This is a genomic window from Vibrio sp. WZ-1 (assembly GCF_052037695.1).
Lineage (GTDB): Bacteria > Pseudomonadota > Gammaproteobacteria > Enterobacterales > Vibrionaceae > Vibrio.
Map to the genome: position 1 here is coordinate 56,566 of NZ_JBQEQR010000055.1, position 44,387 is coordinate 100,952.

At 45.6% G+C, this 44,387-nt stretch carries 37 protein-coding genes (1 of these 37 running past the window's edge); 14 read left to right on the forward strand and 23 right to left on the reverse strand.

What is annotated here, in order from left to right; all coding sequences use genetic code 11:
- Together ACTS60_RS05215 and ACTS60_RS05220 are read right to left on the reverse strand one after the other, a co-directional pair.
- Positions 1–533: the 5' portion of a LysR family transcriptional regulator gene (locus tag ACTS60_RS05215; protein WP_440887401.1), read on the reverse strand. Its footprint begins 337 nt before the window's first position; 533 of the gene's 870 nt are visible here — the first part of the coding sequence; its start codon is at positions 531–533; its stop codon lies off the left edge, out of view.
- A 69-nt stretch (positions 534–602) separates the two neighbouring features.
- Positions 603–1,115: a GNAT family N-acetyltransferase gene (locus ACTS60_RS05220; protein WP_440887402.1), complete on the reverse strand. Its 513-nt coding sequence runs from the start codon at positions 1,113–1,115 to the stop codon at positions 603–605.
- 250 nt (positions 1,116–1,365) lie between these two features.
- Here ACTS60_RS05220 and ACTS60_RS05225 point away from each other — a divergent pair, with 250 nt between their 5' ends.
- Both ACTS60_RS05225 and fghA read left to right on the forward strand, forming a co-directional pair.
- Positions 1,366–2,514, forward strand: a complete 1,149-nt coding sequence (locus ACTS60_RS05225; protein WP_440887403.1) for an S-(hydroxymethyl)glutathione dehydrogenase/class III alcohol dehydrogenase — start codon at positions 1,366–1,368, stop codon at positions 2,512–2,514.
- Positions 2,515–2,668: 154 nt separating this feature from the next.
- Entirely contained in the window at positions 2,669–3,508 is an 840-nt protein-coding gene (gene fghA, locus ACTS60_RS05230; protein WP_440887404.1) for an S-formylglutathione hydrolase, read from the forward strand.
- A gap of 89 nt (positions 3,509–3,597) precedes the next feature.
- On the opposite strand, the gene ACTS60_RS05235 is transcribed toward fghA, so the two are convergent.
- Complete coding sequence (locus ACTS60_RS05235) at positions 3,598–3,963, reverse strand: DUF805 domain-containing protein (RefSeq protein WP_440887405.1); 366 nt, start codon at positions 3,961–3,963, stop codon at positions 3,598–3,600.
- Positions 3,964–4,237: 274 nt separating this feature from the next.
- Between ACTS60_RS05235 and ACTS60_RS05240 the strand changes: the two genes are divergently transcribed.
- The 3 genes from ACTS60_RS05240 to ACTS60_RS05250 are packed head-to-tail and all read left to right on the forward strand — an operon-like array spanning position 4,238 to position 6,205.
- Positions 4,238–4,699 carry an oxidoreductase gene (locus ACTS60_RS05240; RefSeq protein ID WP_440887406.1) on the forward strand — a complete coding sequence of 154 codons (462 nt, stop codon included), beginning with the start codon at positions 4,238–4,240 and terminating at the stop codon, positions 4,697–4,699.
- The gene (locus tag ACTS60_RS05245) at positions 4,699–5,790 is read left to right on the forward strand and encodes a GGDEF domain-containing protein (protein ID WP_440887407.1); all 1,092 of its coding nucleotides are present in this window, start codon (positions 4,699–4,701) and stop codon (positions 5,788–5,790) included. Before ACTS60_RS05240 ends, ACTS60_RS05245 begins: the two co-directional genes overlap by 1 nt.
- A 10-nt stretch (positions 5,791–5,800) precedes the next feature.
- Positions 5,801–6,205 (forward strand): hypothetical protein, encoded by a 405-nt coding sequence (locus ACTS60_RS05250; protein WP_440887408.1) that lies wholly within the window; start codon positions 5,801–5,803, stop codon positions 6,203–6,205.
- A 98-nt stretch (positions 6,206–6,303) separates the two neighbouring features.
- Here the strand turns inward: ACTS60_RS05250 and ACTS60_RS05255 are convergent, their stop codons facing one another.
- Positions 6,304–7,101 (reverse strand): Cof-type HAD-IIB family hydrolase, encoded by a 798-nt coding sequence (locus ACTS60_RS05255; RefSeq protein ID WP_038887037.1) that lies wholly within the window; start codon positions 7,099–7,101, stop codon positions 6,304–6,306.
- Positions 7,102–7,298: 197 nt separating this feature from the next.
- Between ACTS60_RS05255 and ACTS60_RS05260 the strand changes: the two genes are divergently transcribed.
- Complete coding sequence (locus ACTS60_RS05260; RefSeq protein ID WP_440887409.1) at positions 7,299–8,978, forward strand: pseudouridine synthase; 1,680 nt, start codon at positions 7,299–7,301, stop codon at positions 8,976–8,978.
- Between the two features lie 71 nt (positions 8,979–9,049).
- Here ACTS60_RS05260 and ACTS60_RS05265 read toward each other — a convergent pair whose 3' ends face one another.
- Positions 9,050–9,532 carry an Lrp/AsnC family transcriptional regulator gene (locus tag ACTS60_RS05265; RefSeq protein WP_010453479.1) on the reverse strand — a complete coding sequence of 161 codons (483 nt, stop codon included), beginning with the start codon at positions 9,530–9,532 and terminating at the stop codon, positions 9,050–9,052.
- A 322-nt stretch (positions 9,533–9,854) separates the two neighbouring features.
- Here ACTS60_RS05265 and ACTS60_RS05270 point away from each other — a divergent pair, with 322 nt between their 5' ends.
- On the forward strand, positions 9,855–10,022 hold the full coding sequence (locus tag ACTS60_RS05270; RefSeq protein WP_010453481.1) for a hypothetical protein: 168 nt from the start codon (positions 9,855–9,857) through the stop codon (positions 10,020–10,022).
- Positions 10,023–10,031: 9 nt separating this feature from the next.
- Here the strand turns inward: ACTS60_RS05270 and ACTS60_RS05275 are convergent, their stop codons facing one another.
- The gene (locus tag ACTS60_RS05275; RefSeq protein WP_010453484.1) at positions 10,032–10,280 is read right to left on the reverse strand and encodes a hypothetical protein; all 249 of its coding nucleotides are present in this window, start codon (positions 10,278–10,280) and stop codon (positions 10,032–10,034) included.
- A 316-nt stretch (positions 10,281–10,596) separates the two neighbouring features.
- Here ACTS60_RS05275 and ACTS60_RS05280 point away from each other — a divergent pair, with 316 nt between their 5' ends.
- On the forward strand, positions 10,597–11,202 hold the full coding sequence (locus ACTS60_RS05280) for a histidine phosphatase family protein (protein ID WP_440887410.1): 606 nt from the start codon (positions 10,597–10,599) through the stop codon (positions 11,200–11,202).
- Between the two features lie 57 nt (positions 11,203–11,259).
- Here the strand turns inward: ACTS60_RS05280 and ACTS60_RS05285 are convergent, their stop codons facing one another.
- Positions 11,260–11,499: an RNA recognition motif domain-containing protein gene (locus tag ACTS60_RS05285; RefSeq protein ID WP_071235868.1), complete on the reverse strand. Its 240-nt coding sequence runs from the start codon at positions 11,497–11,499 to the stop codon at positions 11,260–11,262.
- Positions 11,500–11,675: 176 nt separating this feature from the next.
- Between ACTS60_RS05285 and ACTS60_RS05290 the strand changes: the two genes are divergently transcribed.
- Positions 11,676–12,209, forward strand: a complete 534-nt coding sequence (locus ACTS60_RS05290) for a GNAT family N-acetyltransferase (protein WP_440887411.1) — start codon at positions 11,676–11,678, stop codon at positions 12,207–12,209.
- Between the two features lie 47 nt (positions 12,210–12,256).
- Here the strand turns inward: ACTS60_RS05290 and putP are convergent, their stop codons facing one another.
- From putP to ACTS60_RS05310, 4 genes are all read right to left on the reverse strand, one after another.
- Positions 12,257–13,750 carry a sodium/proline symporter PutP gene (gene putP / locus ACTS60_RS05295; RefSeq protein WP_440887412.1) on the reverse strand — a complete coding sequence of 498 codons (1,494 nt, stop codon included), beginning with the start codon at positions 13,748–13,750 and terminating at the stop codon, positions 12,257–12,259.
- A gap of 137 nt (positions 13,751–13,887) precedes the next feature.
- On the reverse strand, positions 13,888–14,595 hold the full coding sequence (locus ACTS60_RS05300; RefSeq protein ID WP_440887413.1) for a 1-pyrroline-5-carboxylate dehydrogenase: 708 nt from the start codon (positions 14,593–14,595) through the stop codon (positions 13,888–13,890).
- 11 nt (positions 14,596–14,606) lie between these two features.
- On the reverse strand, positions 14,607–17,738 hold the full coding sequence (putA, locus tag ACTS60_RS05305; protein WP_440887414.1) for a bifunctional proline dehydrogenase/L-glutamate gamma-semialdehyde dehydrogenase PutA: 3,132 nt from the start codon (positions 17,736–17,738) through the stop codon (positions 14,607–14,609).
- Positions 17,739–18,151: 413 nt separating this feature from the next.
- Positions 18,152–18,961: an AraC family transcriptional regulator gene (locus tag ACTS60_RS05310; RefSeq protein ID WP_071235806.1), complete on the reverse strand. Its 810-nt coding sequence runs from the start codon at positions 18,959–18,961 to the stop codon at positions 18,152–18,154.
- A gap of 832 nt (positions 18,962–19,793) precedes the next feature.
- On the opposite strand from ACTS60_RS05310, the gene ACTS60_RS05315 reads away from it, so the two are divergent.
- Both ACTS60_RS05315 and ACTS60_RS05320 read left to right on the forward strand, forming a co-directional pair.
- Positions 19,794–20,513, forward strand: coding sequence for a helix-turn-helix transcriptional regulator (locus ACTS60_RS05315; RefSeq protein WP_440887415.1), 720 nt, complete (start codon positions 19,794–19,796; stop codon positions 20,511–20,513).
- Between the two features lie 550 nt (positions 20,514–21,063).
- Complete coding sequence (locus tag ACTS60_RS05320; protein WP_010453508.1) at positions 21,064–21,771, forward strand: DUF445 family protein; 708 nt, start codon at positions 21,064–21,066, stop codon at positions 21,769–21,771.
- A gap of 42 nt (positions 21,772–21,813) precedes the next feature.
- On the opposite strand, the gene ACTS60_RS05325 is transcribed toward ACTS60_RS05320, so the two are convergent.
- Both ACTS60_RS05325 and ACTS60_RS05330 read right to left on the reverse strand, forming a co-directional pair.
- Positions 21,814–23,154: an MATE family efflux transporter gene (locus tag ACTS60_RS05325; protein WP_038887017.1), complete on the reverse strand. Its 1,341-nt coding sequence runs from the start codon at positions 23,152–23,154 to the stop codon at positions 21,814–21,816.
- A gap of 185 nt (positions 23,155–23,339) precedes the next feature.
- Complete coding sequence (locus ACTS60_RS05330) at positions 23,340–26,114, reverse strand: glycoside hydrolase family 3 protein (RefSeq protein ID WP_440887416.1); 2,775 nt, start codon at positions 26,112–26,114, stop codon at positions 23,340–23,342.
- Positions 26,115–26,373: 259 nt separating this feature from the next.
- Between ACTS60_RS05330 and ACTS60_RS05335 the strand changes: the two genes are divergently transcribed.
- The gene (locus ACTS60_RS05335) at positions 26,374–27,252 is read left to right on the forward strand and encodes a helix-turn-helix domain-containing protein (protein ID WP_440887417.1); all 879 of its coding nucleotides are present in this window, start codon (positions 26,374–26,376) and stop codon (positions 27,250–27,252) included.
- A gap of 187 nt (positions 27,253–27,439) precedes the next feature.
- On the opposite strand, the gene ACTS60_RS05340 is transcribed toward ACTS60_RS05335, so the two are convergent.
- Positions 27,440–28,735 carry a carbohydrate porin gene (locus ACTS60_RS05340; RefSeq protein ID WP_440887418.1) on the reverse strand — a complete coding sequence of 432 codons (1,296 nt, stop codon included), beginning with the start codon at positions 28,733–28,735 and terminating at the stop codon, positions 27,440–27,442.
- Between the two features lie 343 nt (positions 28,736–29,078).
- Positions 29,079–31,079 (reverse strand): family 16 glycosylhydrolase, encoded by a 2,001-nt coding sequence (locus ACTS60_RS05345; RefSeq protein WP_440887419.1) that lies wholly within the window; start codon positions 31,077–31,079, stop codon positions 29,079–29,081.
- A 384-nt stretch (positions 31,080–31,463) separates the two neighbouring features.
- Here ACTS60_RS05345 and ACTS60_RS05350 point away from each other — a divergent pair, with 384 nt between their 5' ends.
- Complete coding sequence (locus ACTS60_RS05350; RefSeq protein ID WP_440887420.1) at positions 31,464–32,468, forward strand: LacI family DNA-binding transcriptional regulator; 1,005 nt, start codon at positions 31,464–31,466, stop codon at positions 32,466–32,468.
- A 90-nt stretch (positions 32,469–32,558) separates the two neighbouring features.
- Here ACTS60_RS05350 and ACTS60_RS05355 read toward each other — a convergent pair whose 3' ends face one another.
- The 6 genes from ACTS60_RS05355 to ACTS60_RS05380 all read right to left on the reverse strand — a co-directional run bounded on the left by ACTS60_RS05355 (position 32,559) and on the right by ACTS60_RS05380 (position 41,734).
- Entirely contained in the window at positions 32,559–36,008 is a 3,450-nt protein-coding gene (locus tag ACTS60_RS05355; RefSeq protein ID WP_440887421.1) for a hypothetical protein, read from the reverse strand.
- A gap of 65 nt (positions 36,009–36,073) precedes the next feature.
- Complete coding sequence (locus tag ACTS60_RS05360; protein ID WP_045392218.1) at positions 36,074–37,057, reverse strand: ABC transporter ATP-binding protein; 984 nt, start codon at positions 37,055–37,057, stop codon at positions 36,074–36,076.
- A 13-nt stretch (positions 37,058–37,070) separates the two neighbouring features.
- Positions 37,071–38,024, reverse strand: coding sequence for an ABC transporter ATP-binding protein (locus ACTS60_RS05365; protein ID WP_191116697.1), 954 nt, complete (start codon positions 38,022–38,024; stop codon positions 37,071–37,073).
- A complete protein-coding gene (locus ACTS60_RS05370; RefSeq protein ID WP_045392221.1) occupies positions 38,021–39,013 on the reverse strand; it encodes an ABC transporter permease in 993 nt (330 codons plus the stop codon). Before ACTS60_RS05370 ends, ACTS60_RS05365 begins: the two co-directional genes overlap by 4 nt.
- A gap of 8 nt (positions 39,014–39,021) precedes the next feature.
- Positions 39,022–39,996: an ABC transporter permease gene (locus ACTS60_RS05375; RefSeq protein WP_440887422.1), complete on the reverse strand. Its 975-nt coding sequence runs from the start codon at positions 39,994–39,996 to the stop codon at positions 39,022–39,024.
- A gap of 103 nt (positions 39,997–40,099) precedes the next feature.
- Positions 40,100–41,734 (reverse strand): ABC transporter substrate-binding protein, encoded by a 1,635-nt coding sequence (locus ACTS60_RS05380; protein WP_071235802.1) that lies wholly within the window; start codon positions 41,732–41,734, stop codon positions 40,100–40,102.
- Positions 41,735–42,260: 526 nt separating this feature from the next.
- Here ACTS60_RS05380 and ACTS60_RS05385 point away from each other — a divergent pair.
- Positions 42,261–43,040 (forward strand): ABC transporter substrate-binding protein, encoded by a 780-nt coding sequence (locus ACTS60_RS05385; protein ID WP_440887423.1) that lies wholly within the window; start codon positions 42,261–42,263, stop codon positions 43,038–43,040.
- Here the strand turns inward: ACTS60_RS05385 and ACTS60_RS05390 are convergent.
- Both ACTS60_RS05390 and ACTS60_RS05395 read right to left on the reverse strand, forming a co-directional pair.
- Positions 43,016–44,062, reverse strand: coding sequence for a LacI family DNA-binding transcriptional regulator (locus ACTS60_RS05390; RefSeq protein ID WP_088880240.1), 1,047 nt, complete (start codon positions 44,060–44,062; stop codon positions 43,016–43,018). The genes ACTS60_RS05385 and ACTS60_RS05390 overlap by 25 nt on opposite strands.
- 122 nt (positions 44,063–44,184) lie before the next feature.
- A partial coding sequence (locus tag ACTS60_RS05395; protein WP_440887424.1) for a hypothetical protein occupies positions 44,185–44,387 on the reverse strand: 203 nt, incomplete at its 5' end.

A 44,387-nucleotide genomic window follows, 5' to 3' on the forward strand; every position in this document is an offset into this window, starting at 1 on the left:
GGCTCACCAGATCGCTCTAAGTAAGCGGGGCTGGCACACACATACAGCTGACGCGATGATAGTCGCTTGGCGATCAAACTTGAATCTTGCAAACGTCCCAAACGAATCGCCACATCGACACCTTGCTCAATCAAATCGAGCTTTTGGTTAGTAAGAATCAGATCGAGATTTACTTGCGGGTACTTTTCTAAAAACTGGTGCAGCAGCGGAGCAAGATTCATTTCCCCATAGGTCACGGGCGCAGTCACTTTGAGCACACCTTTCGGTTCGGCTTGCATCTGAGTTACTGCCAACTCAGCTAACTCTAACCCTTCCACAAGGTGCTTACACTGTTGGTAATAAAGTTGACCAGCTTCAGTTAACGACACTTTACGCGTAGTACGATGAAGCAATTTCACTGCCAAGCGTTCTTCTAACGCTGATACACGACGGCTGATTTGCGCGACCGATGTTTTGAGCTTATTGGCTGCGCCGGTAAAGCTGTTGGTTTCTGCGACGGCGACAAACTCGCTGACGCCTTCCCAATTCGCCATGGTTTCTGATCCTATGGAATTCTATTTATTGTGTATTCTCACACAAAGTGAAATGCGGAGAAAACCTGTTTAAAAAGGATAGCCGACTAAATGAACCGTCTGTTGTGGCCAAATGATTTTGAGAGAGCATACCATGGTCTCATCAGTGCTGACCCAATGATTCGCGGCAACTTCCATTTTTAAGTTATTGATGGGCTGATAACCACTGGATTGATAAACCGAGGTGAGACCAAACAGAACTGAAAACGCATCGCCTCTTTCTAACGCGTCCTTATGAACAGCCTCAAGCAATATTTTTACTAGCCCCTGCCCCCGTGACCCCGGATCGACGCAGACTTCAGCAATACCACAAATAGGAAAGGATTGATCGTCAATCATGACTTGCTTTTCATGCACAGCAACATGAGCGGCAAGTCTATCGCCATCCCAAAGTAGATAGCGATGACGAGGCATTTCATTGAAATAGCGTTGGGTTTGAAAGATTTTGTCTTGCTCCTTGGTAAAGCAAGTGGACAGCAAAGCTCTTAACTTAGCATCGAGTTCTTGGGTGACTTCATCATCAAGCAAGTATTCAAAGCGCATGATTTACCTCATTTATTTTTCGAAGTTAAAAGTAAACCTTTGAAAACTCACTTACTGAGAGACAGCGCAAATAACAACACCATCGCCTCAACTATTACATATACGTAAAAATCATTTTCAATTTAGCCGGATTATCATTTTTTGTGAAACACCTAAAATGGGCACCAACAAAACGACGCAGCGCAGAGAGAAACACTCAACTACGCTTATGACGTCACTCTACATACTGAGAATATAAAGGAAACATCCAATGGCACTTGAAATCAAACCAGGTCAAACTCACATTAAATCAAAAGCAATGGTTGCATGGGCTGCAGGTGAGCCACTAAAAATGGAAGAAGTTGATGTACAACTTCCTAAGGCTGGCGAAGTTCTTGTTCGCATCGTTGCTACTGGTGTTTGTCACACTGACGCATTCACTCTATCAGGTGACGATCCAGAAGGTATCTTCCCTTCAATCCTTGGCCACGAAGGCGGCGGTATCGTTGAAATGATTGGCGAAGGCGTAACAAGCGTTGAAGTTGGCGACCACGTAATTCCTCTTTACACAGCAGAATGTGGTGAGTGTAAGTTCTGTAAATCTGGCAAAACAAACCTATGTCAGGCAGTTCGTGAAACTCAAGGTAAAGGCCTAATGCCAGACGGCACAAGCCGCTTCTCTGTAAACGGTGAGACAATCTTCCACTACATGGGTTGTTCTACTTTCTCTGAGTACACGGTTCTTCCAGAAATCTCACTAGCAAAAGTAAACAAAGAAGCACCACTTGAAGAAGTTTGTCTTCTAGGCTGTGGCGTAACCACAGGTATGGGCGCGGTACTAAACACAGCGAAAGTTGAAAAAGGTGATACGGTCGCTATCTTCGGTCTAGGCGGTATCGGTCTTTCTGCAATCATCGGCGCTCGCATGGCTGGTGCAAGCCGCATCATCGGTGTAGACATCAACGAGAGCAAGTTCGAACTAGCAAAACAACTTGGCGCAACTGATTGCATCAACCCAATGAAATTCGACAAACCAATCCAAGACGTTATCGTGGAGATGACAGACGGTGGTGTTGACTACTCATTCGAATGTATCGGTAACGTAAACGTGATGCGTCAAGCACTTGAATGTTGTCACAAAGGTTGGGGTGAGTCAGTAATCATTGGTGTTGCTGGTGCAGGTCAAGAGATCTCAACTCGTCCATTCCAACTAGTAACTGGTCGCGTATGGCGTGGCTCTGCTTTCGGTGGCGTTAAAGGCCGCTCAGAGCTTCCAGAAATCGTAAACCGCTACATGGCTGGTGAGTTCGGTCTACAAGAATTCATCACTCACACAATGGGTCTACAAGACGTGAACGAAGCGTTCGAATTGATGCACAAAGGTGAATCTATCCGTACTGTTCTTCACATGGATAAATAATCCAAAAATAAAAATAACAGTTCGCGTAATGTGACTGATATTTAAAATTGGCTCTCTTCTCTCGGGACACGTTTTCTTTTGGGAAGAGAGCCATCCGCTGTCTTTAACGGTCTTGTCCGCCGTTAGAAAATCATTGTTTTATCGAGAGATATCCATGACCATTGAAAGCCTAAGCCAAGCCAAAGTATTCGGTGGTTGGCATAAACAATACACTCACGAATCACGCGCTTTGAACTGCAACATGCGCTTCGCGATCTTCTTGCCACCTAATGCAACCAAATCAAACCCAGTACCTGTAGTTTACTGGTTGTCAGGCTTAACGTGTACCGATGAAAACTTCATGCAGAAAGCCGGAGCATTTCAAATGGCGGCTGAGTTAGGGATCGCTATTGTGGCACCGGATACCAGCCCACGTGGCGACGATGTTGCAGATGATGAGAACTACGATTTGGGTAAAGGTGCTGGTTTCTACCTAAACGCCACTCAAGAGCCGTGGTCACGTCACTACCACATGTACGACTACATCACTCAAGAGCTACCTGCGATCATTGAAAACAACTTCCCTGTCTCTGACGTGAAGTCGATTTCGGGCCACAGCATGGGTGGTCACGGTGCGATCACCATCGGTTTGAAAAACTCAGAGCAGTACCGCTCAATTTCAGCATTTAGCCCGATCAGTAACCCAATGCAATGTCCTTGGGGCCAAAAAGCGTTTACCGCTTACCTAGGCACTGATATCGAAAGCTGGAAGCAGTACGACGCAAGCGAGTTACTCAAACAAGCAAAATCACCATTGCCAATCTTGGTAGACCAAGGTGATGCGGATAATTTCCTTGCTGAGCAATTAAAACCTGACGTACTACTAGCAGCTGCTAACATCCATAGTTCTGAACTGAAGCTTCGCATGCAACCAGGATACGACCACAGCTACTTCTTTATCTCGAGCTTTATCGCTGATCACTTGAACTTTCACGCGAAGTATCTGTTTGCTTAACGTCCTAGCGAGCAAACCCGCGAGATAGCCCGATAAGAAATAGCAGTTTTGATATAAAGCCATCCACATATTGGATGGCTTTAATTTGGTTAGTACTTTGGACTCATACCGTATTGGTTTGTACCTTCTTCACTGTCTTGAATTAGGAAGTAAAGCAACACTAAAACACCGATAATAGGGACAAAAGCGATCAACGCCCACCAACCAGTTCGCCCAGAATCATGTAAGCGGCGCACTGTGACTCCAATAGTAGGAATCATAATAAACAACGCGTAAATCACACCAAAAAAACCAAAATTGTCCATTTGTGTGACACTACCTATCGCCCTATCGATAATGCCCATCACCAAATTGACCAACACATTCACCAGCGTAAAGTACCAATACTCTTGGCGTCTCGCTCTGCCATTAAAGTTGGTGTAATTGAGGATAACCTTGTAATACCAGTCAAACATATTCCCTCTCTTAATTCACTGAAAGTGTCACGAAAGTTAGACAAGCTGAAGCGAACTGCACACAAAACAAGCCAAATAATATTTTCATCCAATAGTTGTAATTTTAACTTTGTTATTAACCTTGACGTATATTTCGCCAAAGGTTACTTTTCACACAAAACATATTATATAAATTCATCAAGTTGGCTCTATTATTAATAAATATATAACCATAGCTTTAGATAGCGATTAATGCGCTAGCTGAATCTAGGGGAACAACTCAAAAGGGCACAAGATGAGAAAAATAGTAGCACTCACTTTATTTTTGTTTGCGCCGACACTTTTCGCGAACACAATACAGTTTAGCAGTCCGGAAGAAACCAACCTCGTTATTGCACTCGAAGATATAGAAACACTGCCTACTACCTCCTATGTTACAGAGCTACCTTGGTTAGAGAATCCGGCGGTGTTTGAGGGAGTGACTCTCAGTACACTTCTTCGACAAGCATTTGGCGAAGTCCCAGAGCGTGTCGAATTACGAGCTTTAAATGATTACCATGCCAATCTAAATCGTGAAGATATTCTGCGTTACGAACCTATTGTCGCCTATAAAAAAGACAAGAAATACATAAGGATAAGAGATAAAGGACCATTTTGGTTAATTTATCCTATCTCTCGTTTTCCTGAGATCGATGTTAGCCACTACCATTCACAAATGGTATGGCAACTTAATAGCGTGAAAATAGAAGAAAAATAATGAATTCAGATATATCTCCCCCGAAAACGGGACCTTTTTCATTGAGAAGTAAAGTCTTGCTCATCACGGTTGCTACGACTTTGCTGCTGGCAAATCTCGCTTTGTTTAAGCAAACTCGGGATCTAGCTCGCTCATACTCCGATCAACAAAACCAAGCTACTTGGTTCCTATTTCATTTATCTAAAGAACTATCAGAACTTGTCAGTGAAGCAAGAAGACTCAACGAAAGCGTAATGAATATTGATGGTGCAGAGTTGCAATATGAGCTTGCTTGGAGCCGTTTTGACTTATTGATAAACAACCGTGAGGCTGACTCCTTTCTCTCTAGACATGAAGTCAGACGCTATTTCTCTGGGTTGTTTACCCGCTTCCAAAAACTAGAACCAACACTTGTTGAAGCAAAAACTGGCAGCAGTATAGCGGCGAACCAATTTTATCGAGGTGCGCAAAACCTATATTTAGAAATGATTGACTATGTAACTCAAAATTTTAGGGTTGCTAGCCCTCTCTATCAAAAACAGCAGAATCAAGCTAAACAGCTAATGTTTGCACAATACGTTCTTTTAACGATATTCGTTATGACCGTTGCCCTTCTGGCGTACTTCTATCAAAGTGAATCCAAATACCACAAAAAGATGGCATTAAGTGATAGTTTAACTTCCCTCCCTAACCGCAGTGCGATGTTTTTCGAGCTACGCCGTCTGGAGAGCGCCAAGCTGCCATTTTCATTGCTTCTGCTCGATCTCAATGGCTTCAAAGCCATCAACGATACCAAAGGCCATCAAGCGGGCGATATTGCGTTAAAAGAGGTGGCGAATAGATTGAAATTAATGGAGTTACACCAGTTCTCAACGTACCGAATGGGCGGAGACGAGTTCGCTGTCATTATTGAGTCGAATGAGGACTGTGAAATCAAAGATGCAGAACATCACATTCACGCCGTTTTTGAGCGACCAATAATGGTGTCTAATGAACCGCAAACACTTTCAACCAGCTTAGGTGCAGCAAGCTACCCTAATGACGGCGACAACATTGACTTCCTGATCAATTTAGCGGATAAGCGCATGTACAAAATGAAATTCCAACGATAAACGGATAACCATGATGAAAAACTTCATGCGAGCAGTGCTATTACTGCTAGTGATCGCGATAGGTGTGTTGGCTTGGGTGTTCATCCCATCTCACGAAACTGTAGGTACACAAACCCTCGAAGAAGCACTCAACGATAATTACACGCTGGTTGGGCACCGCATTCACTCTACTGACCCTGACGCAGGTAACATGTTTGGTTACTTCCTAGTGTACAAGGGTGCAAGTACAGAAGACCTAGAGCCATTTTTGGTAACTTCTGACCAGTTTATTCGCATGGAACAAACGGGTGAGAACACGCTTGCTCTAACCGTGAATGGCCGCATCTACCGCTACCATAACGACCTGTGGGTAGAAAACCCGAATGGTAAACTGCAACATTGGCTTGTTAGCGCAACGGCTAAATACGTACGCTAATTTGCCTCTAAGTATAGACTCACTAAGCTTCAAATGAACAAAAGCCCCGCTCATCACATGGCGGGGCTTTTATGTTCACATTATGAGCAAAAAAGCGATTAAAGCACTTTCTCTCTGATCACTTTCATCACTCCAGAGTCGCGGTTGCTTGGTGCTGAGAAACGGGCGATTTTCTTCACTGCTTCATGCGCGTTTTCCATTGCATATGAGTGCTCGCTCACTTGTAGCATTTCGAGATCATTTAAGTAGTCGCCAAATGTCATCGTCTCTTCAGGTCCAAAGCCCATAGTCTCTTGAAGGTGCTTGATTGCCGAGCCTTTTGACGCTTCTGCGTTCATCACATCCAACCAAATCTTCGCACTCACCACAACCTGATGCGTATCATCAAACCTTGCTTTCATGGTTGGATAAACCAACTCTTCTGAGCCACCAAAGTGACAAATTGCGACCTTGATGAACTCATCTTCTACTTCTAACAAGTCAGGCACATATTCACAGCGATGGTAGTACTTCTGGAACTCTTCTAAGGCTTTAGGATCTTTGGTTTCGATGTAAGCCGAACGCTTACCACACAATACTAAGTGGGTGCCTTCTACCGCACGAGCCGCTTTTATAATTTCATCAATTTCCGATTTTGGAATGGTACAGCTGTAGAGCTCTTTGTCTTGGTACATAACCAAGGTGCCATTTTCCGCCACATAAATCATGCGATCTTGGATCGGCGCAAACGTATCGCGCAAACTGTAGTACTGACGACCTGATGCTGCCGAGAACAAAATACCCTTCTCTTCGAGCTGTAAGAACAGATCAAAGAATTCAGGATCTAAACGACCATATTGGTCAAGCAAGGTGCCATCCATATCGGTGGCAATGAACTTGATGCTAGCTTGTGACATGACTTTAACTCAAAAAATGAAGCAGCACAGGTCACTCTGTGAATGAAAACAGGCTGCAAAAAACAATCTTGGTAAGGTACAGGATCTTGAGTGAATCTCAAGCTGAAATGAGCAGGGTGAACTAGGTTCAAGATAGCAATCCACTTTAAAACAGGTACAATCCGTGCTCGATTTTTATTTCATGCGGACTCACAATTATGCACTCGCCTGAACATTGCTTTACTCGTTTTACTGCAGATATTTCTGGTTATGATTTACCGGCGCAGTTTACGTTTCCGTTCTACTACACACCTCACCCATTGTGTGTGTTGGCTGCTGAACAATTGCAGCAACATCTGATGGCACAAACCGACTTCGAACATGATTTTGGTCTTGAGGATGAACAAAGTGGACGTGGCAAAATGTTCGGCGTTTTATTGGTGCGTAGCCCACAGGGTGAGCTTGGCTACTTCAGCGCTTTCTCAGGCAAGATTGCCGATCAAAATTTACTACCTGGTTTTGTTCCACCTGTATTCGACATGCTGACAGAAGAAGGTTTCTTCCGTGGCGAGACAGATGCTATTAACGCGGCGAATGCGCAATACAAAGCCTTTGCTGCTAATCCAGAACTGACACAACTGAAAGCGGAAATCAAAGCTGACCGCGAAGCGTATCAACAAGAAGAAAATACCCAGCGCCAAGTGATGATTGCGGGGCGTGCAGAGCGTAAACAGCAGCGTAAGCAAGGCGAACAAACGCTAAGTCCCGAAGCTCTAAAAGTGCTACTGGATGATTTAGGCAAACAAAGTGTCGCTGAAAAGAATGTGCTCAAGTACCTCAAGCAAGCGTGGGACGAAAAGCTCGCAATCAAAGAAGCGCGCTTAGCCGAGCTAGAACAAAAACTGGCAGAACTTAAAGAGCAGCGCAAGGACTTGTCTAACGCGCTACAGCACAAACTGCATAAGCAATACCGCTTCTTGGATAACCACAGTGCCGAGCGCGATTTGGTGGACATTTTTGCTCCTACCACCAACTCGGTACCACCTGCAGGTGCTGGTGAGTGTGCCGCGCCGAAACTGCTTCAGTTCGCATACAAGCATGGCTACCAACCACTGGCATTAGCAGAGTTTTGGTGGGGCGTATCGCCGAAGTCGGAGGTGCGCCAGCACAAAAAGTTTTACCCATCTTGCAACAGCAAATGTCAGCCGATTTTGGGGCACATGCTACAAGGCTTGGATGTGGAGCCAAACCCGTTGGCAGAAAACTGGGCAGAAGATAAAGAGTTAGAAATACTGTTCCAAGATGAAGCCATGGTGATCGTCAACAAGCCTTCGGGCCTGCTTTCCGTTCCGGGGAAAACCATCAAGGATTCAGCGTACACACGCCTGCAAGCGATGTTCCCGGATGTCGAAGGGCCATTTGTGATTCATCGCCTCGATATGGCGACATCGGGCATTTTAGTATTTGCTTTAACCAAACGCGCGAACAAAAGCCTGCAGAAGCAGTTCATCACTCGCGGCGTACAAAAGCGCTATATGGCGCTGCTTGAGGGAGTGTTAACCGAGCCTGAAGGTGAAATCTCGCTCCCGATGCGTGGCGATCCAGATGACCGCCCACGTCAACTGGTGTGCTTTGAGCACGGTAAACCTGCAGAAACTTACTGGCAACTGATTGAAGTGAAAGACGGACGCAGCAAGGTGTACATGTACCCGAAAACGGGTCGAACCCACCAGTTGCGTGTACACAGTGCCCACCACATGGGGTTGAACATGGCAATGGTTGGCGACGGCTTATATGGCGAGAAGGCCAACCGTCTTCATCTTCATGCAGAGAAGCTAGAACTGGATCATCCATATAGTAAGGAGCGCATGCGCTTTAAAGCGGAATGCGAGTTCTAGCCCAACAGCATCGAGAAGACCATTGTTCCAAGGCGCTGAGTTTCAGCGTCTTTACTCATGGCCCGACAACACTAAAGTGTCCCTAGGAGATCTGGGTTAACACCTCGACCTACTTTATGCTCTTCTATTACGACTTCACTTCGGGTTTGAATAACACCAGGTAGGGTCCCTAACTTACTCGACATAAACTCCTGATAAGCTTTCATACTTTTGACTCGCACTTTTATCATGGTATCGAAATCCCCTGACAGCGAATAACATTCCTCTATTTCTGGCATCAACTCGACCGCCTTCGCAAACTTTTCAAAGATAGAGAAACTGGTTTGGTCTAAACGAATATGAATAAATACTTGGACATCTAGCCCAAGTTTTTCAGCATTAAGCTCCGCATGGTAGCCATTAATATAGCCACCTTTTTCCAACCTTTTGACTCGTTCCGAGCATGGTGACGTCGTGAGATTAACCAGCTTGGCTAACTCCACAACAGGTATCCGCCCCTTAGAATGCAAAATACTTAATATCTGCAAGTCAATCCTATCTAGGTGATAACTCATCAATTACATCCTCGCAACAACTTAGCATCCATACCTTAATCGCTGCCATTTGTTTTGCAAATAGACAAATCAATAACGTGTGAATTCATCATTATTTTAACGTTTGCACAGCACAAAAATTCAGCAACAAAAACAAAGTAGCTAAATTCACATAACTTTAATTTATAAAATATAGTTATTTTGCTAGGAGTTTATAGTCACAATAATAATGTTAATGAAAAAACTTATTCCTGAACTTTGCAGAGAATAAAATGAGCCAAATAGGAAAGAACTGAGCCAAATTCTAAGGCAATAATGAGGGAAAAATAATTAGGAGAAAGCAATGTTAACCCTACAACTTGCGTACAAGCCGTTCGGTCTTGGGGAGTGGACTTATACAACAGTATCACACGAAGTCGCAAAATCATTGGCCGCTGAGTATGCCTCATATGGTTGGCCAGTGATGATTGACGGATTACCGTTCGCTACGCAAAAAGAACTCGTTGCGTAATAAGCTCGATCACATGATCGCTGATGTCTGTCGCGCTGGATGCTGAATAACTTCACCTATAGCGCGATGGTTACAGCATCGACAGTAGTACTGTGGTTCCATCTCATAGTAGTGCTCACCTGTCACAAACTTTGCCATCAACTGAGTAAAGCTTACCACTTTGCCTGTCAGTGTTTCGATTTGATCAGATTCACAACGCTTCATGATCACTTTATGCTGCGTTGCTCTTCTGCAGGCTGAGCAATAAATATCCGGCATTACACCTCTCCCTGTTTTTTACTGTACTACTGACAATTGACATATTTTGTTCAAAAAAATTCCACAATAATAAATGCCCTTTGTTTTTTTGTGCTCTTCCTCCAAAAATTTCTGCATATATACCTGAAAACTGAGACCTAAGTCGGTCTCATTTTGTGGCACCACTTGTGCAAAAATAATACAAACGTATGTAATATGACGCTATCAGTGATTACGCAAATACTTTCATTAGCTGCAAGTATTTCGCCGCGATGCCGATAGATGCATAGTAAGCACGTATCGGGTTGAGGAAACTAATACAAAACAAGGAAGTTAGATGATTCATATCACCTTCGTCCGTCATGGGCGTTCACAAGCCGACGATTTGAAAGTACATGAAGGACGATTCGACAGCCCATTGACTGAAATAGGTATTCAACAAGCACAAGACAGAGCACAACAGTTTGTTGAAGAAGGGCGCCAGTACGACGCAATCTTGAGCAGCTCAATGCAGCGGGCGCGACAGGTCGCCGAGATCTTTTCTGAACACCTAAATGTCAGCATGACAACTCATGATGAGTTGATGGAGCGTGACAACGGACCATTACAAGGTTTGCCATTTAGTGAATCCAAGCACAAATATCCTATGGCTGGTTTCGTCACCCCATATCAACCTTACGTCGTCTCTGCCGATGAAGGGGAGAGTGGCGTTGAACTATATGCACGCGCTAGCCTAGCCCTTCAGTCTATTATTCGACGTGGACAGGGGCGTTACTTGGTGGTGTCTCACGGCCGTTTTCTGAGCGCCATGTTTAATGTGATTTGCGGTAACCAACCCAGAGCTAACGAAGCTGGAGTTCAATTCGCATTTGACGATTTAGGCTACTTCGATACTACCTACCGACCAGATCTTGATGTCTGGGTTATACAATCCGTGAGGTAAAGCGTGGTCATTCATGAAATACAAAAAAGCCAGCGGTGATGCTGGCTTTTCTCTATCTTAGTCTTGCGCGACTTTCACGCGAATTTTGCTTTTCGCTACGTTGCTCAAGTTCAGCGCTTCCAGAGCAGCAATCGCTTCTGCTTCATCTGGCATGATCACAAAACCGAAGCCTTTTGATAAACCGGTTTCTTGATCAAGAACCAATGTACAAAGCTCTACTTTGCCGTACGCAGAGAACAGTGCACGCATGTCTTGCTCAGTCGTTTGACGAGCCAAGTTTCTTACTAAAAGTTTCATAATGAACCTAGTGATTTTAATTACCACCCAATTCTCGCAGGTTCTTCAAAACAAACCAAGTCATTCTCGCTGAACCTAGCATCTCGAGGTTATTTGGGTATACGAACAACTAGATTATTCTAAGTACACCTGTTTAAATGATTTTTCGTTCATTTTTCACCCAAAGGAGAACCAGAATGGAAACGAAACGTCTTAAGCTCATCCCTGCTTGTTTAGAGCGTGCAGAAGAAGCACATCAAGCAGTATTGCGTAGCCAGAAGACTCTCGAAGTGTATCTTCCTTGGGTGCCACATGTGCTCACATTAGAAGCCATGATTGAGGGGACAAAAAAAGCCATCGCAAACTTTGAAAATTTCGAAGGAGAGTTGCGTTATTTCATTATCGAAAAAGAGAGCGACCGCTTAATGGGTGCCGTTGGCTTAATGATTCGAGATCAGGAAGTCCCATCATTTGAAATCGGTTACTGGCTGGATGATGCAGCTGTGGGTAACGGCTACATTTCTGAAGCGGTGCAAGAATTAGAACGTTACGCTTTTGAAGACCTTGGCGCGAGGCGCATTGCGATTACCGCGGATTCAACCAACCTAAAAAGCCGCGCCGTAGCAGAGCGTTGTGGCTATGAGTATGAAGGTGAACTGCGACATGATCGTCTTTCTACATCAGGAGAACTGAGCAACACGGTGGTTTACTCAAAAGTCCGACACTCATAATAAAAAAGCCCGCGATGGTCGCGGGCTTTGCCTTAAATTGAGAGGAATTAGTCTAGTTCAACCAACTTCTTCTGGTATTCTTTGTGTTGCTCCAGCACCTCTTGCGCCGCACCACCAGTCATCTTGCTCACGCCAATGATCGCAATCGTTGAGAAGATGATGCCCGGTACGATTTCGTACACATCGAACCAACCGCCTGTTAGCTGTTTCCAAACCACGATAGTCACACCACCGATTAGGATACCTGCTAGTGCACCGTTACGGTTCATACCGCTCCAGTAAAGGCTAAGTACAACTGCCGGACCAAACGCAGCACCAAAGCCTGCCCATGCGTAAGATACAAGACCTAGAACAGAGCTGTCTGGTGTCATTGCTAGGAATAGCGCGATAAGAGAAATCACGATAACGCCAATACGACCAATCATCACGATTTCTTCAGACGTCGCATCCGGCTTAATCACTTGCTTGTAGAAATCTTCTGCTAAAGCAGATGAAGACACAAGAAGTTGTGAATCCGCAGTACTCATTACCGCCGCTAGGATTGCCGCCAATAGGATACCTGCAATCACTGGGTGGAATACCGTGTTCACCAATAGCATGAAGATTTTTTCGCCATCTTCTAGTTGCGTGCCCGGGTGACCCGTTACCCACACTAGACCAACAAGACCAACTAGCATTGCACCCGCCATAGAAAGCGCAGTCCAACCCACAGCGATACGACGCGCTGTTGTTAGGTCTTTGTTTGAACGAGAAGCTTTAAAACGCGCGAGGATGTGTGGCTGACCAAAGTAACCTAGACCCCATGCCACCAACGAGATGATTGCGATAGCCGATAGAGGCTCGCCTTTCACGTCGTTCCATAGCGTTAATAGCTCTGGGTTAATGTTGTGCATGTCCGTCGCTAGTTGACCTAGACCACCGTCCATTACTGCAACAGGCACGATCATTAGCGCTGCCGCCATCAGTAGACCTTGCACCAAGTCCGTCCAAGATACCGCTAGGAAACCACCAAATAGCGTGTACGAAACCACACACACCGTACCAATGATAACGGCAATGCTGTAATCCAAGCCGAATACGGTCTCAAACAATTTACCCCCTGCTACCAAGCCTGAGCTGGTATAGAAAAGGAAGAATAGAAGAATGAAGAACGCAGAGATTGTCTGAATCAGTTTCGACTTATCGTTAAAGCGACGCGACAGGAACTCAGGCAGCGTTAGCGCATCAGTTTGGATGCTGTAAGTACGTAGACGTTTTGCACTGATTAACCAGTTTAGCCATGTACCCACAAGCAGACCACCTGCTAGCCAGAACGCTTCAATACCTGCTGCATACGCATACCCCGGAAGACCAAGTAGCAACCAGCCACTCATGTCTGATGCGCCCGCAGAAAGTGCCGCTGGCCATGGACCAAGGCTACGACCACCTAGGAAGTAGTCAGATGAATTGGAAGTCCTCTTATACGCGTAAACGCCAATGGCAACCATAATTAGTAAATACGCCACAAAAGTGGTCGTGATAGCAAAGCTATTTTCTATCATTTGATAGTCCTCGTTATAATTATTTCCTTCCTTGCCCTCTTTGATATTTTGCCATCGCAGCAATACATCAAAGCAAGAGATACCAACCCAAATGAGCTCTACGACTCTTTGTGATTAGGTTGGCATCACAAGTCAGGTTAGTGGGAGTCGCTTCCCAACTCGAGTAGAGTCGCGTTACCGCCCACCGCTGTAATATTTATCGTTCGTGTACGCTCAGTAATAAAGCGCAACGATAGATGAGGATCATGAGTCAATGTCGGTGACTCTAAATCCGTTTCAGAAACTAAGCCGACGATAGCACCGTCACGCTTAGCCATTTGCAGGTTAAGCGCATGCTCAACCTGTGAATGCCCAACATAACCCACACTACGTACGTCACTGTCTAACAACGGGGAAGACGCATCGTACGCAACCACTTGGACTAAGTTAGATGGGAAGTTTGCTGACACTACAGCATGCTTAACCAATTGAGTAAGCTCTGTATTGTCACTGCAAATCACCACACTGTTGCCTGCAATCAAAGCACAGGTGATCATTGCAAATGCGCTGTACAGTGCGTTCTCGGTATTCGCCAGGTTGTTTTCACAAACGACCAAAGCCACACCGCGACCCGCCGCGTACAGCTCGTTAGTTTCGCCCGTAGGACCCACTAACTGATGAGTTTCTGCTAACAGAGCTGACGCTTGTTGCAAGTGGTAAGACACCACTTTGCCAACCACGCTATGCTGCTCTTCAATCGCAGATTTAAATGCCAGCAAATGCTCGCATTTGTAATCAAAATCGGTCAGATTCCACTGCTCCCACGCAGAGAATGCATCTTTAAAATACGTGATTTGATGAACCATAATGCGACTCCTTATGCTTTCTCTGCTTGAACAAGATGTTGTTGAGTGAAGCGGTATAGGTAGTGAGGACCACCTGCCTTCGGCCCAGTACCCGACAAGCCTTGACCACCGAATGGCTGAACGCCAACCACTGCACCAACCTGATCGCGGTTGATGTAGCAGTTACCCACGCGAGCGTGTTTTTCAATCCAACGGTAAGTGGTTTCGTTACGGCTGTGGATGCCCATTGTGAGACCAAAACCGGTTTGATTGATTTGCTCAACCACATTTGGCAACTCAGACGCTTTAAAGCGGACAATGTGCAAGATAGGACCAAACTGCTCTTCTTTCAGAACATCAATGCCCGAAATTTCGAATGCACTTGGCGACACAAAATCACCGTGCTGACACGCTTCGTCCAATTGCAATTGAGCAACTTTGGTTTGCGTGCTTGTCATGTGCTCTAGGTGAGCAAGGAGTTTATTTTTCGCATTGCTGTCGATAACCGGACCCATATCCGTTTTGTGTAGGTAAGGAATACCAACATGCAGTTCATTCATCGCACCTTGGATAAGGTTGATGATGCGATCCGCAACATCTTCTTGAACAAACAGGACACGCAGGGCAGAACAACGTTGACCTGCAGAAGCGAAAGCAGAACGAATCACGTCACGCACAACTTGCTCTGGCAGTGCCGTACTATCCACAATCATCGCGTTTTGACCGCCAGTTTCAGCGATAAACGGTACTGGCTTCGCGCTGCGCTCGGCAAGCGTCACGTTGATGCGCTGCGCCGTTGCTGTCGAACCAGTAAATGCCACGCCTGCAATCGCATCGTGAGACGTTAGTGCATGACCAATTTCACCACCACGACCTGGCAATAGCTGAATCACACCTGCCGGGAAACCAGCTTCTAACATCAATTCAATCGCACGCGCCGCAATTAAGCTAGTTTGCTCAGCAGGCTTAGCCACAACTGTGTTACCTGCCACCAATGCCGCTGTGACTTGGCCAAGGAAGATCGCCAGAGGGAAGTTCCATGGGCTGATACAAACGAATACGCCTAACCCTTCGCGGCTAGAAATGCGCTTCACGCCATCAAATCCTTCCAACTCGAACGCTTGAAGGTTTTGCGCTTGTTTCGCGTAGTAACGACAGAAATCGACCGCTTCACGCACTTCATCAATACTATCGTGAATCGTCTTACCCGCTTCTTGGTGACAAATCGCCACCAGCTCAGCAAGGTTGGCTTCCATTAGGTCAGCCAAAGTTTCTAAACACTGCGCTTTTTGTTCAATCGCGGTGCCTTTCCACTCTGGGAATGCAGCATCAGCCGCTTCGATTGCAGCGGAAACATGATCAAGGCTTGCGAAAGCCACCTGACCTACTTCGATACGGCGATCGTAAGGGGCAGTAATGATCTCTGCGGAGTTTTCCTTGATCATGCTTTCGGCATGTTTTTCGCCATTGATGATCGGACCCGCAGTCCACTTCTGATTCAGAAAGCTTTCAACCTGCGCTTCAAACGGCTTCGCTTCGCTGTCGATATCAACGTTGACACCGTACGAGTTTTTACGCTCTGGGAAGATGCCGGTTGGCATTGGAATTTGACCGTTGTGTAGCGTCTCAAAAGAGGTCAGCACATCAACAGGATGATGCGTCAGCTCTGAAATAGGACAACGCGCATCGACCAAACGGTGCACAAACGAACTGTTTGCGCCGTTTTCTAGTAAGCGACGAACCAAGTAAGGCAGTAGATCCGCATGGCTACCAACTGGCGCGTAAATACGAACTGGCTGACCATAAGTGTCCATCACATGATTATAAAGCGAATCGCCCATACCATGCAGACGTTGGAATTCGTAATCTTTGTGTTCTGCCATTACAGCAATCGCAGTAACAGTGTGCGCGTTGTGGCTAGCAAACTGCGGGAAGATATTACCGCGCACGCCTTCACTTAGTAGGAAGCGCGCACACGCTAGGTAAGCAACATCCGTCGCTTCTTTGCGCGTGTAAACTGGGTAGTTTTCGTAACCGGCTTGTTGTGACCACTTGATTTCGCTGTCCCAGTACGCGCCTTTTACTAGACGAAGCGGGATCAAATCACCCTGCTCTTTCGCTAGACCGTTTAGCCATACCAATACAGGCAATGCACGTTTCGAGTAGGCTTGAACTACCAGACCAAACTTGCCCCAGCCTTTCAAAAGGTCGCTGCGGTACAGTTTTTCAAACAGTTTTAGTGACAGCTCAAGACGGTCCGCTTCTTCTGCGTCAATCGTAATGGCAACATCCACTTCGATAGCGCGCTTGAGCAGTTGCGTTAAGGTGTCGTAAAGCTCTGTCATCACGCGTTCTTCATTCGCCACTTCATAACGTGGGTGAAGTGCAGAAAGCTTGATAGAAACAGAAGGTGCAGGACTTGTATCGCTACCGTACGTTTCACGACCAACGGCTTCAATCGCCATTAGGTAGTCTTTGAAGTACTTGCTTGCGTCTGCCGTAGTCAGCGCCGCTTCACCCAACATATCAAATGAGTAAGTGAAACCTTTGTCGCGCATTGGGCGACCGTTTTTCTGCGCTTCTTCAATCGTACGACCACGTACAAACTGATGACCCATGATCTTCATTGCCTGATACATGGCTTTGCGAATCACAGGTTCTGAGAATTTATTTACCAGACGGTTTACAGCCTGACCTGGGCTCTGGGTTTCTTGCTCACCAAGACCAATCACTTTACCCGTTAACATTAAGCCCCAAGTAGAAGCATTAACGAAGACCGAATCAGAACTCTTAAGGTGAGATTTCCAGTCAGCAACGCTTAACTTATCTTTAATCAGAGCATCCGCCGTTGCTGAATCAGGAATACGCATCAAGGCTTCTGCAAGACACATCAGTAAGATACCTTCATGAGTATCTAAGCTGTATTCCAGCAGTAGCGCATCAATCATCTGAATTGACTTCTTGTCCGCACGGATGGCTTCGATAAGCTGGGTTGTTTGGGTCGTGATTGCCGACTTTTCTTCCGCTGTCGGCGTTGCTAGTGGCAATAATTGCTCTAGCCATTGAGACTCGTCCACCATGTACAATGGCGAGATCAGTGACCACAACTTATCAAGCGGCTGCTCGATAAATTCCGGTGTTAACACGTTCGTTGCTGTAAACATGCGTTTTCCTCAATCTCTCTCCTCGAAAACCGCTTCGAGGATCATCAATGGCTGGCAGTGTATTTTGAGCCCGAGAAGAATACTTGTCAAAAACTCCGAGCTTTTTGCTAAAAACTCGCTTTTATAACAAAACACCTACATAGTCACACGCAAATACATAATATATTGTGTTGTAAAAATTCATCTTTGCATGTCATTTACAACAAAAAATGACGATTTTTCGAGAATTTTCATTTGAATAAGAAGGATTTAGATTGCCCTTTTGCGAGAAATGGACAAAAAAGTGGAAAGTTATCGGGGAAATAAACAAAAAAGTTCAGCTTGGCGACAAAAATGCATGCGCAAAAAAACCGCGATCCATGCGCGGCTGTTTCTCAATAAGCAATTTAATGAATAAAAACAGAAGCAGAATATTAATGCTGTTTCTTATACTGCGAAGGTGACAATCCTTGTAAACGAGTAAAAGTATGCGTGAAAGTACTTTGGCTCGAGAAACCTGTAAACTCAGCAATCTGTCCAAGCGTTAAGTTACCTTGCTCAATCAAATCACGTGCCATATCGATGCGTTTACCTAGCACATACTGATGCGGTGTAATGCCCATCTGATCTTTAAACAAGCTGTGGAACTGGCTTTCACCCAAGAACACACTCCCAGCCAATTGCGCCACACTGATTTTATGACTCAAATGCTGCTCGATATAGCGGTCAATCGCTTCCAAATCAAAGCGAGACTCTTTCCTAGACGTTTCAAATGCCGATATATGACGTTGCATCAGAGCAATCACAGTGTCATTACAAGCACGGCTAAGCAGTAAGTCGTCGGGATGATTGCGCATCTCTTGCACCAGCATCTGAATCAGCTTTTGGATTTGGCCATCCAACTGGAAGTAAAGGTGAGATCGCTCTAGGTTATTGATTTTCTGAAGCATCTCTGGTTCGTCACTCGCTGGTTTTGGCATGTTGAGCACCAAAATATCAGACTGATGAATCACGCCACCGAAAGCATGATCAGAAGACGCCGTTACGATGCATCCTTGTCCAGGACCAACCAAGTTACCCTGTCCGCGGACTTCAAATTCTGCTTGTCCTTTCAAGCCGATCACAATCTGGGTGTAAGCATGATCATGACAATCCATATAAGACGGAAGCGTGATCAGCTCTGCTGGCTTAGGCAGCATGATCTCTTTATATAGCGGGGCTTTCGGGTTATCTGAATCACTCATTTCGAACTGTCGTCTTTACACGGTCTGCTTACACCTTGGCATCATATACCTTCTCGGTTGGGTTGCAAATCTTCCCCAATTCAATCGCACAAGATCAAATCAACATGATCAAAGCACTCAACATGATCATAGTTCCGGAACGATGATCATGCGAGCGTAACCTACGGTCATTGCTCAACCAATTTTATTAACAAAAACCGAAAGATAGATAAATATCTATAATTTGGCCGCGCACAGGACGAAGATCCTCATTCCCTATGACTCACACTTCTGACGCTATATAGCCGAAATGACGATAAATTCATGGATAGCACGAATCTGGCAAGCGAAATAATCGCTTAAAAAGAAGATTTTTTCTTTAAAACAGTAGCATAGAGGGATTTCCCCCCTTTCGAATATGCCTCTAATTCAATACATTAGATCTCGAGCTTCGGAGGCATACGACCCGGAGCTCATCGGTATCTTATTGATACCTCTAATTTACTTAGCAGACCCTCGCTATGTAATTTAGAACCTCTTCTACACGTCGACAAGATTTATCTTGTGTTGCCAGCCCGTCTTCAGGCTGGCTTTTTTTTGTCTCAAGCCAATGAAAGCAATGGCATAAACTGATAGTATGGCCGCACTTAATTCCATCCCAGTGTAATGAAACTCGAGGCTTCGTCTCACGAACTCATATTCGCTCATTACACAAATCACGAAAGCATGATCAAGGTTAGTACCTGTAATACCAATCAATGTTATCTGTTGGGATAAGCCTGCTGATCACATACCAAACGTATGTTGCTTCTGTGTTCAGCAGTATAATAAGCAGTAATAAGTGAGCCATCTTGTGAATATTCCAGTCAATGCCATAGAACAGTCGCTTCTCCGACAGCTACCGGGTTGTTGGGGATGTAAAGATAAAGACTCCGTATTCCGCTATGTAAACCAAGAATACGCTGAGCTTTTGGGGCATACTTCTCCCGACGAGTGCATAGGGAAAACCGATTTTGATATGGTGAGCCCAACGACCGAGTGTGCACGTGAGTTTCAACGTCAAGATCATTACGTAATTGAAAGTGGCGAATCTCTTAAAATTCTCGATATACATCCATACCCCGACGGCCGTTGGCGAGCGCACATTTTTACCAAAACACCTTGGCGTGATGATGACGGTAATATTGTCGGCACCATTTTTTATGGACGAGAGTTGACGGATACCGCAATCATAGAGGTTGGATATTGGGTATGCCGAGCAATCGGCGTACATAACGATGAAAAATCTATTTTCCGCTTCTCTAACCTAAAACCAGAGCCAGAAAAATTGACCAACAGAGAGCAAGAAACACTATTTTTGCTCCTGTATGGAAAGAAGCCTCAATACATCTCTCAAGTAATGGGCATTTCAACTAAAACAGTAGAAGGCCACGTAGCACGCTTACGCACCAAATTTGAGGCAAACAGTAAAAATGAGTTGATCGATAAGGCAATGGAAGCTGGCTTCGGCTCAATCGTGCCTCAGACCCTTCTGAAAAGGCAACTCTCCGTTGTATTAAATGGAGAACGCTAGATATTTAAACACTGCGAGCCATCACATTTGGCTCGCTACCAGCTCTTCTTTCCTCGCTGCACTAAAAACTTTCGTGACCTCACACATATAAAATCTTAAATATGAAACAAATTATGGGATCAACATCACAATAGGTGTGGTATTATAGCGCCCCGTTGCGTAATCGTAAGCAGTGGACACAACGCAGAGTCATACGCTGGATCGTTTGTAATTTCACTTTTTGAGAAACAGCTATACTCATTAAATGGCTTAGTTATTACATTAATAATAAGGTGATTAGCTTATGTGTAAATGTGGTTCAATGCAGATCGTACAAGTAAAACAAAGTTGGGCTGACAAGCTTTTCGGCTATTCAGAACGATGGAAATGCCAACTTTGTAGTAAGATCTTCCGCATCTAAAACGTTGCGAAACCAACAAACTACTTAAACCCTATATCAATAGGGAATAGAAAAGCAGTGGCCCGACAATGATTGTCGGGTTTTGTTTTTTCTAGTAATCCCCTAAAATCTCCCCCCATAAATCTATCACTTATTCGAAAGTTCCATTTCATGAACAAGAGCTTAATGACAAATATTCTGGCCCTAGCGTTAATGGGGGCTGGCTACCATATTCAAAATGATTACCTTTGGTTCGCGGGGCTGTTTGCATTTTCTGGTGCAATTACAAACTGGTTAGCCATACACATGCTGTTTGAGAAAGTACCTGGATTATATGGTTCAGGCGTAATTCCCGCTCGTTTTGAAGAATTTAAATTCGCAATCAAACAATTAATGATGGAGCAATTTTTTACTGAAAAAAACATCGACCGATTCCTGAATCAGGAAATGTCAGGTGGGGTTAACATCGACTTAGAACCTGTCATTGAGAAAGTAGACTTCGAGCCTGCTTTTGACAAGCTTGTTGGCGTAATCGAAACTTCGTCATTCGGCGGTATGCTTGCAATGTTTGGCGGCTCAGAAGCACTTCAACCTTTAAAACAGCCGTTTGTTGAGAAAATGCAGGAGTCGATGGTTGAGCTCAGTCAGAGTGACACCATCAAACAAGCTTTAAAAGAACAGCTTGAATCACCAGCAATGATGGATGAAATTAAACAGAACATCGAGGGCATCATAGATCAACGCCTAAGTGAATTGACGCCAAAATTGGTAAAAGAAATCGTACAAAAGATGATTCGTGAACACCTAGGCTGGCTTGTTGTTTGGGGCGGTGTTTTTGGTGGTCTAATTGGTATAGCCACCTCAGCTATTAGTGCTTAAGCATTAAATGATTAGGGCCCTCACTCAGGGCCCTTTTTGATTTTAGCTGACTCGAAACTTAGTCCACACTTGTGAACGCCAACGCCTTGCCATAATGATCCCACGTACCCACTCATCAAGCGCCATCGCCATCCAAGCACCGAACACGCCGTAGCCCATATGAATACCGAAGACATAGGAAAATAACACCCCCAGTCCCCACATGCTTAAAATACCCATTTGTACCGGGAATTTGATATCACCAGCCCCCTTCAGTGCCGAAATGAAGATCAAATTAAACACGCGTCCCGCTTCCAGCAAGATAGACCCCAGAATCAAAGCACCGGTTAATGCCAAAATTTCTGGCTGATCGGTGAAGACGGTTAAAATTTCATCTCGGAACAGGTAAATCAACGTCGTCGCCGTTGTTGATGCGATAAAACCCACTAAAAAGTAAATTTGAACACGTTTTAGAATACTTGTTATCCAACCTTTACCGATGTAGTAACCAGTCTGAATCTGCGACGCCTGGCCAATTGCTAAGGCAAATGCAAAAGAGAAACGGGCGATATTTTGCGCATAAGTTAATGCCGCAAGCGATGATGTTCCCATCTGCACTACAAAATAAACGATGCAGATTTGCGCCATATTGTAAGACAAAACTTCACCAGCGTTCATGCCACCGATTTTCAAAATTTTCTTGTAAACGTCACCCGACACTTGTTTTAGCTTTGACATTGGCACGTCAATGCTACTTCGGGTCAGGATCACACCAAGCATCAATGTACCGATCACTTGGCTAACGACCGTCGCAACCGCAACCCCTTCGACTCCGTACACAGGTAGGCCAAACGGCTGATAAAGCGCAATGTAGTTACCGATGATGTTAAACACGCCAGAGATGAGGTTCACCACCATTGGTGATCGCGAATAACCGTGGCTCCGCAAAATCGTAGTAAAGACGATACCGATGGTCACGTTAAACGTCATTGCACCACTGATCAGTAAGTATTCTCGAGCGTACTGCTCAACTTGGGCTTCTAAGCCGTAGTATGGCAAGAAGAACACCGCCCCGATCACAGCCAGCACACTCAAGAATACGCCTACAAGCACGGATAAAGCGATACTTGCAACACCCACATCAACCGAGTCTTTCTCGCGTCCTGCACCATTATATTGCGCAATCAGAATCCCCGTACCACTGCTTACAAAGGTGGATACAATGATTAGGAAAAATGTTAATTGTGTGATTACCCCAACGGCGGATACCGCTTTGTCTGAGTAACCACTCAACATAAATACATCGCTGGTTCCTAAAGCCGTCCGTAGCAAAATTTCCACAAGTATTGGCCAAGCTAATGCCACAATGGACATACGCTGGTTGATATTCTGGCTTTTAGGCATGTGTTTGACCTTTCCTAAAACTAAAAACTGCCCCACAGAGAACTGTGAAGCAGTTTGAGTTATCGACTAATTTTGTGCGCGGATTGTATAACTTTTAAACGCAAAGTCACGTTACTTTTAGGGGTATTTACAAGAAACATTACCCAGCAACAACAAATCCATAAGCCTACGCTATCATTCATTATTTACTGCTTGATTATTTTGATTTTTTCCAGCTCTAAACCCGGCTTAACAAAGTCGATATCTAGGGTGTAGAACCCAGGGTTCAACTTCACCTTCAAACCTTCTACCGTAATCAGTTCACCATCCGTGCCATGCATTGGTAACGTCATACTGAAGTCTCCATTGAGGAATAGACTGCAAGAAGATTGAGCCAGAGAATCACGCTCGTACTTCATCATGCCATTGAACTGGTATACACCTTCCTCGTCCACCTTAAGCACAACCGAAGCGTTCACTTTCGTATTCAAGGTAATTTCCTGTTCAACGGAATGCGTTTCTTCACTTGGTTGCTCAGTTTGTGCAATAAAGGTTTTGATTGGCTCGTAAACTTTCAGCGGTCGTTCCATGACTGGAGCGGCCATGATGAAGCGACAGATATTCATCGCAGAGCGTTGCAACTCCCCAATGGTTAGTGTGCCGTTTTCTAGCGCTTGTAGCGTGTCATCGCCCATCGCATTGCTCTCTGCACCGTCATTCTCGACCACCATGTAAAGATCGTTTTGTGCACGCACCATAAATGAAGTAAAGGTTTTACTCTCTTCACCCGCTTCGATTGGGTCATTCATCTTCGCCCACCAATCCGTCATCACAATACCGGTGTAGCCCCACTCATTACGCAGAATAGTGGTGTTTAAGTCGTAGTTGGATGCCGCCCAATGCCCATTCACTGGGTTGTAAGACGTCATGATGGTGGTCGCATTACCTTGCTTCACTGCCATCTCAAACGGCTTGATATGGATTTCACGCAGTGCACGCTCAGACATGATGCTGTCCACATCCACACGAGCGGTTTCTTGATCGTTCGCCGCATAGTGCTTGATGGTGCCCGACACACCCGCTTTGCTTAAACCACGAGTCTGCGCTGCCGCCATTACGCCCGTCATAAACGGATCTTCAGAGAAGTACTCGAAGTTACGTCCATTCAAAGGGTGGCGATGAATATTGATTCCAGGGCCAAGCAAGGTATCGATGTGGTTGGCACGCAACTCTTCACCAATTAGGAAGAAAAGCTCTTCGTTTAGAGCAGAGTTCCAAGTACAACCAAGTAAAGTGCCAATCGGTACTTGCGTTGCCTTATGACCACTGTCCATACGAATACCTGACGGGCCATCTGCCGCTGCTGCTACGGGAATTCCTAGTTCAAACAGGCTGTCAGACACACCACCAAACGCGGCTGCCGTTCCCGGCGTCACTTTCGGGCTGCACATACCTTCACCACGAACGATAGTGGCAAGTTGCTCCGGTGACATCTGCGCGACAAAATCTTCAAGGCTTGCTTTACCTTGTTTAACGTCCATCAACTTGATGCCTTGGTTGCCGGTCAGTTCGAACGTGCGAGGCATATTAGCTTGAATACGTTCTGCCAAAGAGACAGTGCGTTGTGACGTAATTTCATGGCTCAACACATAAGTGCCATTGGCATTCTTCTGCGCCGGCTTCATGCGTTCAAATTCATGAATTGGCGCACAAGCTTCACTCAAGACTTCCACAACTAACGTATTATCCAGTTGCAACGTCGCGGTCACTGGCTTAGCGTGACGCACACTTTCACCAATACAGAACTGGTAGCATCCAGCTTCTAGGACATAGCAGCTGCGATGTCCGGTCACACCGCTGTCATCGTAAGAGGCTAGCGAAGCGACAGGCACTGAGATACGCACTAGCCCACTAGCACCCGGCTTAAGCGTTTGTGTTTTAGCAAAACCAGCCAACACACGAGCAGGTTTACCTAGCTTGCCTTGCGGCGCTTCAACATAAAGCTGCACCACTTCTTTAGCAGCAAATTCAGAGCCCACGTTGCTCACTTCAACATCAAAGTGCAGCACAGCGTCTGCGCCTTGCCCTTCGGTCGTAAATTCTACTAAATCACGGCTAAAATCGGTGTACGACAGACCAGCGCCAAACTCAAACTGCACCACTTCTGGATTAAAGGTTTCAAAATAGCGGTAGCCCACGTAGATATCTTCAACGTAAATATTACGATCTTTGCGCCCGAAGTTCGCTGAAGATGGATAATCCGCAAGATGGTAGGCAATCGAGTCAGTCAGTCGACCACTCGGTGATTGATCGCCTGACACGATATCCGCCAAACCATGACCGCCTTCCATACCCGCAGCCCAGCTGTAGAGCACACCTTTGATGGATTCATTGCCTTCGATGGTGTTTAACCACGCCATGTCCATGATGTTGGTGACGTTCATCACCACAATCACGTCATTGAAGTGGCGATTGACCTTGGCGATCATGTCCGCTTCTTCCGCGGTTAAACGGTAGCTGCCCGGCTTGTCGGCGTTGTCTTGGTCTTCTCCTGCGGTACGGCCAATAAACACCATGGCTTTGTTGGAGTTCGATGCCGCTTCTGCCACGATGTCATCGGTAAGTGGCATCTCTTGCTGGAACCAAGGTTCTGCTGCCCAGCCGCCGCCGCCATCATCGAATGGGTGCTCAGCGATCCAATCTTGGTATACAGCGACCAACGCTTCATTCAAACGAACCTTTGTATTAGCTCGTAACCCGTCCAGCGCGCTGATGGCGTATGGCACATTAACCGCTCCACCTGAACCCGTGCCACTACGATGCGTATCAATTTGGCAGCGGCCAAACAGCGATAGGGTATCTTGCGCGGTCAAAGGTAAAACCGCGTCATTGTTTCTGAGAAGTACAATCCCTTCGGCTGCCGCTTGTCGGCTTACAGGGACGAGGTTCTTTTGCGCTTGGCTAATTTGTTTATTGTTCATACACAACCACACAACCGTTCAATTTGTTTCGTATTTCAGCGCGCTGAATGACAACGGGTCATTAAAGTCACGCGAGTCGTTATTGGCATCGTGCTTTTCACCGGCTAGACAGGCATCGGAGGCGAGTTGAAAAACGTCGCCAGCCCTGCAAAAACGGGCAAAAAACGTCGATGAGAATTCGTTTTTCTATGTGGAAATAGTATGCTGACCAGATGCGCCATTCTACCAAAATGGCGACAGTAAAAAGGAATATCGCGACATGAGCATCATCTACCAACTCAAAGCACATCAGAAGCACAGTCATCTCAAGTTTGCCTACGTCGACGGACATCACCATTGTGATTTTGCCGCGCACAAACATGACTTTTCTGAACTATTTTTAGTGGTCAGTGGTAGCGGTAAGCATACGGTCGCGGAATACGAATACCCGCTACACAAAGGCGATGTATTTGTGATTAATGGCGACATCGAGCATGGCTTTCGCGACGTAAACAAACTCAAGATCATTAATTTGATGTTTGATTCCAACACACCGTTTTTTGAAATACCTTCCATGCGCCAGTTGTCCGGCTACCAAGCCATGTTCAAAGTAGAACCTATCGCGAGACAAACCACCGAGTACAAAGCAAAACTGACCCTCGATCGTCAGCAATTGCCAGAAATCGAACGCCTTTTGTCAGATTTGAAGTCGGAATATGAAGCCTCGCAGCCTGGGTTTGAAGTCATGCTAACCAGCTTAATGCAGCAGTTGGTGATCGCTCTTTCCCGAATGTATCAAGACCAAAGCCAAGAGTTGCCACAAACCACACTTGCACTCAGCCGAGCCTTGGTATTTATTGAGCAGCACTTCAGTGATGTCGGCGTAAACAGCGATGCAATTGCGAAGGCAGCCTTCATCAGTAAACGTCAGCTAGAAAGGCTATTTCGCCAGTTTTTAGACACGTCTCCGAACCAGTATTTACGTGATGTGCAGTTGAACTACGCGACAAAGTTATTGTGTGAAGAGAACGAGCGTTCGGTTCAGTACATCGCCGAACAGTGTGGTTTTGCGGATAGCAACTATTTCTCTAAGTGCTTTAAGCAAAAGTTTCAGCACAGTCCGAGAAGTTACCGCAAAGAACATTTCTTACTGGCATAAAAAAAGCCGCTATGCCAGCGGCTATGAATGGGTAACCATCCACTGCAATATAATCGAGCTCCCCCGTTATGTACTTAGTCACTTACAACGCCATAATGTTAAGTAAACTATGTATGTTCTCGCATATTGCTAAAGGGATTTGATGCGGCCCCCAAGAACCGCACCAGAGTTAAGAACTACAAGGTGATTACCACCAAGCTTCAAACATTGCGCCAACCGTAAGCGTATCTACGTCAGTTGCCACTTTTTCACCGCTGTCATTAAAGCCAGTGTACTCGTTATCTGCATTACCCACTGTTGCGTAGAAACGTAGCATTGGACGAGACCAGGTTTCAGGACCGATCGCCATATTTTGTGACAGTGTCATTTTCCAAGAGCTATTCGTAGCATCAAAGTCATCGTAATCCACAACGCTGTAACCTGCTTCTAGCCAAGTAGAGTGGATGTCGTTCCATTGGTAAGTAGGACGAACGATCGCGTTGTAGTTTACGCGGCTATCTGTACCTTCAACTTCAAGCGATTGGTATGCAGCCAAGTATTGCACACCTAATTTGTCAGTAAGAGAAGTGCCGCCATCAAAACTAACCAGCAGTGCATTCTTGCCTTCTTCTAACATATGGCTGTAAAGAACACTGTCTGTGGTGTTATCAGAGTAACGAACCACTAAACGTTGACCCGCAACCGATAGCTCACCTGCAACTTGGTAAGCGGTCAAGTCATCACCATCGAGCTTTTCTGATGCAAAACCGTAGTTCGCATATAGGCTTAGATTCGCAGATTCACCTAGCTGAATACCGTGTAGCTTACTGGTGATAGCGTAACGGCCTGTATCGCCAACCATATCACCTTCGATTTCTCCTACAGCACCGAAGTCCAGTTTCGCCCCACCTAGGTTAAGGTTGTAGAAACCCGCACCCTGGCCATCGTGTGTCATCCAAAAGTAATCGTTCAAATCTGTTTGTGGACGTTGGTGGAAGTCACGACCAGCCCAAACGTAAAGGTCTGGCTGCGACTCAAATAGGTTTGTTGCACCAGCATACATCTTCTTCACGTTTACGCCGCCATCATCAGCCCAAGAAGAGTCAGCCCAATGGTCTAGCATCAAAACGATATCCCAAATCGCACCGCCATCACTCTTAAACGCTTTCGCTAACTGGAACTCACCACCGTTGCCTTCGTTACCTAAACGGCCTGTTGCATTCGCATTCAATGCACCGAACGTACCTACGGTTTGAGCATCACTGCCTTGGTAATGCGCGCCGTAACGAGCGTAACCAGAGAACACGATACCCAGAGGAACATCTGTTTCTGGTGTTAATACGGCTGGTTGCTGATCGTAAACGTAGCCAGTTTCAATTTTTTGTTCTAGCTCTTGAATTCGTTTTTCAAGTGCTTCTACATCAGAATTTGCAGCAAGAGAAGGTAGAGAAGCAAACGAAGCCGCCACTGCTAGGGTAAGAGGTAAAACTTTAAAGTTTTTCATGATAACTCCATCATTATTATATTTTGCATTTCCAAGAAAGCGCTTTCTTAATGGGGCAAAAATTTTTGCCTAAAATGAGCAAATTGAGACAGATTTGAGAGAAAAAGACAGAAATCCTCAAACCAGTAGCAAAAAAGCTATTCCCTAACGCTTTTAACGGCATTATATGGACAAAAAGCGAGCTAAAAAGTGATCAAACTCACCAAGAAAGCGTTTTCTTGATGTATAGATCACATCATTGCAAGGTTTGATCATTGAGCTGAGTGATTGATCCGTTTACTAAACAAAAAAGCTCACCTTGAAAGGTGAGCTTTGGTTCATAATCTCTATTTAATAGCAGCGGTTAAGGTGCAACAAAGCGAATATTGCGTAATTTAACGTGTAGGTTTTCTCCACCTAGCCCTTCTAAAACAAATGGGTTGGTTACGCTATTCACATCAAATTGACTTCCTGGTGAGAAACGATTCTCCGCAGCAATAAAGTCAATAACTGGAATTGCGTATGTATGCCATTGCCCATCAGCCAGTAGCCCTTGAGGAGAATCCGCTAACGCAATATCACTCACATTTGGCCAACCGCTATCCATCTTTATCAAGACATCTGAATTACTGCCTAAATCAACAATATTGATATCAAACTTTAACACCCAGTTTGCGTATCTACTCATATCCAGTGCTGACTCAGCGGTAAAAAATAGGTTTCCTGCACCGCTAAATTGTGCATCTAACATCCCATCCGAAAAGTTGCGGCTATCAGGTGCATCAGCGGTATAACCATCTAATATAAAGCCTTCTATTATGCTGTCAGCAGCAATCACCAACGGTTTGGTAAAAATAAGGTTATCGACTTTAAACGCGAGATCAACATTGTTGACGGGTTCAAACACCACGGGGTTGCTTACGCCATTGATGGAAAAGCCATTGGTGCCTGCAGCAATAAAGTCATTCACAGGGAAAGTAAAGGACTTCCACTCATCGACCGCTGGTAACTGAGCAAATGGGATATCAATAGGTGCTAGTGCCGGATAGCCGCTATCCATTTTCACCGATAGTGCACTTGCGTTACCCGACACCAAGTTCAGATCAAAACTTAGCTCGCCATCGATGAAATCAGCCATATCGAGAGCACTATTGAGCGATTCAATATAGGCATTACCGTTATCGATAATCGAGATGTTAATTAGGTTATCAGCAATAGTGCGAGTGTCATTACTGCTGTCATCCCAACCATTTAAGTTAAAGCCATCTAACAAGTCACCACTTGCAAATAATGGTAATGACATAGCAGAAAGATCCACTTCCTTCGGAAAATCTGGCTCCTCAACGCCCTCATTTACAACCGCGTCGCCAGATGCTGGTGTCGCACAGCCTTTACCAGTTTCAGGATCGACACTACATTGATAAATACGGACATAATCTACCTGCATTTCTGCCTGCTCAATGGTTTCATCAATCCCACCATCATTAACAGATGATGGCCAACTTCCCCCCATAGCAAGGTTTAGAATCAAGTGAAATTTCTGGTTATATGGTGCATCGTCAGTACCACTGATCCAATTACCATCATCATCTTGGTAATGACTCCACCAGCCTTCACTGCTTTGCGTCGCATAGTGAACATCATCCACATACCAACGGATTTCACCCTGCTCCCACTCGATAGCGTAAGTATGGAAATCATCGGCTGGGCTAATGTTCTCATCACCAAAGTCGTACTCTTCACCCGAGTAAACATTGTTCGGCCACGCTTTACCGTAATGAAGGGTGCCATGGACACGATTTTCTCTTTTCTCGACCCCTTCGTGCTGATAAGTGGTACCAAGGTTGACGGCTTCCATGATGTCAATTTCTCCTGATGCCGCCCATCCTCCATACACATAGTCCGTTGGTAGCATCCAGATTGCAGGCCAGGTGCCTTGTCCTAGGGGTAATTTAGCTCGAACCTCAAAGCGCCCATACTTCCAGTCACCTTTATTCATAGTCCGTAAACGAGCGGAGGAATAAGGCAGCGTTGTTAACGTTTCTCCATAACCATCCGATCCTTCGACACTGTCTGGCCCAGTAGTATCACCTTTAATCACTCGAATGGTCAGCTTGCCATCTTGAACAAATGAGTTCTTAGCATCATCTACGTAACACTGCTGCTCAGCATTGCCTCCTCCCCAACAGTTCTTCTCGTGATTCCACTTTTCACTGTCAATTTCTGCGCCATCAAACTCATCACTCCAAACTAATGCCCAACCGTCCCCAACACTTGGCTCTACCGTGTCATTTGAGCTACCGTTACACCCAACTAGAGACAGAGACAGCAAACCAGTGGTCACCACCAAAACGTCCTTTTTCATTTTTCTTTCTCCTATTACGCAATCCAAAGAAAGCGCTTTCTTGTGGTTGCGATAAAAAAGATGGATAATCCATCTAACAATAAACGACAAAGGTATGGTTTAATTTCATAAGCATATGAATAACCATACAATGATTTTCAATTAATAGAGTCTAGTAATGGTTTGGCTTGGTGTATGTGATCCCAACACCTATGAAAGCACTTTCTATTGCTGCAGTTCACATTTGAGCTTAATTTATAAACCGATTCTACCCAAGCCCAAGGTTCTTGGAGATATCACTCACACAGAGCGCGACTAAGTCGACAAATGTGATGCTTTCCCTATGACGAATCGGGAACGACGAGTAACATGGTTCAATAATTAGAATGGATAAGGTACTTCCCATTGATCACAATTAAAGAAGTCTCTGAGTTGGCGAAAGTTTCTCAATCTACCGTCTCAAGAGCGCTAAACGGCCATCCTACGGTAAAAGAAGCCAATCGAAAAAAGGTATTTGATGCCATTGAAAAGCTAGGTTACAAACCAAATGCTTTTGCTCAGGCCTTGGCATCTAGCCGCTCAAACAGCATTGGTATGTTGGTTGGCTCTTTAGATGGCCCTTTTTACGGCCCTTTAATGCACCATGCGGAAAATACCGTTCGCGAAAGCAATAATCATCTGATTGTGACCAGCGGTTTAGAATCCCATTCACGTGAAATTGACTCGATCAATTTCCTTCGCTCTAAGCAAGTTGATGGCTTGATCATTCATTCCGATATGCTGTCAGACGATGAATTGATTGAGGTTATTGAGAAGACACCATCTACCATCGTACTCAACCGTTACATTCCTGAAGTCGCAGATAAGTGCATCTTTATTGATAACGAATTAGGTGGCTACTTAGCAACAAAACACATGCTTGAAAATGGTCACACCAAAGTGGCTTGCATTACCGGTCAGTTAAGTAAAATTGATAGCCGAGATCGCTTACAGGGTTATCGAAATGCTCTTAGCGAACACGGCATTGCGTACGATAGCAACTTAATTGTCGAAGGTCGTTTTGACCATGAAGACCGTGGGTTAAATCATACTTGTGCACGACGATTACTTGACCGTGACCCTGAAATTACCGCCATCTTCTGTCATAACGACAACATCGCTCTCGCGGTGTATGACGTCGCGTACGAACGCGGCTTGGAGATTGGTAAGGACATTTCTGTTGTCGGCTTCGATAACGACAGCCACAGTCAACATATTCGACCAAAACTGACCACAGTAAACTTCCCTGTTCAAGAGATGGGATATGAAGCAGCTCAAGGAGTGATTGCTTTAGTCCACAAGCAAGAGCGCGTAATAAAGCACAAGTTAACACCTGAGCTGGTTGTACGAGAATCCGTCGGTAAACGTTAATTTCTTTGTATCTGCGGCAGATACTCTTCCAACTTAAAGCAAATACAAAAAGGCCCCGAATGGTATCGGGGCCTTCGTTTATCAAGTGTATTACGCTCTCAAGAAAGAGCTTGGAATCGACACAATCACTTTCTCAATCTCGCCTGAGCGAGCAAAGATGGCATTACTTTGTGCTTTCGGGATAACCAAACCTTCAATGACTGACTGCTTGCCATTTGAATGAGTGAAAACCATGCCAGCTTGAGCTTTAGACTCAACAAGTTGATAAATCACTGGCAATTGACAAAGCGTGAATGCCAACTGATCTTTCTCTATCACGTAACTTTGTGTTTTACCTGACACACTTTGGCAAGAGAACGACGCCGACTCCGTCAAGAACTCATGGCGATGCAGCAAACGTGGGTCGATGTGAATCTCACCTTCTTCAACCAAAACACCCAGTTCAATAAAGCGCGTGATCACCTCTTCTTTCACCTGACCCGTCATACCTGGCTGCTGCGCACCAGCATGCTTTGGTGTATGCGAGTATGGGTCTGTTGGAAATGCGCCGTAGTTTTCTGGCGTTTTGTTGAAGCCAATACCTGCGCGAACTCGGTAGTAGTATTCCGCCAACTTTTGCGTTTCTTCACTATCGGCATCCAGTTCACGCGCTGCCAAGTAGTTTTCTTGTACTGCAAGCAAAAGCTTAGAAACCATGTGCCAGTAGATACAGCCCAGACCTTCGTAACCAAACATGGTGCCTGAGCGGCCAGTAAACGCTTTGTGGTTGAAGACTTCTTCGTACAGCGCTTCAACCGCTTCCCATCCATCTTCCGTTACGTCAGTATAATCACTACGTAACTGCTGAATCTGTGCTTTGAGATAACCGCTGTTTTCTAGGCTCGCATGGAAGTGGAATTGACCTTGCTCGTCAGCACTGACTAAACGTTGGTCGCCCTTTTTCAGCATCGAACTTAACACTGGCACCGCATTGATTTGCGCGTCCGTTAAGCTGTTCTTGTTCATGAATGCATTTAAATCACGATCTGGATACAGCATGAAGCTGTGTTGATCTTCGCGGTACATCTCGCTGGCAAACAGATTATCCAGTAAGCTCACCGCTTGCGCTGGTGTCAGCACGCCAGCGCTTAGGGCTGCCACTTGACCTTCCAACATTGGGTACAACTCTTCCACCTTCAAGCTTTCCGCAGAGTAAGTCAATATGTTGTAGGCGTTAAACAGGCCATCTTCACGCAAGTTGCTAGCAATGCTCGAATCCAGCACGGTCAAACTCACCTCAAGTAGCTGCTTGATAGCCGATGCTTCGACGGTAGTTTTGCCCGAGAAACCGTTCACACGGTATACACGCTGACGGAAGTCCTCGGCGGCTTTCTCTAGCTGAGTCAGGATCGCTTTGCGAGTTTGGCGAGTTACGGTTTCTTGGCGAATCTCTTTTGCCGCTTCCGACAAGATACGAGTGGTTGAGAGTAGCCACTCAAACACTTCTTTCGACATGCTGACCGATGCAGGTGCATCTGCCAACAGTTGCTGCAAGAACACGACATAGCGACGCATGTAGTACAGCGTGACCATCGACAAACCATTGCCGACAATTGCGTTGTTGGCATCGTTCCACTCTGGTCGCTGAGTATTGAGCCAAATACCGCCATCCAGTACCAAGTTGCTCAGTTTCGCCAACAGTGGCACCAGCACTTTTTCGGTCAGGTTGACCATGTATACGTCGCTGTCGCTACCAAGCACCAGTCGCCCATCGCTGCCCATCTCAGATACACGTTGTTCGATACTGTGTTGCAGCTCATCATTAAACGTCACTGTATCTTTTGGATTGACGAATAGCTTCTCAACATCACACAACTCGTAAGGCACGTTCGCGTAGCTGAATACATCCGATTGCATCATTGCTAACAGATCATCACGCTGATACTTATCTGCTAACTCTAGGAACTTAAGTAAGTAGATGATTTGATGATCGCCCCAGTAACCAATGTTGCTCCATGGGTCATCTGGCTCCAGCATTTCCCAGTCAATGCCATCTTTGGTGATACGATATGGGTTGTAACCATCCATTGTGGAAGCATTCACAAACTTAGCTAGGAAAGATTGAATAAAGCCAGGATAGCTCAGCGCAATCGCCTCCCAGTTTTGGAAGATGTCGCGCCAGTTACCTTGGTAAGAAAGCAAACGCTCGCCATTGTCGTCTTTCAGTTTGATTTCGTAGTGGTTCCAAGGGCGGCTTGGATCGCCGTGGCGACGACCAAACGTCAGCGGCAGATATTCGTAACTAAGACGGATTAACTGCGCATCGTCACTTTGCTTAGCCAAGCTGACGAGCTCTGCATGAGTAAACTGCTCAGGCAGATCAGCAAACAACCCTACGTGACGCTCAAATACAAGACGGTTGGCATTGCGAATTGTCGCAAGTACGTCTTTTTTGTCTAGAGTGTAGTTGTTTTCAAATACCCCACCACGCATGTTATTAAACAGTACGTTAGCGTAGTGGTGCACACTGGTCTCTTCTTCTGCCGTGATTTGCCAAGCATCTGCACCAGACATCAAACTTATCAATTCTTGCTGGTTAGCAGCGATACTCTGCTCAACTTGTTGCGTCATGTTCACTGGCTGCGCAAGACGATTACGCATCGCCGTCACATCGCTATGGTTCTTGTCGATGTCTGCAATGATCAACCAAGACTTGTTCTGGTTTGCTTCTAGCTTGATAGACTTATGGATCAAGTAGCTGCCGCGTACGCCTTTGGTCAGGGTTTCGTTTTGGATTTCACGATCTTGACGGAATGCGTTCACTTGGCTGCTGCTGAGTAAGCGCTGGCCATAATCGTTATCGACACTGAACACGGTCGTTGCCAGCAAAGATTCCGCTGGTTCAGCGCGATCACTAAGTTTCGCATACATGGTAAACAGCGCTAGTGAACTACCATCAAGCAACTCATTCCATTTATAAGCGTCCACCAATGCGCTGCGTGTTTGCAGTGCAGACAGCGGTGCGCCCGATGGCAATAAGTTTTGCAGGCCATCAATCAACTCAATCTCTCGAGTGGTGCCTGACAGATCGGTGATTTGCGAACGGCGAACAAAGCCAAACTCTTCACTGGTGTTCCAGCTGTATTGGAATTTTAGCTTTAACGTGTGATTAAGCTCTTCAAAAACAATCTTGTCGCCAATGGTGTTTTTGTACAGATGGCGCTCAACTTGGTACAACCCATCATGATGGCGGTTGAATGGTTCCCACATCGCCACGCCTTGTTCACGAGCGACTTTGATGATGGTTTTTGAACCAGTATTTTCTGCATTCTCGTGAATATGGTCGACAGATTTGTATGGGAACAACGCGTTCTCTGGACGAATACGACCTGCCGACAAGCTGCCCGTAGATGAAATAAATAGCCAATGGTCACTGGCTGACACGACACTGATGAAAAACGGGTTCATTTGGTCTACATGAGAAATCTTGTAGTATCGTTCGCCGTCCAAATCGACGAAACGTCCCTCTACGGCTGGGCAAGAATAATGTTCAAAAGTCATAATGTTCTTCCAATAATTATGAAAGCGCTTTCTTTCTACGCTTTTTTTAATAAGCTAATTTGTTTTTATCCTAAGTGGTGACAACGTGCGTAATGGTTCTCCGCCACTTTTGTCGCGTCAGGTACTGATTGAGTACACACCTCTGTCGCCTTTAAACAACGAGTCGCAAATGGGCATCCCACGCTACTTGGTTTCCAAAGCGGAATGTCGCCTTTTTTCGCCATCAGTTCACGCTTACCTGAATTTCCTACTTCTGGCACTGCTGAAAGCAGCAACTGGGAATATGGGTGTTGCGGGTTTTGCGTCACGCTATCACTGTCACCCCACTCGACCATATGACCCACGTACATGACGGCGGTTTTTTCCGCGAAGTAACGTGCGGTCGCGATGTCATGGGTGATGTACATGAAAGAGATGCCGTGCTTGTCTTTAAGATCCGACATCAAGTTTAAAATGCCTAAGCGAACTGACACGTCGAGCATTGAGATGGGTTCATCCGCCAGAATCACTTCAGGATCGACGGCGATCGCACGAGCAATCGCAACACGTTGACGCTGACCGCCACTTAGCTCATGTGGGTATTTTTCTGCGGTTTCTTTCACCGGAGACAGACCAACCAGCTCAAGCAATTCGTAAACCAGCTTTGGAATCGCGTCTTTTTCCGCACGGTTATGGATCAGAAGCGGACGTGCAATGTGGTGATAAATAGTATGAACTGGGTTCAGCGAGCCAAATGGGTCTTGGAAAATCATCTGCACTTGGCGCGCGTATTCCAGCTCGCCGTGCTCTTGAATGTATTCACCCAACTCTTGGCCTTTGAACGTTACCTCACCATCGGTTTTGTCGTAGATGCGCGTCAGAACGCGTGCGCCAGTGCTTTTACCTGAGCCAGATTCACCCACAATAGCCAGTGCTTCCCCTTTGCGCAGTTCAAACGTAACGTCATTCACCGCTCGCATCAAGTTGCTTTTTGCTGACTGACCAATAGGAAAGTCTTTCACTAGATTCTTAACTGAGAGAATCACTTCTGGGTTTGTTACGTTATCCATTATTCTCTCCCGTTTACATCAAATGGCATGACACTAGGTTGCCGTTTGTGACTGGCACCAAGGTTGGATCGCTCTTCTGACACTCTGCAAAACATGCATTGCAACGCGCTTGGAAGTTACACCCTTGCGGGATTTTCAGTAGGTTCACAGGGTTACCCGGAATGCCGTATAAACGCTCTTTCGGTCCATGAATGGTTGGGAATGAAGAAATCAAACCTTTGGTGTATGGGTGTTGAGGATCACCAAATACGTTCTTCGCGTCCCCAAGTTCAATTAAGTTTCCCGCGTACATCACACCAATGCGGTCTGCGATTTCACCCATCAAGCTCAAGTCATGGCTGATGAACAGAATCGAGAAGCCAAATTTGCTCTTCAGCTCGTAAAGTTCATTAAGGATTTCACGCTCTACCACCACATCGAGCGCGGTGGTTGGTTCATCCATGATGATCAGTTTTGGCTCTAACGCGAGCGCAACAGCAATCACCACACGTTGACGCATGCCGCCACTCAATTGGTGTGGAAAGCTCGCCATGCGGTCGCCGTGAATGCCCACCACGCCAAGCAGCTCAACCGCACGGTCATACGCTTCTTGGTAATTCACTTTTCGGTGCGCAAGAATTACGTCGGTTAACTGCTCACCAATGGTGATCACTGGGTTCAAAGAGTTCATTGCACTTTGGAACACCACAGACACGTCATTCCAGCGGAAGTTGCGTAACTGTTTATCGTTCATCTTCAACACGTCCTGACCTTTGTAGAGGATTTCCCCTTCAGAGATCAGAGCCGGTGCTTTATGCAGACGTGAGATAGCAAATGCCAAGGTACTTTTGCCGCAACCAGACTCACCGGCGATACCGAGCGTTTCACCCGGAGCGATGCTGATACTGACGTTGTTCACCGCACGAGCTACGCCGTTTGGTGATACATAATCGACGCATAGGTTGTTAATTTCTAATAAGTTGCTCATCTTAGACCTCGGCGCTTATCTGCTTCTTTTTTCAGTTTGTGCCACAGCTTGATGTGTGGACCAGTACGAAGTTTCGGGTTACTCACTTGGTCAATCGACATGTTGATCAGTGCCAGTGCACCACCTGTGATTGCCAATGCCATGGCTGGAACTAACATCTCCCACCAAGCACCTGTGTATAGAGACGAAGACGTTTGTGCCCAGTACAACATCGAGCCCCAGCTCACTTCTGTTGCATCACCCAAGCCTAGAATGCCAAGGCCAGCTTCTGAGCCCATTGCGTAAATCACCGTGCCCAAGAAACCACCAAATACGATCGAGACTAGGTTTGGTAGGATTTCGACCAAAATGATGCGGATTTTTGATTCGCCCATCACTTCTGCCGAGATAATGAATTCTTTGCTTCGAATCGCCATGGTTTGCGAACGAATCACTCGCGCTCCCCAAGGCCAGGAAGTTATCCCGAGCAATATGGTGATGACGAGGGACCCCACCTGCCCTAAGAAAGCGGCGAGCACAATCAGCAAGGGTAGCTGAGGGAACACCAAGAAAACGTTAGTTAGGAAGTTAAGACGCTCATCGATTTTGCCGCCGAAGTAACCCGCAGAGACACCGATAATGACGGCTAAGCTCATCGCAATCACACCAGCAGAAATCGCAACCGTGAGTGATTTTCTCGCGCCGTGCAACACTTGGCTGTAGACATCACGGCCACTACGAGTAGTGCCAAGTACGTGCTCTGCATTTGGCGCTACGTGTGGTCTTGCAACACGACGGTCAGGGTCATGCGTTGCCAGCACAGGAGCGAAAATCGCACCAGCTAAAACTATCGACAGTAGCAAGCCACCGATAATGGCAGGCGGGTTGCCATAGAAAAAAGCGTACACTTTGCCGAAGCTTTTTTTGATTCGCTTCCAAGAGAATTTCGACTCACGAGTCATTAACTCATCGTGCTCTGAAGGCGTTGGGGTTTTGATTATTTTTTCCATGATGCACCTTAGTTCGAAATTCGTGGGTCAAGCCACACGTAAAGCAGATCAGCAATGAAGTTGGCAGTCAGAACCGCCGTCACTAAGATAAGTAAGATGGCTTGGATAAGTGGGTAATCACGCGCCACGATGCCTTTCAGCAGGATGTTGCCCAAGCCCTGGTAGTTGAACACCACCTCAGTCATGATTGAGCCAGCGAACGAAAAACCAATCGCCATAGCAATCGCTGTTGCAACAGGCAAAATCGCATTACGGCCTGCGTAGCGGCTCATTACTTTGTAGCTGCTTAAGCCTTTCGCTTCTGCCATGGTGACGTAGTCTTCACCCAGTACGTTGATCATTGCGTTACGCATGTTGAATACCCATGTCGAGATACCAACCACGACCATTGAGCCCATTGGCAATATTGCGTGTTTCGCTACACTGCTGATGAATTCCCAGTTAAAGCCAGGCTCTAACGAAGGGTCATAGGTGTAAGCCAACGGCAGCAGTTCCATCTTCAGACCGAAGAAGTAGAACAGCAATAAAGCGGTCACGATGTAAGGGAAGTTACTGATAAAGGCCAGCACTGGCGGTACGATTTGGCCGAACAGTCCTTCGCGACGGTAAGAGGCGTAAGTACCAATACTGACACCAATGATCAGCGCCACAATAAGAGACCCAAGGGCTAGGAACATTGTCCATGGAAGTGCCATCGCAATCACTTCAGATACGCTAACAGGGAACATCAAAACCGATGGACCAAGATCAAGCGTGAAGACACTTTTGATGTAAGCGATGTATTGCACAAAAATGTTGCCATCAACGAAGCCGTACATCTCACGTACAGCATCCATCTGAGCAGGATCCATTCGACCTTGCGCCGCAGCAAACAAGGCATCAACTGGGTCACCAGGCATTAAGCGCGGCAACATGAAGTTGAAAGAGATCGCAATCAGAAAGGCAGTAAAATAAAAGCCAAATCGGCGAGCTAGAAACGACATATCAAACCTTTAACTTACGAGCCACAACACGCACTTACTTTTGCAATTACGGTTGCGGCTCCGATGTTAATTAAAAAACCTACCTACAAATTGAAACCGCTAGTTATTTCAGGTGTAGGTTGTTCAGGATGATCACGCGCTTGCCGCCGTCATACCAAACCGGTTGGATGTAAGGGTCTTTTTCACTTGGCCAACCAACGATGTTTTTCGTGCTGTATTGGAACCAAGTTGGGTTTGAGAACAGCGGAATAAATGGCATGTTCTCTGCCGTGAACTCTTGAAGTTCTGAGATGATCGCTTCCTGTTTCTCTGCATCACCAATCTTACCGAAGCTGTCGATCAGCTTATCGATTTCAGGAGAGTGCACACCGTGACCAGCATGGAAACCTTTGCCGATACGTGAAGTGTGGTAGTACTCTTGGAACGCAAGGATTGGGTTATCCGACACCATTGACCAGTTGATTGACATAGTGAACGCACTGTCTTTCAAGTTCTTGTCGTATACAGCCCAGTCAACGGTTTTCACGTTGGCTTTGATGCCCACATCCGCGAAGTATTCCGTCACCATTTGTACGACTTGAATCCAATCCGTCCAGCCGTTTACGACTTCGATATCGAACTCAACCGTTGAGCCATCAGCATTGTCACGGAAGCCGTCGCCATTGCGGTCAACAATGCCCGCTTCATCTAGCAAGTTCTGCGCTTTCTTCGCATCGTATTGCGTTAGATGGCCGTACTTTTTGTTCACATTTTCGTCAATGTGATTTTTGTACAGCTCGGCAATACCGCCGACGTTGTAGTTCACGGTTGGATAACCATAAGCCGCGATATCAACAATCGCTTCACGGTCTAGTGCCATAGACAGAGCTTGGCGTACGCGCAGGTCATCAAACGGTGCTTTCTTAGTGTTTACGTACAAGTGAATCGCATCGTTCGCTGGGTACCAGAAGTGGTTGTTTTCTTTGTCTTGACCAACAAAAGTGGACTCAACGTCAGCAATAAAGTTTGAACCCCAGTCAATTTCACCTTTGATCAGAGCTGGCTGGATCTGCGAGTTGTCGTTGTAAGAACGGAAGTTCACGCAGTCTAGGTAAGGGCGATTTTCTAGGTAGTAGTTAGGGTTACGACACAGCTCCATTTGTTGTGGTTTCACATACTTAACGGTTGTCATTGGACCGCTACCCACCGGGTTTGGGTTGGTGAACGTTGTGTAATCCGATACCGTTGACCAAGTGTGTTTAGGGACAATGTGATAAGCACCAATGCTCCAAAGGAAAGTAGAATCCGGCTCTGCTAAATCAAATACAACTGTCTGCTTATCCGTCGCTTCAATACTTTTTAGGTTACCCGTTGGCCAAATCGCTTTAACATCAAATGCTGGAGATTTTTTGGTTAACTCAAAGCTAAACACCACGTCTTCCGCCGTTAATGGCGCACCATCAGACCATTTCAAGCCGTCACGTAGTTTTAGCGTAATGGTTTTTAGATCATCGGAATATTCAACCGACTCAGCCAAACGATAGTGTGTTTCCCCCGTCATGTTGTTCAACACAAACAGTGGTTCGAACATAATGCCGTGTAACGTGTCCTTAGTAGTGTATGGGTTAAAGTTTTCAACAAACCCGGTGTTGATGATTGGCACCGTCAGCGTACCACCTTGTTTGATGGTGTCCGCTTGAGCGGCAGTAGCAAGCATCATGCTGGCAGCAAATGTAGCGAGCAGAGTTTTCTTATGCATCACATTGTCCTTTTATAATGTTGAGTACGAAAAGAAAGCGCTTTCTTTGATTCTCAAAAAATAAAGCAACTTTAAGATGTGGTGTCATCAGCAAAATAATCTCTTACTCGCATCGACGGGCTCAAAACCACAAACAAGAAAGCGCTTTCTTATCGGGAGCAATATTCGTCAAAAAGTTCTTCTTGTTCAATATAGACCCATAAAAACAAAGCTCGGATCACAATCAAATAAAACCAATATATTCAACAACTTAAAAACAACCAAGATCTCACTTTTATTTTTTATATATAAAATTCAAAAACTTACAAACAAAGGCATATCCTTATATTTTGTGAGCTCATGCAAGTTTAAACCTTCACTCAACTTACTCAGAAACAGAGGCCAAAAAGTCGCCATTCACTATCCCATCATCGCAGCGGTGTCGTGCGCAAGTGCACAAATACTCATGACACAACAAGAAAGCGCTTTCAATTAGAAATTGGTAATGGAATCATAATCTAACCTAGGTAAATTCGAGGAAGAGGTAATGGTACAATTTTGGAATGGCAATAAATCCACTATTCGACAACAGTTTGAATGGAAAGTACTGCAACTCGCACTACAGAAAATTAAGCCAAACCTTAAGCTAAACAATGATGTAACGGATTATCCAAAGGCTGAACAAGAGGGACAAGTATTCTCCCAAGGAACCGATGTTTTAGTAACGGTCGCTGGAAACAAGAAATTCGAGCAGGGCTCGTATTTGATGTTGCCACAACCTTTGTGTCGAGGCTTGTTAGGTTGCCGTGTTTTGATCATCCATAAAAGTAGGCTGAATGAATTTAAAGTATTAAATGAAATCCAGCTTAAACAGCTAAGTATTGGCATTCCAGCGACTTGGGCTGATGCCGATTTATTTCGCACTAATCAATACCATGTTATTGAACAAGGCAGTTTAGAAGACAGATTGCTAGCGGTGCAAAATGGAGAATCGGATTACATGGCACTGGGAGCAAACGAAGCCGAAGCCATCGTGACGCAATACGCGCACCTTGTACCTGATTTAGTTGTAGAACCTACTCTTTTGCTCTACTACCCATTTCCCTTGGTATTTTATTGTCATCCAGAGCAAGCAGGCTTATTGGCGGATATTGAACAAGGCTTAGCGCAATGTAAAAACAGTGGGGAGCTAGATACTCTGTTTGAAAATACCTATGGCACTGATGTACGAGCAGTCAAGCTCCACCAGCGCCGTGTATTCCATTTAACAAATCCAATACTCCCTAGTGAACTGGCTTATTATCAATCGGACTTACTACCTATCTGAGACTCCTTAGGGCGGAATTTAGATACTGTAGACTCCCTTACGATAAGATCTATCGGGGGGAGTCGCGTACTGCGTTTCTCGCCAGTCAGTAGGCTTAAAATTGACTCCGCACAGACAACACCAATTTCCTCTACGGGCTGGCGCAATGTTGTTAAGCCAGGAGTGAAAAACTTGGAAGTGGGTAAATCATCAAAACCGATCACCGAAACATCTTCCGGTACTTTTATCCCATGATCGTGTAATGCTTTTATTGCACCATAGGCGGTCTGATCATTGGCTGCAAACAGTGCGGAAAAATGCACTTTCGATTCAATCAACTCTACCGTTCGGTCATAGCCAGTCTCGCTGCTAAAGTCGCCCTGCTTTATTAAATTGTTTCGTACTTTAATTCCCGCTTCGGTGAGTGCTTTCTTATAACCGACGAAGCGAGCAACCGCATCTGGCTGATTAAGTAGGCCTTTAATATGTGCGATGTTCACGTGGCCTTGTTGCAACAGATGCAGCGTTGCCATATGGCCGCCAAGCACATTATCAATATTCACTGATTGAAGCTTTTCACTGGTAAAGTTATACCCCACAGCAACGACCGGAATCTTTCTTGAGTACTCGACTAATTCCTGCTCTGTCAGGCTGCCTGCCACCACAATAACGCCGTCTACATTACTCTTTTCCAAATACTCAAGCGCATGTAGCTGCATACTGTGCTGCCAATACCCAGAAGCAATGATGAGTGAGTAACCTTTTGGTCCCAAAAAACGCTCCATATCGTTAAAAATACGACTGGTGAACGGACTTTCCGGATTTTGAACCAACACACCTATCGTCATGGTGCGAGCATTTAAGCCCTGGTTCATGCGGTAATTCGGTTTGTAATCGAGAGTTTTGATCGCGCCTTCTATAGCGACCGTTTTTTCTTGAGAAATGAAGGTAGTACGATTCAAATAGCGTGAAACAGTACTCGGAGACACACCGGCTAATTTGGCCACATCATAAATGGATGGAGAGCGTTTTTTCTTATTCATAATCATCCGCAAAGTCCAACATGCTAATAACAAAAATATAATTGACGAACTCGGTCCACTCAATGTTATTAAGTAATTACTTATAGACAAAAAGAGCCAGTGCGGAAACACTGGCTCTTCGCTTATCTAGGGTCTGTTGGCCTTTTGAGCTGATTTTTGCAGCAGTTTGTGGGTTCTTTATACAAGGCAGAGGCTTTGAAATGTAGTTGCCCTACCTGATAAGCCGATAACGCAGTAGAAAGGAGCCACAAACGCTGCCCGAAGGGTTCGGCTAAAAGCGTTTTACTCTTTGTTGAGAGGATTTTGCTTAGAATAACTAGGCTAC

Excerpts from the sequence above, each read along its gene's own strand:
- ACTS60_RS05220 (WP_440887402.1), bottom strand. The coding sequence starts at position 1,115 with ATGCGCTTTGAATACTTGCTTGATGATGAAGTCACCCAAGAACTCGAT.
- ACTS60_RS05225 (WP_440887403.1), top strand. The coding sequence starts at position 1,366 with ATGGCACTTGAAATCAAACCAGGTCAAACTCACATTAAATCAAAAGCA.
- fghA (WP_440887404.1), top strand. The coding sequence starts at position 2,669 with ATGACCATTGAAAGCCTAAGCCAAGCCAAAGTATTCGGTGGTTGGCAT.
- ACTS60_RS05235 (WP_440887405.1), bottom strand. The coding sequence starts at position 3,963 with ATGTTTGACTGGTATTACAAGGTTATCCTCAATTACACCAACTTTAAT.
- ACTS60_RS05240 (WP_440887406.1), top strand. The coding sequence starts at position 4,238 with ATGAGAAAAATAGTAGCACTCACTTTATTTTTGTTTGCGCCGACACTT.
- ACTS60_RS05245 (WP_440887407.1), top strand. The coding sequence starts at position 4,699 with ATGAATTCAGATATATCTCCCCCGAAAACGGGACCTTTTTCATTGAGA.
- ACTS60_RS05250 (WP_440887408.1), top strand. The coding sequence starts at position 5,801 with ATGATGAAAAACTTCATGCGAGCAGTGCTATTACTGCTAGTGATCGCG.
- ACTS60_RS05255 (WP_038887037.1), bottom strand. The coding sequence starts at position 7,101 with ATGTCACAAGCTAGCATCAAGTTCATTGCCACCGATATGGATGGCACC.
- ACTS60_RS05260 (WP_440887409.1), top strand. The coding sequence starts at position 7,299 with ATGCACTCGCCTGAACATTGCTTTACTCGTTTTACTGCAGATATTTCT.
- ACTS60_RS05265 (WP_010453479.1), bottom strand. The coding sequence starts at position 9,532 with ATGAGTTATCACCTAGATAGGATTGACTTGCAGATATTAAGTATTTTG.
- ACTS60_RS05270 (WP_010453481.1), top strand. The coding sequence starts at position 9,855 with ATGTTAACCCTACAACTTGCGTACAAGCCGTTCGGTCTTGGGGAGTGG.
- ACTS60_RS05275 (WP_010453484.1), bottom strand. The coding sequence starts at position 10,280 with ATGCCGGATATTTATTGCTCAGCCTGCAGAAGAGCAACGCAGCATAAA.
- ACTS60_RS05280 (WP_440887410.1), top strand. The coding sequence starts at position 10,597 with ATGATTCATATCACCTTCGTCCGTCATGGGCGTTCACAAGCCGACGAT.
- ACTS60_RS05285 (WP_071235868.1), bottom strand. The coding sequence starts at position 11,499 with ATGAAACTTTTAGTAAGAAACTTGGCTCGTCAAACGACTGAGCAAGAC.
- ACTS60_RS05290 (WP_440887411.1), top strand. The coding sequence starts at position 11,676 with ATGGAAACGAAACGTCTTAAGCTCATCCCTGCTTGTTTAGAGCGTGCA.
- putP (WP_440887412.1), bottom strand. The coding sequence starts at position 13,750 with ATGATAGAAAATAGCTTTGCTATCACGACCACTTTTGTGGCGTATTTA.
- ACTS60_RS05300 (WP_440887413.1), bottom strand. The coding sequence starts at position 14,595 with ATGGTTCATCAAATCACGTATTTTAAAGATGCATTCTCTGCGTGGGAG.
- putA (WP_440887414.1), bottom strand. The coding sequence starts at position 17,738 with ATGTTTACAGCAACGAACGTGTTAACACCGGAATTTATCGAGCAGCCG.
- ACTS60_RS05310 (WP_071235806.1), bottom strand. The coding sequence starts at position 18,961 with ATGAGTGATTCAGATAACCCGAAAGCCCCGCTATATAAAGAGATCATG.
- ACTS60_RS05320 (WP_010453508.1), top strand. The coding sequence starts at position 21,064 with ATGAACAAGAGCTTAATGACAAATATTCTGGCCCTAGCGTTAATGGGG.
- ACTS60_RS05325 (WP_038887017.1), bottom strand. The coding sequence starts at position 23,154 with ATGCCTAAAAGCCAGAATATCAACCAGCGTATGTCCATTGTGGCATTA.
- ACTS60_RS05330 (WP_440887416.1), bottom strand. The coding sequence starts at position 26,114 with ATGAACAATAAACAAATTAGCCAAGCGCAAAAGAACCTCGTCCCTGTA.
- ACTS60_RS05335 (WP_440887417.1), top strand. The coding sequence starts at position 26,374 with ATGAGCATCATCTACCAACTCAAAGCACATCAGAAGCACAGTCATCTC.
- ACTS60_RS05340 (WP_440887418.1), bottom strand. The coding sequence starts at position 28,735 with ATGAAAAACTTTAAAGTTTTACCTCTTACCCTAGCAGTGGCGGCTTCG.
- ACTS60_RS05345 (WP_440887419.1), bottom strand. The coding sequence starts at position 31,079 with ATGAAAAAGGACGTTTTGGTGGTGACCACTGGTTTGCTGTCTCTGTCT.
- ACTS60_RS05355 (WP_440887421.1), bottom strand. The coding sequence starts at position 36,008 with ATGACTTTTGAACATTATTCTTGCCCAGCCGTAGAGGGACGTTTCGTC.
- ACTS60_RS05360 (WP_045392218.1), bottom strand. The coding sequence starts at position 37,057 with ATGGATAACGTAACAAACCCAGAAGTGATTCTCTCAGTTAAGAATCTA.
- ACTS60_RS05365 (WP_191116697.1), bottom strand. The coding sequence starts at position 38,024 with ATGAGCAACTTATTAGAAATTAACAACCTATGCGTCGATTATGTATCA.
- ACTS60_RS05370 (WP_045392221.1), bottom strand. The coding sequence starts at position 39,013 with ATGGAAAAAATAATCAAAACCCCAACGCCTTCAGAGCACGATGAGTTA.
- ACTS60_RS05375 (WP_440887422.1), bottom strand. The coding sequence starts at position 39,996 with ATGTCGTTTCTAGCTCGCCGATTTGGCTTTTATTTTACTGCCTTTCTG.
- ACTS60_RS05380 (WP_071235802.1), bottom strand. The coding sequence starts at position 41,734 with ATGCATAAGAAAACTCTGCTCGCTACATTTGCTGCCAGCATGATGCTT.
- ACTS60_RS05385 (WP_440887423.1), top strand. The coding sequence starts at position 42,261 with ATGGTACAATTTTGGAATGGCAATAAATCCACTATTCGACAACAGTTT.
- ACTS60_RS05390 (WP_088880240.1), bottom strand. The coding sequence starts at position 44,062 with ATGAATAAGAAAAAACGCTCTCCATCCATTTATGATGTGGCCAAATTA.